The sequence below is a fragment of the Hominimerdicola aceti genome (assembly GCF_025567495.1).
In the GTDB taxonomy this organism is placed as follows: domain Bacteria; phylum Bacillota; class Clostridia; order Oscillospirales; family Ruminococcaceae; genus Hominimerdicola; species Hominimerdicola aceti.
In genome coordinates, this window is record NZ_JAOQJZ010000008.1 from 68,910 (window position 1) to 116,053 (window position 47,144).

General features: G+C 43.0%; 40 protein-coding genes. 35 read left to right on the plus strand and 5 right to left on the minus strand.

Going from position 1 to position 47,144, the window contains the following annotated elements; translation table 11 throughout:
* The first annotated feature begins 565 nt into the window (after positions 1–565).
* The 17 genes from mraZ to OCV57_RS08950 all read left to right on the plus strand — a co-directional run bounded on the left by mraZ (position 566) and on the right by OCV57_RS08950 (position 19,217).
* Positions 566–994, plus strand: coding sequence for a division/cell wall cluster transcriptional repressor MraZ (gene mraZ / locus OCV57_RS08870; RefSeq protein WP_038672904.1), 429 nt, complete (start codon positions 566–568; stop codon positions 992–994).
* Entirely contained in the window at positions 994–1,929 is a 936-nt protein-coding gene (gene rsmH, locus OCV57_RS08875) for a 16S rRNA (cytosine(1402)-N(4))-methyltransferase RsmH (RefSeq protein ID WP_022288348.1), read from the plus strand. Before mraZ ends, rsmH begins: the two co-directional genes overlap by 1 nt.
* Before the next feature lie 73 nt (positions 1,930–2,002).
* The gene (locus OCV57_RS08880; RefSeq protein ID WP_038670523.1) at positions 2,003–2,479 is read left to right on the plus strand and encodes a septum formation initiator family protein; all 477 of its coding nucleotides are present in this window, start codon (positions 2,003–2,005) and stop codon (positions 2,477–2,479) included.
* A gap of 155 nt (positions 2,480–2,634) precedes the next feature.
* Entirely contained in the window at positions 2,635–4,968 is a 2,334-nt protein-coding gene (locus tag OCV57_RS08885; protein ID WP_117863104.1) for a penicillin-binding transpeptidase domain-containing protein, read from the plus strand.
* 25 nt (positions 4,969–4,993) lie between these two features.
* Positions 4,994–6,442, plus strand: a complete 1,449-nt coding sequence (locus OCV57_RS08890) for a UDP-N-acetylmuramoyl-L-alanyl-D-glutamate--2,6-diaminopimelate ligase (protein ID WP_117859042.1) — start codon at positions 4,994–4,996, stop codon at positions 6,440–6,442.
* Positions 6,443–6,607: 165 nt separating this feature from the next.
* A complete protein-coding gene (locus OCV57_RS08895; protein ID WP_215649860.1) occupies positions 6,608–7,969 on the plus strand; it encodes a UDP-N-acetylmuramoyl-tripeptide--D-alanyl-D-alanine ligase in 1,362 nt (453 codons plus the stop codon).
* 17 nt (positions 7,970–7,986) lie between these two features.
* On the plus strand, positions 7,987–9,009 hold the full coding sequence (locus OCV57_RS08900) for an MraY family glycosyltransferase (RefSeq protein WP_267301226.1): 1,023 nt from the start codon (positions 7,987–7,989) through the stop codon (positions 9,007–9,009).
* Positions 9,010–9,033: 24 nt separating this feature from the next.
* Positions 9,034–10,260, plus strand: coding sequence for an FtsW/RodA/SpoVE family cell cycle protein (locus tag OCV57_RS08905; RefSeq protein WP_117892250.1), 1,227 nt, complete (start codon positions 9,034–9,036; stop codon positions 10,258–10,260).
* A gap of 15 nt (positions 10,261–10,275) precedes the next feature.
* Complete coding sequence (gene murG / locus OCV57_RS08910; protein WP_267301227.1) at positions 10,276–11,403, plus strand: undecaprenyldiphospho-muramoylpentapeptide beta-N-acetylglucosaminyltransferase; 1,128 nt, start codon at positions 10,276–10,278, stop codon at positions 11,401–11,403.
* Between the two features lie 28 nt (positions 11,404–11,431).
* Entirely contained in the window at positions 11,432–12,340 is a 909-nt protein-coding gene (locus tag OCV57_RS08915) for a hypothetical protein (RefSeq protein WP_267301228.1), read from the plus strand.
* Between the two features lie 61 nt (positions 12,341–12,401).
* Complete coding sequence (gene murA / locus OCV57_RS08920) at positions 12,402–13,661, plus strand: UDP-N-acetylglucosamine 1-carboxyvinyltransferase (RefSeq protein WP_022288357.1); 1,260 nt, start codon at positions 12,402–12,404, stop codon at positions 13,659–13,661.
* 18 nt (positions 13,662–13,679) lie between these two features.
* Positions 13,680–14,783, plus strand: coding sequence for a cell division protein FtsQ/DivIB (locus tag OCV57_RS08925; RefSeq protein WP_267301229.1), 1,104 nt, complete (start codon positions 13,680–13,682; stop codon positions 14,781–14,783).
* Between the two features lie 255 nt (positions 14,784–15,038).
* A complete protein-coding gene (gene ftsZ / locus OCV57_RS08930) occupies positions 15,039–16,169 on the plus strand; it encodes a cell division protein FtsZ (RefSeq protein WP_022288359.1) in 1,131 nt (376 codons plus the stop codon).
* 319 nt (positions 16,170–16,488) lie between these two features.
* The gene (locus tag OCV57_RS08935) at positions 16,489–17,478 is read left to right on the plus strand and encodes a hypothetical protein (protein WP_022288360.1); all 990 of its coding nucleotides are present in this window, start codon (positions 16,489–16,491) and stop codon (positions 17,476–17,478) included.
* Positions 17,479–17,487: 9 nt separating this feature from the next.
* Positions 17,488–18,045 (plus strand): FumA C-terminus/TtdB family hydratase beta subunit, encoded by a 558-nt coding sequence (locus tag OCV57_RS08940; RefSeq protein ID WP_022288361.1) that lies wholly within the window; start codon positions 17,488–17,490, stop codon positions 18,043–18,045.
* 236 nt (positions 18,046–18,281) lie between these two features.
* Positions 18,282–18,842 carry a sigma-70 family RNA polymerase sigma factor gene (locus OCV57_RS08945; protein WP_195551869.1) on the plus strand — a complete coding sequence of 187 codons (561 nt, stop codon included), beginning with the start codon at positions 18,282–18,284 and terminating at the stop codon, positions 18,840–18,842.
* A 96-nt stretch (positions 18,843–18,938) separates the two neighbouring features.
* On the plus strand, positions 18,939–19,217 hold the full coding sequence (locus OCV57_RS08950; RefSeq protein WP_022288363.1) for a zinc-ribbon domain containing protein: 279 nt from the start codon (positions 18,939–18,941) through the stop codon (positions 19,215–19,217).
* A 50-nt stretch (positions 19,218–19,267) separates the two neighbouring features.
* Here OCV57_RS08950 and OCV57_RS08955 read toward each other — a convergent pair whose 3' ends face one another.
* Positions 19,268–20,077: an AraC family transcriptional regulator gene (locus OCV57_RS08955; RefSeq protein ID WP_195551880.1), complete on the minus strand. Its 810-nt coding sequence runs from the start codon at positions 20,075–20,077 to the stop codon at positions 19,268–19,270.
* Positions 20,078–20,192: 115 nt separating this feature from the next.
* On the opposite strand from OCV57_RS08955, the gene OCV57_RS08960 reads away from it, so the two are divergent.
* Together OCV57_RS08960 and OCV57_RS08965 are read left to right on the plus strand one after the other, a co-directional pair.
* Positions 20,193–23,195, plus strand: coding sequence for a glycoside hydrolase family 2 TIM barrel-domain containing protein (locus OCV57_RS08960; protein WP_267301231.1), 3,003 nt, complete (start codon positions 20,193–20,195; stop codon positions 23,193–23,195).
* A 10-nt stretch (positions 23,196–23,205) separates the two neighbouring features.
* The gene (locus tag OCV57_RS08965; protein WP_267301233.1) at positions 23,206–26,691 is read left to right on the plus strand and encodes a glycoside hydrolase family 2 TIM barrel-domain containing protein; all 3,486 of its coding nucleotides are present in this window, start codon (positions 23,206–23,208) and stop codon (positions 26,689–26,691) included.
* A gap of 37 nt (positions 26,692–26,728) precedes the next feature.
* On the opposite strand, the gene bsh is transcribed toward OCV57_RS08965, so the two are convergent.
* Entirely contained in the window at positions 26,729–27,703 is a 975-nt protein-coding gene (gene bsh, locus OCV57_RS08970) for a choloylglycine hydrolase (protein ID WP_267301234.1), read from the minus strand.
* 227 nt (positions 27,704–27,930) lie between these two features.
* Here bsh and cls point away from each other — a divergent pair, with 227 nt between their 5' ends.
* On the plus strand, positions 27,931–29,460 hold the full coding sequence (gene cls / locus OCV57_RS08975) for a cardiolipin synthase (protein WP_267301236.1): 1,530 nt from the start codon (positions 27,931–27,933) through the stop codon (positions 29,458–29,460).
* 187 nt (positions 29,461–29,647) lie between these two features.
* Here the strand turns inward: cls and OCV57_RS08980 are convergent, their stop codons facing one another.
* On the minus strand, positions 29,648–30,700 hold the full coding sequence (locus OCV57_RS08980) for a hypothetical protein (RefSeq protein ID WP_117863116.1): 1,053 nt from the start codon (positions 30,698–30,700) through the stop codon (positions 29,648–29,650).
* A gap of 254 nt (positions 30,701–30,954) precedes the next feature.
* On the opposite strand from OCV57_RS08980, the gene OCV57_RS08985 reads away from it, so the two are divergent.
* From OCV57_RS08985 to OCV57_RS09005, 5 genes are all read left to right on the plus strand, one after another.
* A complete protein-coding gene (locus OCV57_RS08985) occupies positions 30,955–31,491 on the plus strand; it encodes an RNA polymerase sigma factor (protein ID WP_022288371.1) in 537 nt (178 codons plus the stop codon).
* Positions 31,484–32,155, plus strand: coding sequence for a DUF4367 domain-containing protein (locus OCV57_RS08990; protein ID WP_195220515.1), 672 nt, complete (start codon positions 31,484–31,486; stop codon positions 32,153–32,155). The genes OCV57_RS08985 and OCV57_RS08990 overlap by 8 nt, the downstream gene beginning before the upstream one ends.
* Positions 32,156–32,383: 228 nt before the next feature.
* The gene (locus OCV57_RS08995) at positions 32,384–33,595 is read left to right on the plus strand and encodes an ABC transporter permease (protein ID WP_267301239.1); all 1,212 of its coding nucleotides are present in this window, start codon (positions 32,384–32,386) and stop codon (positions 33,593–33,595) included.
* Between the two features lies 1 nt (position 33,596).
* Positions 33,597–34,874, plus strand: a complete 1,278-nt coding sequence (locus OCV57_RS09000; protein ID WP_267301241.1) for a hypothetical protein — start codon at positions 33,597–33,599, stop codon at positions 34,872–34,874.
* A 13-nt stretch (positions 34,875–34,887) separates the two neighbouring features.
* Positions 34,888–35,550, plus strand: coding sequence for an ABC transporter ATP-binding protein (locus OCV57_RS09005; RefSeq protein ID WP_195246673.1), 663 nt, complete (start codon positions 34,888–34,890; stop codon positions 35,548–35,550).
* A gap of 218 nt (positions 35,551–35,768) precedes the next feature.
* Here OCV57_RS09005 and OCV57_RS09010 read toward each other — a convergent pair whose 3' ends face one another.
* Together OCV57_RS09010 and OCV57_RS09015 are read right to left on the minus strand one after the other, a co-directional pair.
* The gene (locus OCV57_RS09010) at positions 35,769–36,353 is read right to left on the minus strand and encodes an AAA family ATPase (protein WP_267301244.1); all 585 of its coding nucleotides are present in this window, start codon (positions 36,351–36,353) and stop codon (positions 35,769–35,771) included.
* Positions 36,301–37,629: an AAA family ATPase gene (locus OCV57_RS09015; protein WP_267301245.1), complete on the minus strand. Its 1,329-nt coding sequence runs from the start codon at positions 37,627–37,629 to the stop codon at positions 36,301–36,303. The genes OCV57_RS09010 and OCV57_RS09015 overlap by 53 nt, the downstream gene beginning before the upstream one ends.
* 518 nt (positions 37,630–38,147) lie before the next feature.
* Between OCV57_RS09015 and OCV57_RS09020 the strand changes: the two genes are divergently transcribed.
* From OCV57_RS09020 to OCV57_RS09060, 10 genes are all read left to right on the plus strand, one after another.
* Positions 38,148–39,026 (plus strand): hypothetical protein, encoded by an 879-nt coding sequence (locus OCV57_RS09020; protein WP_267301246.1) that lies wholly within the window; start codon positions 38,148–38,150, stop codon positions 39,024–39,026.
* Positions 39,027–39,609: 583 nt separating this feature from the next.
* Complete coding sequence (locus OCV57_RS09025; protein WP_267301247.1) at positions 39,610–40,587, plus strand: reverse transcriptase family protein; 978 nt, start codon at positions 39,610–39,612, stop codon at positions 40,585–40,587.
* 366 nt (positions 40,588–40,953) lie between these two features.
* Positions 40,954–41,199 carry a MuF-C-terminal domain-containing protein gene (locus OCV57_RS14385; RefSeq protein ID WP_181987725.1) on the plus strand — a complete coding sequence of 82 codons (246 nt, stop codon included), beginning with the start codon at positions 40,954–40,956 and terminating at the stop codon, positions 41,197–41,199.
* A gap of 161 nt (positions 41,200–41,360) precedes the next feature.
* Positions 41,361–41,579, plus strand: coding sequence for a hypothetical protein (locus OCV57_RS09030; RefSeq protein ID WP_118054240.1), 219 nt, complete (start codon positions 41,361–41,363; stop codon positions 41,577–41,579).
* The gene (locus OCV57_RS09035; RefSeq protein ID WP_118054238.1) at positions 41,576–41,773 is read left to right on the plus strand and encodes a hypothetical protein; all 198 of its coding nucleotides are present in this window, start codon (positions 41,576–41,578) and stop codon (positions 41,771–41,773) included. The genes OCV57_RS09030 and OCV57_RS09035 overlap by 4 nt, the downstream gene beginning before the upstream one ends.
* Before the next feature lie 159 nt (positions 41,774–41,932).
* Positions 41,933–42,268 (plus strand): hypothetical protein, encoded by a 336-nt coding sequence (locus tag OCV57_RS09040; RefSeq protein WP_147343124.1) that lies wholly within the window; start codon positions 41,933–41,935, stop codon positions 42,266–42,268.
* Positions 42,265–42,705: a VapD family protein gene (vapD, locus tag OCV57_RS09045; RefSeq protein ID WP_181987724.1), complete on the plus strand. Its 441-nt coding sequence runs from the start codon at positions 42,265–42,267 to the stop codon at positions 42,703–42,705. The genes OCV57_RS09040 and vapD overlap by 4 nt, the downstream gene beginning before the upstream one ends.
* A gap of 22 nt (positions 42,706–42,727) precedes the next feature.
* On the plus strand, positions 42,728–43,339 hold the full coding sequence (locus OCV57_RS09050; RefSeq protein WP_267301248.1) for a hypothetical protein: 612 nt from the start codon (positions 42,728–42,730) through the stop codon (positions 43,337–43,339).
* Positions 43,340–43,721: 382 nt separating this feature from the next.
* Positions 43,722–44,684, plus strand: coding sequence for a hypothetical protein (locus tag OCV57_RS09055; RefSeq protein WP_267301249.1), 963 nt, complete (start codon positions 43,722–43,724; stop codon positions 44,682–44,684).
* 137 nt (positions 44,685–44,821) lie between these two features.
* Positions 44,822–47,144: MSCRAMM family protein (locus OCV57_RS09060; protein ID WP_267301250.1), on the plus strand; the 2,323-nt coding region annotated here is incomplete at its 3' end.

The following is a 47,144-nucleotide window of genomic DNA, read 5'->3' on the forward strand; positions in this document are numbered from 1 at the left end:
TGAAAATTTACAAAATCGGATAGTGTAATAATTAAATTAGAAAACAAATTTCCTTGTTACCGAATTTTAACCTTTTTGCGACACTATATTCTACCGTTCATCACCCTTCTTGCTTTTTCTGTCACAGCGTCAGAAATAATTGTGCTTTTTTTCGCAAAACCTATTGACGTATACTATATGTTGTGTTACAATATCTTTATAAGGTCAATACGATGTGAATGTGTGTGAGTTTCGCGGAAATATCTGCTATCTTTATACAGGCGCAAATGTTTAAAGTACCACAAGATATTGTATGACGTAAAATTAATTAAAAGTTTACAAATTACAAGATGGTGACAAATTAAAAGGCGAAAGTTACAAAATCCCCCTAAAATCTCTCTTAAATTGACCAAGTGTCCAAGAAAAATCCCTTGCAAAAATTCACTTTGGGAAATATTACTGTTGCAATTTTCTATAATATAGTGTATAATTATTGTACGGTGGTTAAAAGTGCAAAAAAGTGGTGATGAGTGCTTCAAAAGTGGCATTTCATTGCTTAACTCGGTCAAGGGAGGTGAACGGCTTGCTGGCGTGCTTGCTTAAAGGAACTTACAATCAGACTATGGACGCTAAGGGAAGAATGACTTTTCCTACTAAGCTCAGAGAGCTTATCGGCGAGCGGTTCATTGTAACTAAAGGTATAGACGGCTGTCTGTTCGTTTATTCCCTTGAGGATTTCGAGAAAAGAGCCGAAAAGATCAGAAGTCTGCCTATGGCTAAGGCGAGAGCTTTACAGCGAAGTTTTATGGCGTGGGCATGCGAGGTCGAGCCTGACAAGCAGGGCAGGATACTTGTTCCGCAGTCACTGAGAGAGGTGGCAGGGCTTGAAAAAGAGATCGTTGTGGCCGGAGTATCTGACAGATGTGAGATATGGGATAAAAAGCGTTGGGACGATTTCAACAGCAGCATTGATGATAACGAGCTTATGGAAGCTCTGGAGGGGCTTGATTTTTAATGGAATTTAACCACATTCCCGTACTGCTTGATGAGTGCTTGGAGGGTCTGAACATTCGACCTGACGGCATTTACTGCGACGGCACTGCCGGAGGAGCAGGACATTCGAGAGAGATCGCTAAAAGGCTTGACGGCGAAAAGGGCGGCAGGCTTGTGGCTATAGACAGAGATCCCGAGGCGGTGAAAACTGCGACTGAGCGGTTGGCGGGCTATCCTGCGACTGTTGTGAGAGGGAATTACTCTGAGATAGACGAGATATTTGAAAGGCTCGGCATAAGCGGTGCTGACGGCATTCTTATGGATCTGGGTGTTTCTTCTTATCAGCTTGACAATGCGGAGAGAGGTTTTTCCTATCACAATGACGCGCCTCTTGACATGAGAATGTCAGGGGAGGGGCTTTCCGCCAAGGACGTTGTGAACGGATATGATTATCAGAGCCTTGCGAGGATAATTTTCGAGTACGGTGAAGAAAAGTTTTCAAGAAGCATTGCTTCTAAGATAGTAAAATACAGAGAACAAAAACCGATAGAGACAACTATGGAGCTTGCCGAGATAATAAAAAGCGCAGTTCCACAGAAGGCAAGGCGTGAGAAAAACCCTTGCAAAAAGACTTTTCAGGCTATCAGGATAGAGGTAAATAAGGAGCTTGAACATTTGAATATCGCTCTTGACAAGGCGTTCGATTGTCTTAACGTGGGCGGCAGGCTTTGCATAATCACTTTCCATTCGCTGGAGGACAGATTGGTAAAGCAGAGATTTCAGAGCTTCTGCAAGGGCTGTATATGTCCGCCTGATTTTCCCCAGTGCATATGCGGAAGAACGCCTAGGGGAAAGCTTGTGAACAGAAAGCCTATAGAGGCTGATGAAAAGGAGCTTGCGGAGAATAACAGAAGCCGCAGCGCTAAGCTCAGGGTGATCGAGAAGATCAAGGACTGAGTGAAATTTGTGTGAAATTGGGAATGTGTAAATAACGGGCTTGCCCGTGGATCGTGAGAGGTGTTTTACCGCAATGGCAAAGGTACATAACTTGGCATTTGATTACAGTGCCTATGACAACGCTCAGGAGGCGGAGGCTCAGAGAGCCATAAAATATAAGAAAAACCCTGCACTAAAGCAGAAAACCGTATCGGTAGTAGCTGTGATAGGCATTTGTCTGCTGGTGGCTGTTGTTCTTGGAACGATGATATACGGCAGAGTCGAAATATCAAGCCTATGTTCGGAGCAGACCAGACAGGAGGAACAGCTTGCTCAGCTTCAGGGAGAGAATGTAAGTTTACAGTCAGAGCTTGCTCAGAAGACCAATATGTCAAAGGTCGAGGAGTATGCTGAGAATGAGCTGGGACTTAAAAAGCTGGATAAATCTCAGATAGAGTATGTTACTGTGGAGTCAGACTCGGTGGCAAAGGTGGTAAAGGCCGAGGACGACAATGTGTTCGTTAAGATAAAACACTGGTTCAGCTCTGTTCTGGAATATATCGGGGCTTAGTGAATAAAATAATTATGGGGAAAGTTAGGGACAAGATATTTGTGCTTAGCTTTCTTGTTCTATTAATTTGTATGTGTGAAAATATGATATTTGCCGTATCATGCTAAATTATTGAAGATTTTGTATGTGCGGTGATGTCCTGAGAGGAGATATTTATGACCGACAGACCAAGTGCCAGAATGAAACAACGTCTGAATATTTGGCTGAGCCTGCCTGTGGCGGCGATACTTATATATACGGTTGCGACCATCTTTTCGGTGTCTATAAAGGACGGCAAGAAGTGGCAGTCCCTTGCAAACGCTCAGCAGCTTAAAAGCACGGCTGTTTCAGCGTCAAGAGGCACTATTTATGATTCAAACGGAACGGTGCTTTCTCAGAGCGCAACGGTCTATACTGTTTATGCAGACCCTCTTATGCTCAAAGAAAAGCTTGATGACAACGACAAGAAGATAGAGGAACTTAAAGGATATATAGCCAAAGAGGACGACGCGTCAAAGAAGGCTACATATCAGCAAAGACTTGACGCAACGAAATCAGGGGACGAATGTCTTGACGAGCTTGTGGAGTTTTTGGCACTCAATCTTGAGATAGACACTAACACTGTGAGAGAAAAACTCACTAAGACGGATACTCAGTACATCGTGCTGAAAAAAGAGGTGGAAAAGACCGTTTCCACGGCTATCGAGGATAAGCTCACGGAGCTTGGCATTGACGGCGTAAGGTGCGACCCTACCACAAGACGACTTTATCCACAGAACACTCTTGCTTCTGTTGTTCTTGGTCACACGGACTATGAGGGCAACGGCATATATGGTCTTGAAGCTTACTATGACGATTATCTCAGTGGCATTGACGGCAGGATAATCACGGCAAAGGCAAGCGACGGAACTGAGATACCATACAGATACAAGCAGAGCTATGACGCTCAGGACGGCGACGATCTTAATCTGAATATCGACGCCAACATTCAGTATATCCTTGAAAAAGAGCTTGCAAAGGCAGTTGAGGAAAATCAGCCTACTGACAGAGCCTGCGGTATCATAATGAATCCTAAGACAGGTCAGATATACGCAATGGCGACTTCTGATCCTTATGACCCTAACGAGCCTGCGGCTATCTCCGATGAAAAGACGGCGGCGGAGCTTGCGGGGCTTGATGAAGATTCAAACGATTACAAGCAGAAACAGCTTGACGCATGGTCGCTTCAGTGGAAGAACAAGGCGGTTTCAGAAACATACAATCCGGGTTCTGTATTCAAGGTCATAACAGGTGCTTCGGCTTTGGAAGAAAAGGCTATCACTCTTAATGATACTTTTGGCTGCGGCACTCAGATACAGGTGGAGGACACGACTTTCCACTGCTGGTCAACTACCGACCACGGTTCGCAGGATCTTGCCCAGGCAATGCTAAACTCATGTAACCCTGTATTCATTCAGATAGGCATGAAGCTTGGCTCTGAAAAGTTCTGTCAGTATTACAATGCGTTCGGTTTCAACGAGCTGACAGGTATCGACCTGCCTGCGGAATCAAATTCTATCAGTATGCCGCTTAGCAACATGGGCCCTGTTCAGCTTGCTTCATCTTCATTCGGTCAGACAAATAAGGTAACGCCGATACAGATGATAACAGCTTACTCGGCGGCTATAAACGGCGGTTATCTTGTTACACCGCAGGTAGTGAACAGTATAACTGATGAGAACGGCAACATTGTAAAGAAAATGGACACTGTTGTAAGACGTCAGGTCATTTCTGAGGACACCTCCGCTTCTATGAGAGAGATACTCGAGGGCGTTGTTGAAGGTCAGCCTGGCTCTAACTGCTATATAAAGGGATACAGGATAGGCGGTAAGTCGGGTACTTCACAGAAAATGGACGAGGACTCGACCGGTCAGACTTATGTTTCTTCATACTGTGCATTCGCTCCTGCTGACGATCCGGAGATAGTAATGCTCGTAATGGTAGACCACCCAACGGGCGAGAAATTCTACGGAAGCCAGGTGGCAGCACCTATATGCGTGAACGTGCTTTCAGACGTTCTGCCTTATGTGGGGATCTTCCCTGAGTATGACGAAAGCGAGCTTGCAGACTTGCAGGTATCAGTACCTAGCGTTCAGTATTATACTGTTGAGGAAGCCAAAAAGACACTTGAAGATCTTGGACTTGAGGTCAAGGTCAAGGGCGAGGGCGACACTGTTGTTAAGCAGACGCCTGTTGCCGCAAAGATAGAGCATGGCGGATCGGTTGTGCTTTACACAGAAGCAAACGCCAAGGAAGAAACTGTTACGGTGCCTGAACTTAAAGGACTTACAAAGGAGCAGGCAAGGGCTACGCTTGATATGTATGGTCTTAACTTGACGGCAGAAGGCTCAGGCTATGAGGAGGAGGGTGCAGTTGCACAGTCCGATCAGAGCGTGGGAGCAGGACAGAGCGTTCCAATGGGAACGGCTGTGTCGGTGACATTTGCAGTGACCTCGGTAGGCTCACAGTAAGAAACCATGATAAGGAATGATAATTATGAAACTATATGATATCATAAAGGACGTTGCGAAAACTTCTCTGCCTGATATGGAGATAAGCGACGTCACAAGCGACACAAGAAAGGCTGTCAAGGCAGGCTCGATGTTCGTGTGCATAAAAGGAAAGACCTTTGACGGACATGACGCTGCTAAGGACATGATAGAAAAGGGCTGTACAGTTGTAGTCTGCGAAAGAGATCTGGGGCTTGACTGTCAGATAATCGTGGAGAACACAAGAGAGGCTTTCCCTCTGCTGTGTGCGGCATTTTTCGGTCACCCTGAAAAGGAGCTTACTCTTATCGGTGTAACAGGCACTAACGGAAAAACGACTATCACAACTGTTATAAAGAAGGTGCTTTCTTCATTCGGCTGTAAGGTTGGTCTTATCGGCACTTGTCAGAACGAGATAGGCGACGACGTTTATCCTACTGCAAGAACGACTCCTGAGCCTTATGACCTTTATGAGCTTTTCAGAAAAATGGCTGATGAGAAGTGCGACTATGTTGTTATGGAAGCTTCCTCGCAGGGCTTGGAACAGAAAAGACTTTCAGGCTGTCATTATAAGGTAGGCGTTTTCACTAACCTGACGCAGGATCATCTTGACGTTCACGGTACGATGGAAAATTATTATCAGGCTAAGAAGATACTTTTCACTATATCTGACAACGCTATCATCAATATAGACGATGAATACGGCAGGAGATATCTCAAAGAGATAAGCTGTCCTGCGAAAACTTATTCATGCTGTACAAAGGCTGATTTCAGAGCAGAGGATATACTGCTTTCAGCAAGCGGTGTGAAGTATGTTTTCACTGACGGAAAGATAAAGCACAATGTTTCATTCAATATGCCCGGACTTTTCAACGTTTCAAACTCACTGGCTGTTATAGCCTGCTGTGAGACCCTTGGATTTGACGTTGACAAGACTATCAGAGCTTTGGGTACTATGCAGGGCGTAAGAGGAAGAGCGGAGATAGTTCCGACGGGCAGAGATTTCACTGTTATATGCGACTATGCTCACACTCCTGACGCACTTGTGAATGTGCTTTCGGCTATAAAGAACAGTGCAAGCGGAAAGGTAAAATGCCTTTTCGGCTGCGGCGGAAACAGAGACGCTTCAAAGAGAAGCCTTATGGCTGCGGCTGCGGCGGACAATGCTGATTTTCTTATCGTCACTTCCGACAACCCGAGAAATGAAGATCCGCAGGATATCATAAACGATGTTCTGGTAGGTCTGGAGGGCAAGACGACCCCTTACATAACTATCGTTGACAGACGTGAGGCTATCCACTGGGCTATACATCATGCGGAAAAGGACGATATAATCGTGCTTGCCGGCAAGGGTCATGAGGATTATCAGATACTTGCAGGTGGCGTGAAGATACATTTTGACGAGAGAGAAGTCGTTGCGGACGCTCTTAAAGAGCTTGAAGCTGAGGGCAGATAAGAGATAGAAAATAACATATTTGTTATGTGGTGGAGCAGCGCAATTTCTGCTTTGCAGAAATACGATGTCCAGTTTGCATCGTTTCGGCGATGAATGAAAATAGATATATATTTATAAGAAAAGGGAAAGGAGATACTGCCGAGAAATTGGCGGATAAGAATTAAAATGGAAAAATTAAGCTTACAGGAGATAATATCGGCGGTTCACGGAAGCTACGGCTATCCTGCTGACGTTGAAATTTCCGATATCTCCACCGATACGAGAACAATAAAGCCAGGCTCGCTTTTTATTGCACTAAAGGGTGAGAATTTTGATGGACACAACTTTGCCGCAAAGGCTATGGAGCTTGGTGCGGAGGCTGTTGTCACGGAAAGACCTGTGGAGGGTGCAAGATGTATGATCGTTGACTCCACTGCAAGGGCATTGCTCGACATTGCGGGATACTACAGGTCTAAATTCGATGTTAAGGTAGTTGGCGTAACAGGAAGCGTGGGAAAGACCACCACTAAGGATATGATAGCCCTTGTTGTGGCGCAGAAATACAAGACGCTGAAAACTCAGGGCAACCACAACAATGAGATAGGTATGCCGCAGACACTTTTCGGTCTTGACAGCAGCTATGAGGCGGCTGTTATCGAAATGGGTATGTCACATCAGGGCGAGATATCGAGAATGTCAATGTCATGTCAGCCTGACGTGGCTGTTATAACTAACATTGGCATTTCACATATTGAAAATCTCGGCACGCAGGAAAACATTCTCAAGGCGAAGCTTGAGATACTTGACGGTGCGGCTTATGACGCTCCGCTGATACTTTGCCGTGATGATAAATTGCTTGCAGGGGTGCAGTTACATTCTGACAGAAAGGTTTATTACTATTCTGTATCAAAGAAGGACTGCGATGTTTATGCAAGCGGTGTTAAGACTGTTGACAACAGCATAACATTTACTATAAACTATGAGGGCGGAAAGATAGCCGCCCAGATAAACTGCTTGGGCGAGCATAATGTAAAGAACGCTCTTGCGGCGTTCTGCGTGGGTCTTGCGCTGGATATACCGCCTGAGGATATCGTAAAGGGTATTGCTCAGTTCAAACCGGAGGGTTTAAGACAGAATGTTACCGTCATTGACGGAGTTACATATATAGTTGACTGCTACAATGCTGCGCCTGACTCAATGAAAGCGAGCCTTTCGGTGCTTTCACAGGCACAGGCGGAGGGCAAGCGCATTTGCGTGCTTGGAGATATGCTGGAGCTTGGCAAGAACTCAAAGACCTATCACAGAAATGTGGGAGAGTATGTTGCGGCTTCAAAGGCTGACCTGCTTTACTGCTTTGGCGAGGACTCAAAGTGCTATATAGAGGGTGCTGAGAAAAAGGGCTTTGCAAAGGAAAATTGCAGGCACTTTGAAAGCAGAGATGACCTTGCGGCCGCTTTGAAGGAGATAGTTTCAAAGGGCGACGCTGTGCTTTTCAAGGGAAGCAGAGGAATGAAGCTTGAAGAAGTGTTCAATGCACTGACAAAATGAGTTGGAGCGTGCAGGCGGTGATACTGGGGTGTGAAATGGTGCTGGGATATGTTCTCGGCAGAGTGTTCATACCATATTTCCGCAGGATAAAAACAGGCAAATTCGATTTTTATATAGGCGACAGGTTCGCAAAGGACGGCTCTGAGCCGAAATTCGGCGGAGTTGTCATAATGCTCTGCGTTATATTCGGCATTGTTACGGGAGTTATATTTTATGACTCGCAGGCGGTGCTGAGTTTTGAGAACGGAGAGTTTTCAAGGCGTGTGTTTATCGCTCTGGGCGGAGTTTTGATGCTCACGGCTATCGGGCTTTCGGAGGACTATGTTAAGGAGAAAAAGCTTGGCATAGGCATGAAGCCTCTTTACAAGATATGTATGGAGTATCTTATATGTCTTGGTGTATGCGTGGGACTTAGATACTGCGGAGGAGTGCAGACGGCTGTGCTTATGCCTTTTCACTTGGGCTATGTGCAGTTCGGCAGGCTTTTTTATCCGCTTTTTCCGCTGTTTATGACAGTGGGGATAAACATGGTGAAGATACACGATTGCGCAGGCGGTAAGACCGACACGGGTACTGACGGGCTGTGTGCTGTAACGGCTTTGATATTTTCGGCAGGGCTGTCAAGCGGTCTTGCGGCAGGGGCAGGCTCTGACGCCGCTCAGCTTTTTGCTGTTTGCACAATGGGTGCGGCAGGAGGTTTTCTCTTTTGGGGGTGCAGTCCTGCGAAGCTTTATTTGGGCGAGTCGGGTGCGCTGGCGCTTGGTGGTCTTATGACTATGGCGGTGCTGCTTTCGGGAGAATATTTCGTTTTCCTACTGGCAGGTGCGGCGGTGGTCGTTGACGGAGCTTGTGGGCTTTTGCAGTATATAGTTTTTAAGATAAGAAAAAAGCTGCTTATGAAAGGTTACACGCTTCATGAGCATTTGCAGAAAAAGGGTCATGGGGATCACTCCGTGATCGGGATATTCGCTGTGATGTCTGTGGCAGGGGCTGCGGCGGCGATAGCGTTTTTGATATATTCGGGAAAGTTTTTCATATAGAGATTTTGTTGGGAGGTTGTTTGTTTGGCTATAAGAGGTCCTAGACGTGAACGTGACGGAAGCATAGTGTATAATAGTCACGTTCCTCTTAAACAACCTGTGGCACAGGCAAAAAGAAAACATAGATTCAGATTTATACTTACGGAGATAGACAAGCCGTTTTTCATTCTTGTAATGGTGTTGCTTGTATTCGGACTTCTGATGATGTTTTCTGCAAGCTATGCGTGGGGTCTGAGTGAATATAACGATGGATATTATTATTTGGTGAGCCAGCTCAAGTCTGCCGGACTTGGTCTTCTTCTGATGTTTGCCACGAGCTATCTTGATTATCACTTCTTTCAGAACACAAAGATAGCATATATTGCGTTTATCGCCACCTATCTTCTTACGTTTTATACAGCTTTTTTCGGAATAGACGTTGCCGGTGCAAGGCGTTGGATACAAATAGGTCCGATCAGCTTTCAACCGTCGGAGCTTCTGAAGGTAACGTTCATTATTATTTTCGCATACATAATGTCGGTGAATTATCCTAAGTTCAAGGACTGGAAATTCTGCGTTATACCGTTTACTGTGATAATGGGTGCGGTGGCACTGGTGCTTGTTTTGCAAAGGCATATGTCGGCGGTAATGCTGGTGGGTATCATAGGCGTGTCTATGATGTTCATAAGCGGTATGCCGAAAAAAACCTTCTGGAAATTTATCGGTGTGTGTGCTGTTTTCGGGGTGCTGCTGCTGATATATAAAATGGCGTCAGGCTCAGGCTTTTCTTATATTTCAGATCGTATACAGAGCTGGAAAAATCCTGAATCTGACCCTAGCGGAAAGACCTTCCAGACCTATGAATCTCTATTGTCTATAGGCTCGGGCGGCTGGTTCGGTCTTGGATTTGGAGAGTCAAGGCAAAAATACTATCTGCCTGAGTCGCAAAACGACTTCGTTTTCGCTATTATCTGCGAGGAGCTTGGCTTTGTGGGTGCAATGGTAGTGGTACTGCTGTTTGTGCTTTTTATAATCGAGGGCTTCATGATCGCTTCAAGAAGCAAGGATCGTTTTGGTATGCTTCTTGCGGCTGGTATAACAATACAGATAGGCTCGCAGGCACTTTTCAACATTATGGTAGCCTGCAACGCTTTCCCTAACACGGGTATTTCACTGCCGTTTTTCAGCTACGGCGGTACTGCACTGATGATACAGCTTGCAGAAATGGGTATCATGCTCAACGTTTCACGTCAGTGCATCAAAAAAAAGTAAAGAGGTATTAGTTCTATGCTCAGAGTTTTACTTGCAGGCGGAGGTACGGCAGGTCATGTAAATCCTGCTCTTGCCATTGCGGAGATCATAAAAAAACATTATCCTGACGCTGAGATAAGCTTTGCGGGAAATCCTGAAAAGCTTGAGGCTAGGCTCGTGCCTGCGGCAGGATATAAGTTCTATCCTATAAAGATAGAGGGCTTTCAGAGAAAGCCTAACTGGGTAAATCTCAAAAGAAATATCCATGCGGCAGGGTGTCTTGCAAAGTCAGGAAGCACTGCAAAGAAGATAATAAAGGAAGCAAAGCCTGATCTTGTTATAGGAACCGGAGGATATGTTTCAGGACCTATAGTTAGAAAAGCCGCTAAAATGGGCATAAAGACGGCTATTCACGAGCAGAACGCTTTTCCGGGCGTGACAAACAAGATACTTGCAAAGTCTGCAGACGTTGTTATGCTCACTGTGAAAGAGGCAGAAAAGTATATGCCCGAAAATGCCAAGACGGTGGTGACAGGTCTGCCTGTAAGGGGAGCTTTCAACACCATGTCAAAGTCGGAGGCTAAAAAACAGCTTGGCTTTGATGAAAATGAAATATGTGTGCTTTCAACAGGCGGAAGTCTGGGTGCGAGAGTGCTTAATGAGAATATCGCAAAGCTTTTGAAATGGTATCAGGACAATGGTGTTAAGGTGTGTCATATACATTCCTACGGCACTTATCAGGGCTATAAGGACTATCCTGAAAAGCTCAGGGCTATGGGTATAGATATCAACAACAGCAGACGTATCATAAAGGATTATATCAATATGCCTGTGGCAATGGCTGCGGCTGACCTTGTTATATCAAGGTGCGGAGCAGCTTCGCTGGCGGAGCTTGAAGCAATGGGCAGAGCTTCTGTGCTTATCCCGTCGCCTATGGTGGCTGAAAATCATCAGTATTATAACGGCATGGTATTGCAAAACGCAGGAGCAGGCTTTGTTATCGAAGAAAAAGACTTGACGGAAAAGCTTTTCATTGATACTGTAAAGGGGCTTATAGAAGACCCTGAGAAGCTCAGACAGTGCTCGGAAAACGCTGCAAAGCTTCATGTTGCCGATACTGAGGACAGGATATTCAAGGCTTTAGAGCCACTTATTAAGGGATAAGGAACGTAAAATTTAAGGGGATAAAATAATGGATAAGAATTACAGACAGTATAACAAGAGGGCTTCAATGGACAGCATTGAAGTGCCTGATGTTGACAAGATAAAAAAGCTGTCAGATAAAAAGTTCAAGGGCAGCGGAGTGAACCGCACCGCCGACGAGATTTTTGACGGAGAAAAGTTTAACAAGGCAGGGGAGTTCGACCGTGCCACAAAGACTTACGATGACCCTACCAAGCACAAGGAAGAGGACGACAAAGAGGACGATTTCCTTGAGGACGCTGCGGCTATGCCTGCGCAGGCGGCGAAAGGTCTTAGCAAGGGAGTAAAGGTGGGAGATTCATATGTAAAGCGTAGCAAGATAATAAAGACAGTTGTGGCTGTTATTATCGTGCTTGTGCTTATGGTGTTCTTCTTCCCGCCGCTGTTTTTCAACGACGCAGACAAGAGCGTGGTTAGATATGATGACAACGTGTTCAAAACAATGGGTATGACGGATTTTAAAACATATGCGCTGTCAAATTATTCTGTATACAACGAAGAAGCTTTTGGTTCTGAGTTGAGTTCAAGCTACCGTTTTGCAGATATAGTGTTCAATATCAAAAACCCGTCTCCTTTTGAGATAAAGATACCGCAGTATGAGATCAGCCATGTTTCTTCTGAATATGACAACGCGGTATGCTATGCGACCAGCGTTACAACAAACAGCGACGGCGAGGTCATAGGCGACACTGTTCCTCCGTTTTCCAGCAAGGAGGTCACTGTAAGGATACTTGTGAATATTACTGATATGGACGATAGTACGTTTGACGATTGCGTTACTGGCATGATACTTTCAACTAAGGATATGAAAAAGAAGATAGGCAAGGACTCCTATCTGCCTTGTTTGCCTGCTTTTATGCCTGTTTCAAACGCTACAGAGATATATATCAACAAATAGCTTTAACCTATATGGGCGGTCCTGCATAAGATAAGTCAAAACCTTAAAAGGAGCGACGCTTATGCAACGGCTTATCATTCAGGGAGGAAGCAGGCTGAACGGAGAGATAACCGTTCAGGGAGCAAAAAACGCAGCTCTGCCGCTGCTGGCAGGGTGTGTTCTTATAAACGGAGAGATCAGGCTACATAACTGTCCTGCACTTTCGGACGTATTTGCGGCTTGTCGCATTCTGTCGGTGCTTGGGGCAAGGTGCAGCCGTGAGGACGGCTGTGTTACTGTGGACGCAAGGGGCGCTGTAAAGACCTTTGTGCCAGATGAGCTTATGAGAGAGATGCGTTCGTCTATCGTTTTTCTGGGAGCTGTTCTTGGAAGAACAGGTGAATGCAGGCTGTCATTCCCGGGAGGGTGTGAGCTTGGTCCGAGACCTATAGATATGCACCTGTGCGCACTTAGAAAAATGGGCGTCAGGATAAACGAGGAGTATGGCGTGCTTAGCTGCACCTGCCCGAGAGGGCTTAGAGGGGCTAGGATAGACCTTTCGTTCCCCTCTGTGGGAGCGACTGAGAACATCATGCTTGCGGCTGTTCTGGCAAAGGGCGACACGGTGATATACAATGCGGCAAGAGAGCCTGAGATATGCGATCTTGCGGAGTTTCTGAACTGCTGCGGTGCAAAGATAAGCGGCGCAGGGGGCGGAACGATAACCATAAGCGGTGTGGAAAAGCTACACGGCTGTGAATACTCTGTCATGCCCGACAGGATAGTTGCGGCGACTTTTATGAGCGCAGCGGCGGCAACAGGCGGTGAGATAGGTCTGCTTGGGGCAAGGGCAGGGGATATCCGTGCGGTCATACCTATATTTGAGCAAATGGGCTGTCAGGTATTTCTATATGAGGACAGGATATTTATAAAAGCGCCTAAACAGCTAAAAGCTGTGCGGACGGTGAGGACTATGCCTTACCCGGGATTCCCTACGGACGCTCAGGCGATAGTCACGGCGGCACTTGCTAAGGCAAAAGGCACCAGTGTGGTGGTGGAAAATATTTTTGAAAACCGCTACCGCCATGTTGACGAGCTTGTGAGAATGGGTGCGGATATAAAGACAGAGGGAAAAGTGGCTGTTATCGAGGGCGTGAAGGAGCTTTACGGAGCAAAAGTCCGTGCGCCTGACCTTAGAGGCGGTGCGGCGTTAGCTGTGGCGGCGCTTTCGGCAGAGGGAGAAACATCTCTCACTAATATAAAGCTTATGGACAGGGGCTATGACTGCATTGAAAATGCTTTTACGCTTCTGGGTGGAAACATAAAACGTGTAAATTACTAGCAGTTAGGAAAGAGAAAAATGAACGGAACTTACAAGGAAAACAGAATGAACTCACAGCGGCCTGCGGCACGTCGGCAGACAGTGAATATGCGCAATGTGTATGTTGCCAGCTTTTTTGCGGCTGCGGCGCTGCTGCTGGTGCTGAGTATGTTTTTGTTTTTTAATGTGTCGGAGATAAAAATAGAGGGCGTTACCCTTTACGAGCAGGATCAGATCCTTGGCGTGGGCGGCGTTTCAACGGGACAAAACCTTGTGAGGACGAATACGGATATAGTTGAAAAGCGTTTGAAAGATACTCTTGTGTATCTTGATGATGTCAAGGTCACAAAGAAATTTCCGTCAACACTTGTTATAACCTGCACAGAGGCCGAAAAGGCGGCTGATATCGAGTATAAAAATTCATACTATGTGCTGTCTGCTTCGGGAAAGATACTTGAAACGAAAAATCCTGCTCCGACAGGGGATATACCTGTTGTAAAGGGCTTTGAGCTTAAAAGCCTTAGTCAGGGCGACAAGCTTGCTTCTGAGGATTCATTTAAGGCGGATATCCTTAAAGAGCTTCTGAATGATCTTCATGACCTGAAATTTAAAAATATAGACTCTATTGACCTGACCACCCGTTCGGATATCAAGCTTATGTATGACGGCAGGCTTGAAATAAAGCTTGGAAGCTCGGTGGATATGGAATACAAGCTTACATATCTTAAGGCGGTAATTGACAAGAGCATTACTGACGATTACGAGGGTACGCTTATTTACAATGGTGCTGACAGCGGCATTTCGGCTATTCCGAAATCGCAGGACGAGTCGTCAAAACCTGACGACACAAGCTCTGCAAAGCCAGATGACAGCAGCAGTGCGGTATCGGCTGATACTAATATTGATGACGGCAACACATGGGTCAGTGATAACTCATGGTCAGGGGACGATAGCCAAGACTACAGCGACGATACCAACGCATGGGACGGCAATGATGATGCTGACAATGCAGGCACAGATCAGTGGACAAACGAGAACGGAAACACCGATTGGGGATATGATAACGGCGGTGATCAGGGCTATACCGACAATGGATATGCTGACAACGGCTATGTGGACGATCAGACGAACACAGATTGGTAGGGGTCAGGATAACTAATTGTATAGTATACACAAATGAAACTGAAAAATCAGTCGTTTTATTGATAATTAATAAAAAATTTATAATGGTTTCATTTAAGTTCTTTACTTTTTGACAAAAGTATGATAATATATTATTGTATCTATTTATGTGCATATTCGGCACATAGGCTTTTTTGCATTTTATTTTTGATTTGATAAATTGATATGTAAAAATACGGAGAAGTATGAAAATTCGCTTTTAGGAGGAGTTCTATTATGGGTTACGAGTATGTTGAAGAGCCAGTCGTAGGCGCAAAGATCAAGGTAATCGGTGTCGGTGGCGGCGGTGGAAACGCACTTAACTGTATCGCACAGGCCGGTATCGAGGGAAATGTTGAATATATCGCTGTTAATACTGATATTCAGGCACTGCATAAGTCAGCTGCACACACACAGATCCAGATAGGTGAGAAGCTTACTCACGGTCTGGGCGCAGGTGCAAAGCCTGAGATCGGCGAGGCTTCCGCTCAGGAAAGCAAGGACGAGATCGAGAACGCTATCAAGGACGCTGATATGGTATTCATTACAGCAGGTATGGGCGGTGGAACAGGTACTGGTGCTGCACCTGTAGTTGCTGAGATCGCACAGTCACTTGACAAGCTTACTATCGCAGTTGTTACAAAGCCTTTCAAATTTGAGGGCGCTAAGAAAATGGAGAGAGCAGAAAAGGGTATCGAGGCTCTTATCAAGCACGTTGACGCTCTTATCGTTATCCCTAACCAGAACCTTATCACAAACGAGATGCGCCTCACTATGAAGCAGTCTTATGCTATCGCTGATGAAGTTCTTAAGACAGACGTTATCGCTATCGCTGAGATCATTACAAGACATGATGAGATCAACGTTGACTTCGCTGACGTTACTACTATTCTTAAGGGTGCAGGCAGAGCGCATATTGCTATCGGCCACGGCGAGGGCAAGGATAAGGTACAGGATATCATCAATCAGGTAATTTCTTCTGATCTGCTTGAAACTTCTATAAAGGGTGCGAGAAGACTTATCGTAAACGTTACAATGAGCGAGGATCTCCTTATCAGTGATATGGACGAGCTTACTGCTGCTATTGCAGACGCTGCTGACGATAACGTTGAGATCATTTTTGGTAACGGTACAAATCCTGATACCAAGGACGCTATGGACGTTACTGTTATCGCTGCTGACTTTGTTGACAGAGATGACGTTCCTGAGGCTGCTGCACCAAAGGCTGCGACAACATATACTGCAAATTTTACTCAGAAGGCTGACGACGCAAAGGCTGACGCTGAAGCGATGCACAAGGCTGGCGTTAAGGCTGCTGATAATCCAAATTATTACGACGATATCTTCAATATCTTCAAGAACAAGTAATAATGCTTTCAAAGGCGGATCGGCGTTTACGCTGTCCGCCTTGTTTGAACCAAAGTCGGAAAACGTTTACATAATTAAAGATATTTTCGTATTCTCAGAAAATTATCATGATACTGAAAATTTTTCGCAAAAGCACTTGAAATCTTACGGAAAATTTGATATAATTATTCTGTGATAAATATGGTTTTAAGACATTTTGTATAAATTTCAGTTGCTATTTTGTATGGAATAATGAAATTTTTGAAAACGGCTTAAATCAGTTGAAAAATAACGTGGTTTATTGTATAATAGAGATAATCACTAATGTGGAGGGATTGAAATGGCTAGTAATGGTTATTTAAGAACGGTTAGAGTCGGCGGATTTGATAAGCAGGACGTTCTTGCTTATGTAGACGACCTTACTTCTAAAATTTATACTCTTGAGGCTCAGGTCAATGACCAGAACGAAACTATCGAACGTCTTGAGAAACAGGGCGGCGCTCAGAAGCAGGACTTCGAGGGCAAGAAGGAACTTGAGAAAAAGGTAGAAGAGGCTAAAAACAAGATAGCCGAGCTTATGGCTAATACTGATACAATGAAGGTTCGTATCGCTGACTATGAGCAGCAGGTAACTGAAAAGGATGCTGAGCTTGAAAAGCAGAAGCAGGAGATCGAGGATCTTAAAGAGAAGCTCGAAACTGCTGAGGCTAATGCCGGCACAGCCACTCCTGCATTCGATCTTGGAAGCGTGTTCATGGAAGCTCAGAACACAGCTAATAAGGTCGTTCAGGAAGCTAAGAAGGCAGCTAAGCAGATGGAAGATGAAGCTAAGCAGCTTCAGGATCAGGTTCTTGCTGACGCAAACGCACAGGCACAGAAGCTTGTTACAAATGCTCAGACAGAGGCTGATACTACACTTCAGACAGCTAAGTCAAGCGCTGCCGCAATGACAGCTGCCGCTAAGCAGGAAGCTGAAGCTGTTACAAGTGCAGCAAACAAGCAGGCTGCCGAGGTAACTTCTAAGGCTAACGCTGAAGCTGAGGCTGTTACATCTAAGGCTAACGCAGAAGCCGCTGACGTAACATCAAAGGCAAATGCTGAGGCTGCAAAGGTAGTAAGTGACGCTAAGAACGAAGCTAAGAATATCAGAGCACAGTCTGCTGATCTGAGAGAGTCTGTTAAGACACAATTCACAAGTCTGAGCGAAACTGTTCAGCAGCTCGTTACATCACTTAACGATCTGTATGGCAATAGTATCGGTGCTGTAAACACTGCAAGAGATCTTATTGACGATGGTCTTTCTCTTGTAAGCGATGATGACGCTGAATAATAGTTTGTCATGTCGGAAATAAGAAAGGTGCGTTCCGAGGAGCTTAAAGCGGTGAGCGGAGAGCTTAAATGCGGTGACAAGATATTGCTTTCGGGCGTTGTGTACACTGCAAGGGACGCTGCACATAAAAGATTCAATGCTTTGCTTGACGAGGGAAAGGAGCTTCCTATCCCTTTGAAAGACGCTGTTATCTACTATGCCGGACCTACTCCTGCTCCTGAGGGAAAGCCTATCGGTTCATGCGGACCGACCACTTCAGGAAGAATGGACAGGTTTGCACCGAGATTGCTTGATCTTGGATTGGGCGGAATGATCGGCAAGGGCGAGAGATCACAAGAGGTAAGGGACGCCGTGATAAGAAATGGTGCGGTCTATCTCTGTGCTATAGGCGGTGCGGGCGCACTTGCCTGCAACTGCATAAAGTCTTGTGAGGTAGTGGCTTTTGAGGAGCTGGGCTGTGAATCTGTGAAAAAACTTTACGTTGAGGATTTTCCTCTTGTTGTGGCTGACGATTGCCACGGAGGGGATATTTTCAGCGATGGCAGAGCAAAATACTGCCGTGTATAACATCAAAGTTGCGTAAATTGCGGTCAGCCGTGTATTTCGACACGGCTGACTTTTTGTTTGTTGAAAATCACAAGAATACATTCTTAAAACTGTGGTATGTTACAAATATTTTCACAGGGACGGCGGATTTCGTCAATTCTCTTGACTTTTATGGTCTAAAATGGTATTATAACATTACGCAGTGGCGTCAGAATGGGGCTTTGCGGTAATTTCTACGATTAGGTGGGCGGTATTTTTTGAGAGGCGATCGGCAGGATCAGCAGAAAAAGCTTTCAGATGAGCAGCTTGTGCTAAATGCACAGAGTGACAAAACGGCTATCGGTGAGCTTATTGCGAGATATATCTGTACGGTGGAGTTTCTGGCAAAAAAATATGGCACCGAGGTTCACGAGGATCTTGTCCAAGAGGGGCTTATGGGGCTTCTGGGTGCGGTTAGGACCTATCGTGAAGACAAAAATGCGAAGTTTTCAACTTACGCTACAAAATGTATAAAAAATAAGATCATTTCGTCTGTTCACAGAAATGCACTTCTTTCAGGCGGCGAGGAAGCTGACCTTGAGGCTATTCTTGGCGGTGGTGGCACTGTACCTGAGGAGGTCGTAGTGGAGCGTGAGGAGCTGAATGAGCTTTATGATAAGATCACTTCTGCTCTTTCGGAGCAGGAATGGCAGGTATTTCAATCGTTTTTGAGAGGAATGTCATACAATCAGATAGCATTAGGCTTGGGCACGTCGGAAAAGGCGGTAGACAATGCAATGCAGAGAGTCAGACGGAAATTGAGATCACTGTTGAGATAGGAATATGGCCGTATAGCTTAATAGCAGAGCGTTGTTTATTCAAAGGTGTCGGTGCAAATCCGACTAGGCACAATTTTATGTAATGAGGTAAGAACCATGTACGAAGACAAGACATTAGTATGTAAGGAGTGCGGAAACGAGTTCGTTTTCACAGCAGGAGAGCAGGAGTTCTATGCTGAGAAAGGTTTCGTAAATGAGCCACAGAGATGTAAAGCTTGCAGAGATGCAAGAAAGGCTGCTACAAAGTCTGAAAGACAGACTTATACAGCAACTTGTGCTTCTTGCGGCGGCGAGGCTGTTATTCCTTTCAAGCCAAGAGAGGACAGACCTGTTTACTGCAGCGAGTGTTTCGCTAAGATGAAGGAGCAGGGCTAATTTTTCTGCATAATTGAGCTGCCTTTGGGCGGCTCTTTTTTTGTTTGTTGTTATTTGATCTGGCGGAAAGCGGAGGGGGTCATGCCCTCGTATCTTTTGAAAAGCTTGCAGAAATAGCTTTCTGAGCAAAAGCCTGTTTCCTCGGCTACCTGCTCGATGCTTTTTTCTGTACCGGTAAGCAGGGCTTTGGCTTCTTGGATACGACGTTTTGCGATGTATTCCATTGGACGCATACTGAGCTTTTTGCGAAAAAGCAGACAAAGGTGCTGTTTAGTTACTCCTGACACACTGCAAAGCTCGTCCATTGTGATAGGGGAAAAATAGTTGTAGTTTATGTAGTCCAGTGCTTTCATAAGGGCGGAGGATACTGACGTGGCAGGGTCTTTGTAGGCGATAAGGCGGTAAAACTCCATAAGAAAATCATACAAATAGCCAGAGGCTTTGTAATTGCCGAAAATACTGTCGGTTCGCAGAGCATTGTGCATTTTGCGGAAAATATGCTCGAGCATTTTTGTGTCGCTGAGGTGAAAGGTTTTAAGCTCGGTAAGGCCGAACTGGGTAAGGATATCCTTGGCGGCATATCCGCAGGGGACTATCCAGTGGATATCCCATATATCCTCTTCCGGATAGTATTCGTGGGGCGTTTCAGCGGGAATGAATATGGCGGTATCATGTGGTATGGGAATGGCTTTATTCTCAAAGATAAGCGTGCCGCTGCCTTTGGTGCAGTAGAGGATCTGGTCATAGTGATAGCCCTCGGGTCTTATAATGTGATCCTGACAGTGATGATGACCCATATTTTGCAGATATAGTGGCAGGGACTTTTCGTTTCCCAGGATAGGATAATCGGCAAAGAACAAAAATATCAACTCCATATTCATATTGTTATAAATTAATAATATCATTCATTGACTTGCCTGTCAATAGCTGATAAAATAATTACAGTAATTTATAAACTTGTAAAGGAGAACAGCTATGGATATTTTAAAGCTTGCGGCGGTAAATTCGCCAAGATCAAAAATGATATATCATGAGGATACTCAGGCGCTGCACATTGGCACGCTTGACAAGCACTGCTATTTTGTGCCGTTTGCAAAGGGGCAGGATCCTTTTGAGGACCGTAAAAATTCTCAGCGAATGGAGCTTTTAAACGGCAACTGGGGTTTTCGCTATTATGACAGCATAATAGACCTAGAGGACGATTTTATTCACGAAAAGTTTGAGAACACTATCCCGGTGCCGTCAAACTGGCAGCTTTACGGCTATGACAAGCCGCAGTATACGAACGTGTGCTATCCAATACCATTTGACCCGCCTTTTGTGCCTGACGATATACCTGTGGGAGTTTATCAGCGTGAATATGATTATTCTCCTGACGGCATGGACAGGGTGCTTGTATTCGAGGGCGTGGATAGCTGTGTTTATTTGTATGTGAACGACAGCTTTGTGGGATATTCACAGGTTTCTCACGCTACGGCTGAGTTTGATATTACGCCGTATCTTGCTGAGGGCAGGAATATCATTACTGCCGCTGTGCTGAAATGGTGCGACGGAACTTATCTTGAAGATCAGGACAAGATAAGGCTTTCGGGAATTTTCAGAGATGTTTATGTGCTGTCAAGACCGAAAATGCGTCTTGAAAATTATATCGTGAAAACTATACTCGGTGAAAATGGCTCTGCAAGGCTGGAGTTTACGGTATTCGGCTGTGATGTTTTTGCAAAGCTTTGCGATGATGATGGTGTTACAATGGCTCAGTTTTCGGCTTATGACGGTGAGAGCGTTGAGATAAAGTTAGAGAACGTCAAGCTTTGGAGTGCTGAAACACCTTATCTTTACAGGCTTACTATCAATGCAGGCGACGAGGTTATCGGCGAGGAGGTTGGCTTTAGAGATGTAAAGGTGGATAAGGGCGTTGTTAAGATAAATGGCAGGGCGGTGAAGTTCAAGGGTGTAAATCGTCATGACAGCTATCCTGACACGGGATATTATGCCTCTTATGAGCAGATGAGAGCTGACCTTGTGCTTATGAAAAAGCACAACATAAACGCTGTGAGAACGTCACATTATCCTAACTCCCCTATGTTTTATCAGCTTTGCGACAGGCTGGGGCTTTATGTTATTGATGAAGCGGACTTGGAGTCACATGGCTGTGTGGAGGTCTATTATGACTACAAGTGGGACTATTCAGATTACAACGGCATTGCGATGCTTGCCTCTGACGAGAGGTTTGGCAATGCCATAAAAGATCGTGCGGAATGTCTTGTAAAGCGTGACATCAACCGCCCTTGCGTGGTGTTCTGGTCGCTGGGTAATGAGAGCGGATATGGCAAAAATATGCTTGATGAAGCTGAGCTTATAAAGAGGCTTGATGATACAAGGCTTGTGCATTATGAAAGCACACACTGCCTTGACGGAACTTCCGACAGCGTGCTTGACGTAGTTTCGGGTATGTACTGGGATCTAAACGGGCTGAAAGGCTATCTTGAAAAGCCTGAGGAAAACAGACCTCTTGTGCAGTGTGAATACTGCCACGCCATGGGAAATGGTCCGGGAGATCTGGAGGATTATCACAATGTGTTCTATTCCAATGAGCGTTTCTGCGGTGGCTTTGTGTGGGAGTGGTGCGACCATTCTGTACCGCTTGGTAAGACGGCTGAGGGCAAGATAAAATACGGCTACGGCGGAGATTTTGGGGAAAGACACAATGACAGCAATTTCTGCATGGACGGTCTTGTTTATCCTGACAGAACGCCCCACACCGGACTTTTAGAGGTAAAGCAGGTATACAGACCTGTGCGAGTAACAAAAGGGGAAAGCAAGGGAAGCTTTGTTTTTTCAAGCACGCTGGAGTTTGTGAACGCTGGGGATATTCTCGATTGCCGCTATGAGATAACGGACAAAAACGGTATTATACATATCGGCAGGGTGGATTTTGACATCGAGCCTATGGGAAACACTGTGGTGAATGTTCCCAATGATACAGCGGAGTATGAAAATGAAACATTCATAAGGTTTATTTTCACTGCAAAGGAGGACACTGACTATTGTGAAAATGGCTATGAGGTGTGCTTTGATCAGCTTAGGATAGCAGAGGGCAAGACTTATAAGGTCGCTGAGGTGAAAGAAAATGTTAAGGCTGTGGAAACGCCTCTTGATATCACTGTGACAGTGGGAGATGTTGTTTACCGCTTTGACAAGCGTAAGTCGGCTTTTGTTTCTGTGAAATTCGGCGGCAGAGAGCTTCTTGACAGACCTTTGCAGTATAACTTCTTCCGTGCGCCTACGGATAATGATGTCATGAAGTACAATTGGTACAAGGTGCATCTTAATGACTTTGATGTGAAAAGCTACGGCTGTGAGCTTTCAGCGAGCGAGAACAGAGCGGAGATAAGCGTCACACAGTCTTTTGGCTGGTCCATACAACAGCCGTTTTGCAGGCTGAAAGCTGTTTATGTTATTGACGGCAGTGGGCTTGACATAAAATGCGAAGCGGAGTTTTCAAATAAGATAGATATGCTTCCAAGGTTCGGTATAAGGCTTTTCATGCCAAAAGATTTTTCAAGGGCGGAATATTTCGGATATGGTCCTACAGAAAGCTACATTGACAAGCGTCAGGCTTGCTATATGGGCAGATTTGCGGCTGATATCGGGGATATGCACGAGGATTATATCAGGCCGCAGGAAAATTCATCGCACTATGGGTGCAGATATCTCACTGTGAGCGGTGTGGACACTGAGGTGAAGTTTACCGCTGACAAGGATTTTTCATTCAATGCGTCGCAGTTCACACAAGAGGAGCTTGCGGCAAAGGCACATAACTATGAGCTTGAAAGGTGCGAGAGCAATGTTATATGCGTTGACTATGCAATGGCAGGGGTCGGTTCTAACTCCTGCGGACCAAGGCTTGCGGAGAAATATCAGCTTGAAAAGCCTTTGGTAAAAGCACATTTTCATATTCAGATAAGTAAAACATAAAGGAGTTTTTATGGATATCTGTGAAACATACTCAGACAGAAAGCTTTTTTGCAACGATTGGGAATTTTACAAGGCGGCTTTCGGCTCTGACTACTCAGAGGACTTTCCTTTCAAGCCTGTGGACGTTCCCCACGATTGGCTTATTTATGATACCAACGAACTATATGAAACTTCTACAGGCTGGTACAAAAAGAATTTCTCTTACCAAAAGAAAGAGGGCATACGCACTTTTATCCGCTTTGACGGAGTTTACATGGACAGCAAGGTGTATGTGAACGGTGCTTTGGCAGGGGAGTGGAAATACGGCTACTCTGCATTTATGTTCGATATCACCGACCTTGTCAAGGATGGAGAGAACATTATTACTGTCCGTGTGGATCACCATTCGCCAAACTCCAGATGGTATTCAGGAGCGGGCATTTTCAGAAAGGTTTGGCTTTGCGAAAGCCCTGAGATACGCTTCGGCAATGACGGCATTTATATCACCACGTCAAAGCAGGAGGACGGCTGGCAGGTGACTGTGCAGGCTGAGATGCTTCGTCCTGAGGGTACGCCTCTTGGTGGAATCCGCATCAGGAACACCATTTTTGACAAGGACGGCAAAGAGGTGGCAAGCTATGAGTCTGACGCTTGTGGGGCGGATATTTCCTGCATACCTGAGGCGGTGCGTGTGAAAGGCGTGAGCTATTCTCTCACCGCTCAGACCATGACAGTGAAAGACCCTGAGCTTTGGGATATCACCTCGCCTGTGCTTTACACTATGGTGTCGGAAATTCTTGTGGACGGCGGCTGTGTACAGCGTGTAAGTCAGAAATTCGGCTTCAGGACTATCAAATTCAAGTGCGACAGCGGTTTTTATCTCAATGGCAGACACGTTAAGCTCCACGGCTCATGCGAACACCATGACAACGGCTGTCTTGGGGCAGTTTCCAATCCTGCGGCTATAAGGAGAAGATTTAAAAAGCTACGCAAAATGGGCATCAACGCTATCAGGACTTCTCACAATATGCCTGCGGAGGAGTTTATGGACATCGCTGACGAAACAGGTATGCTCATTCTCTCTGAGGGCTTTGATATGTGGGAGAGGTCAAAGACCGACTATGACTATGCTAGATTTTTTGATGAGTGGGTAGAAAAGGACGTTGCTTCATGGGTGCGCCGTGACAGAAACCGCCCTTCTATCATAGGCTGGAGTGTGGGAAATGAGATTTTTGACACTCACGCTTACGAGAGAGGTCAGGAGGTAACGGCTTGGCTCAAAAGGCTCGTTAGGCTCCATGACCCTGAGGGCAACGGCTATGTCACATTCGGCTCTAACTATATGCAGTGGGAGAACGGTCAGAAATGCGCTGATATTCTCAAGCTTGCAGGCTATAACTACGGTGAAAGACTTTATGAGGAACACCACGCCGCTCACCCTGACTGGATGATATACGGAAGCGAAACGGCGTCGGTGGTGCAGAGCCGTGGAATTTATCATTTCCCGCTGTCTGAAACCTTGCTAACTGACGATGACGAGCAGTGTTCATCTTTGGGCAATAGCTGCACAGGCTGGGGTGCAAAGAATACCGAGGCTTGCATTATCCCTGACCGTGACGCTGAATACTGTGCAGGTCAGTTCATTTGGACAGGCTTTGACTACATAGGCGAGCCTACTCCATACAGCACGAAAAACTCATACTTTGGTCAGTTCGACACAGCAGGCTTTGCAAAAGACAGCGCATATGTTTTCCGTGCAGAGTGGACAGACTATAAGGACGACCCGTTCGTGCATATTTTCCCATACTGGGATTTCAGCGACGGTCTGCCTTGTGATGTGAGAGTTTGCTCAAACGCTCCGAGAGTTGAGCTTTTCAAGGACGGCGTTTCAATGGGTGCATATGATATCGACCACAAGCATGGCAAGGAGCTGACAGCGAACTATGTCATACCATATGAAAAGGGCGAGCTTAAAGCTGTTGCATATGACGAGAATGGAAAAATCATCGCAGAGGATATACAGCGTTCATTCGGGGACGCTGTTAGGATAGAAGCTGTCCCTGACAAGACAGAGATACTTGCAGACGGCTCTGACCTTGTTTATATTGAAATATCCGCATTTGACAAGGACGGTACTTTCTGCGCAAATGCCAACAATCGTGTGAACGTCAGCGTTGAGGGTGCGGCAAGGCTTATGGGTCTTGACAACGGCGACAGCACAGACTATGACCAGTACAAAGGCACTTCACGCAGACTTTTCTCAGGAAAAATGCTTGCTGTTATTGGTGTGGCTGATAAGACGGGGGAGATAAAGGTAACGCTTACATCAAAGGGTCTGCCTGACTGTGTTGTTACCCTTGATGCTGTTAAGGCGGAATATGACAGCGGTACATCGTCGCTTGAAAACGTGGGCTTTGCTCCTACCGAGTGTGGAAGAACAGACGAGATACCGGTGAGAAAGATAGAGCTTTATACTGATACTTTTACTCTTGACAAGGATAACCCTGAGATAACAGTGAAATATAAGGCGCTCCCTGTCAATTCGGATTATGCTGAGGATATAGAGTTCAGGGTAACAAATGAAAAGGGCATAACATCTAATCTTGCAGAGTGCGAGGTAACAGCAGACAGCATTAAGGTGAAAGCAAAGGGTGACGGAAGCTTCTGGCTTCGTGCAATGTGCAAAAACGGCACTGAGCGTTATCACATCATTTCTATGCTCAAATTCACTGCTGAGGGTCTTGGAAACGCACTTACCGACCCATATCAGTTCGTTATCGGCGGACTTTTCACAAGGGCAAGCGACAACGTTTCAAGCGGCATGAAGAAGGGTGTAGGCTTTGCAACAGGCAAGGTCACATCATGGGCGGCATATGATAATCTTGACTTCGGAAGTGCAGGCTCTGACACTGTTACGGTGCAGATATGGGCGAACACCCTTGACCCTGTTAAAATAAGCTTCTATGACGGAATACCTGATGAGAGCGGAAAGCTTCTTGGCACGTTTTGTTATCACAAAGAGCCTGAGTGGATGATCTTCAAGCCTGAAACTTTCAAACTTTCAAGAAAGCTCAAGGGTATTGAGACCCTTTGTATTCTTACTGAGGACGGTTTCCAAGTGGGCGGTTTTAACTTTGAAAAGGAGAGCCGTGAATTTGCGGTGAATAATGCGGCTGATGCTGACAACATTTATGGTGACAAGTTCACAAAGGGCGAAAAGTGTGTGACCCAGATAGGCAACAATGTTATGCTTGATTTCGGCGAGTTCGATTTCTCTGAAAAACAGCCGAGCAGGCTCGTTATAAGCGGAAAGTCACCGCTTGAACTCAACAGCATACATCTTATTTTGAACGGCAGCGAGGGCGAAAACCGCATACTCTGCGAGTTCAGGACAGATGACAGCGAAAATTATGCTCAGAAGAGCTTTGATATCTCAGGCGTCAGCGGCAAACAGAAAGTTTCATTCGCTTTCCTGCCGGGCAGCAATTTCGATTTTGAATATTTCAGATTTGAGTAATAAAAACGCTCCGTACAGATTTTGTACGGAGCGTTTGCTAGTTCTGAAAGTTTATTATCTCGTTGGTTATCATAGGGTAGGCAATAAGCTTGGCGGAATCAAGGTCTTCTTTGTGCATATCAACAGCGGATATCTGATGTCCGTTGTAGGTGGTATAATAGTAAATGCCCTTTTCAGTATTGCAGCAGCTTGTATAAATGGTTATCTCATACTTGCTCTCTGCCACCTCGCAGCAGCCTCTTTGTTGGTCAACTGAGTTTAAGATGTGGAAGAACTGGCTCACACTGCTTTGCTCGTCAGGGGCGGAGCGTGAGTTCATTTTCACAAATGCGGCTCTTACAAATCTTGACTGCGAGGACAGGTCACCGGGTAGTCCCATTGCACCCATGCCACGGCTGTAGGAAGTAAGGTCCAGCTTATCAGAGAATGTGTTTTCAGGCTGTTTAGGGGAAAGTCCACGGAAATCGTTGAGCCTGAACATCTGCATATCAAAGGTTGGATTGTTCGTGAGCACTCCCACTGGGTCGTCATATACGTTTATGCCCTCTTTTACAGATTCGACCACGATACAGTCGTTCTTGTCAGCTATTATCCAATGGAGCTGACCTGCCGGCATTTGCGGGCTGAACTGAGTTTTGGTTATGTTTATCTTTTCTATAAGCGTCCTTGCTTCTGTCACGTTTGCACACTGACAGAGTATCCATGGGATAAACTCAAACTGCGCAACGTTGTCCCTGCCGTCGATATCATCACGGTAAAAGGCATTGCCAACAAAGTTAAGACCTGCCATGGCAAGACCCTTTTCGTTGGCGGCGTCATAGAAAAGAGGATAATCCTGAGCAACATGAGCTGTGCCTATTACCGCATAATGGGTAGCTATCCTGCCCATATTAACAAAGTTAAGGGGAAAGTTTCTTGGCATTATGACTATTTCCTCGCCGTAGGAGCTTTCATAGTCAAGAGTTCTTCCAAAGTAAAAATCGTTCGTTTTATAAGTTGCCGCAGTACACATTTTGTTACCTCCGTTATCAATTATATTATTTTTGTAGGGGCGAACACTGTTCGCCCGCCTACAGACAAAGCTATCAGCAGGACATATCTCATATTTAATATAACACTTTTTAATAATAAAATCAATGGCGTTGACTTATGTTAAAAAAATTGTTATAATAATGGTAACAACGCATAATGATAGTGTTTTGTTGTCCTAAGATGATAAATGAAAGGAGCGAAACGGAGTTGACGTGGAACAATGTAAAGAAAATAGCAGGCAGAGTGGTGGCGGTGATAGTTCCTGTGGCGATGCAGTTTTTGTGGTATCTTCTCATACTTAAATGGCTCAGCAAGGCGGCAGGGCTTCTCAGCATCGTGCTTACTGTGCTGTCATTTCTGTTTGTGCTTTATATCAACACAAAGCGTGAGGAGAGCAGCTACAAGACCCTTTGGCTTATTGTGATACTTACTTTTCCCGTGCTTGGTGCAGTTATGTATATAATTTTCGGCAATAACAATACTGCGAAAAAGCTTGAAAAGAATATCACAAAGGCAAGGCTTCACATGGACTATGAGCTTTCTGACGGGGAAAAGTGCATAGGGGAGCTTGAACGTGAGGACAAAAGGCTTGCTCAATCGGTGAAAAGGATAAGCGACGCAACGGGATTTCCTATGGTGAAGCTTGACAGCGCAGTGTATTTTTCCGTGGGCGAGGAAATGTTCGCTGATATGTGCAAGGAGCTTGAAAAGGCTGAGAAATATATTTTTGCGGAGTATTTTATTTTGCAAAACGGCAAGTTCCTTAACACTGTGGTGGATATCATGGCGAAAAAGGCGGCTCAGGGCGTTGACGTCAGGATAATGTATGACGACCTTGGAAGTATTGCAACATATTCTCTTGCAGACGCTTTGAAGCTTGGTGAGAAAGGTATAAAATGTGTGCCTTTCAATCCGTTCCTTTTTATAAAATCACAGCTCAACAACCGTGACCACAGAAAAATAATGGTGGTGGACGGCAGAGTTGCATACAGCGGCGGAATAAATCTTTCGGACGAGTATATAAACATAGGCTCGAAATATGGTCACTGGAAAGATATCGGCTTTAAGATAACAGGTGAGGGCGTAAAAAGCTACACCTATATGTTTATGGAGTTCTGGAACGCTTTTTCAAATGACATGATACCTCATGACCTTGTGGGGGAGAGCTTTGAAAAAGAGGGCAAGGGTGGCGACGGCTATGTTTTGCCTTATTATGATTCCCCTATGGTGGACGAAAATGTGAGCAACACGTTTTTTTCTGAGATGCTCTATGCCGCAAGCGATTATGTGTGGTTCTACACACCGTATCTTATGCTTGGTGACAGCCTTTTTGACGCTTTTATAAGGGCGGCTAAACGTGGGGTCGACGTGCGTATCATAATGCCCGGTATCGCTGACAAAAAGGTGGTTTTCAGGCTTTCGAGAAGCTATTATCGTCAGCTTATCGAGGCAGGAGTGAAGATATATGAATACACCCCTGGGTTTGTTCACGCAAAGGGCTGTATATGTGATGACAAGCTTGCGGTTCTTGGTTCGGTAAATCTTGATTACAGAAGTCTTTTCCTGCATTTTGAGTGCAGTTCTATATTCTATGATTCGTCTATAATAAAGACTTTCAAGGCGGATATCCTTGAAACCCAGAGCAAGTGCAGACAGCGCACGCTTGAGGACACAAAGCGTGGTTTCTTTGGACGGCTCATTGACGGCGTGCTAAGGATATTTGCACCATTGCTTTAACAATGTTAATAACCACGCTGAACGATCTGGTGGCAGTTGTGGCTTGCTATGGAACTAGCTGGATATTCCTGCTGAATGTTTTGAAGCTGGGGTAAAAAAATAGAATAAGATAAAAAAGCCGATCGCATCCATTTGGGTGCGGTTGGCTTTTTCAGGTTTGGCTATTAGATTCAAGGTAATGCCTATCTTATTGAATAATTCTGCATTTGGAGTTTTCTTCAATTTCTGAAAAGACCTTTTTTTGATCGATTATTGAATCATAGTATGACTTCCTTATTTCTTTGAGCAAAACTAATTTGTTATTCTCAATTTTTTTGAATTGATAAATGCCATAGATCTTACGGTTGAAAAAGTAAATGAAAGATACCAGTTTTTCATCTGACAAAAGTTCACCATTTTGTGATTTTACGAAAGATATAATTTTATTATAGCCACGGAATTTACGCTTTTTATTTAAGATAGAGGTGACATTCTTTACGTTGTTTTTTGATCTTGTAACTATTATTGTTACAACAAATAATAGATTTACCAAGAAAATAAACCAATTGCCTTTTTTAACATCATATTCAAGTGATAAAACAGAGATAAACTCTAGGATATATAGTATTTTTATAAACACTGTTGATAAAGAAGTCATATCATCATCAAGCAATAGTGATCCATAAAATATTATAATGGCAAAAGATGCTGAAAAGTTAAATAGCAAAAAATATTTTTTTACATCATTGTTTATGTTAATAATTATAGCAACAGCAAAAAGTATCATGTAAATAGTAAAAAAAGTATAAACCGCAGGTGCAATAATATTTTCATATATCCTAAATTCCCGCAATTTTCGGGTTATAAATTTATACGCTAAATTTGGTTCATTGATCGGATTTGGAATTTTATCATTGATTTCAAATAGTTTATCTTTTATGTATTTTTTTATTTCCTCTTTATTTTTATCATTAATTAACTGATCTAACTGATAGTATTCGTCAGTCGTTTTAGTGTATTTTAATAAATCATAAAATTCATTAAAATCAGTATCATCTTTGTTGATCTGCTTTAAAGCCGATTCAAATGTAGCTCTTGCTTCACGAAATTGTTGGTCTTTTTGGTCACGATACTTGTTTGCACTTTTGTGATACATATTAAATATCCAGCTTAGTATAGCTATGACCGCTGTTATGATTATAGTGTTTACTCCGTCTTTCTGTATACGTTCAACGATTACTTCTGAATTTATGTTTACCATAAAAACCTCCTATTTATTTTAGTCTTACACTATAAATAATAGCGAAAGTAGTCGTTTCGTGCATCATATTGTTGATTTATATTTGAATTTTTGTAGCTTTAACTAAATTGAATGGCTCAATCATGTTAGTTTTATACAAGTATAAATCGCAAAATGTATTATAATTTCGGGTTATAAGTTTATTTGTTGGTATCTTGAAAAGTATGTCAATATGTGTTATGCTTAGTAACATAAGTAACTCAGGGGGGAATCAAATGTTAGCTGTATGTATGACCTTGATAGACAACGATAAGGATCAGACGTCTTTTGAAGATTTTTATTACAGAAATCGTCAGATAGCCTATGCTTTTGCATACAAGATCTTGAATAATTCTGCGCTGGCAGAAGAGGCTTGTGCAAATGCTTTTTTCAGCATCGCAAAATGTTTTAAAAAAATTCACAATTATTCTTTGCACGATATGGACGCATATCTTATTAGAACTATTAGAAACGCCTGTTATGCGATCTACAATAAGGAAAATCAAAATCCAACATCGTCTATATTTGATCTTAAGGTGGAAGATGAGCCGAGTGAGGATTTTTATGATGATATTGACTTAGATCTGCTTATAGATGCGGTAAGAAAGCTGGATGATAAACTAAAGTCTGTGATAGCATATAAGGTTTATTATGATCTGACCGCTGATGAGATCGCACAGATCATGGGCATTTCTAAGAGAACGGTATTTAATTATCTGAACAAAGCCAAAAGACAAATTTTAGATTTGATCGGTGGTGATCGTTTTGAATGATAAGTTAAGACGGGCAATAAAAACAGGCATAATTGATGAAGACTATAAGGATTATTTGGCTGTCGAGGAGATATCGCACGATTTTTCGGAGAGATACGAACAAAGGATGGGCGAGCTGATAAAAACTAACAGAAAAAGCGGTCACAGACATATAAAGATCACTCTAAGATTTGCTGCGGCGATAATAGCTGCGGTGCTTGCAGTCGGCTCTGTTACAGTCGCCGCCGTGCCACCGCTGCGTGAATGGTTTGTTGGAGTTTTTGTACAGGATAATAATAGAAACGCTGAAATAACGCATATAAAAGATAATTCTTTGGACGATTTTAGCATTTATAATTTTGTTAAGTATGTACCGACATTCGTACCTAGCGAATTTGAAATCAAATCTGTTGTCACTACCGATACAAGGCATGAAATACATTATATATCAGGCGATAAATACATAAACTATTCGCAAAGTTCTTTGACAGTGTCTAATCAGGTAGATACCGAAAATATGAAGACTGAATGGGTAGATATTAACGGCAAAAAAGCATTCATTTCATATGACAGTGAATATACAATAATTGCATGGACAGATGGAACTTATGCTTTTGAAATAGACGGTAATTTGTGCAAAGATGACATAATTCGTATGGCAAATTCAGTTAAGTCTACAAATTAAAAATTCGTGATTTATTGCGAAACGAGAAAGGAAATAAGTATGATTATTAAGAAAATTGTTACGGGAATTGTTGCATTAGCAACTACGTCAGCAACCAAAGAGGTATATGGTCAGTCATATGTTTATTATACCCATCGTGTAGAAGTTAGAACAGATAATGATAATCAGATTGCTATAGACAATGTATGTTATCGTATAAATCAAAATAAGTAATATTAAGAGGACTAAATGAAATACGTTTTTATTAACCTGAAAAATTTTGCCGTAAAGAATGTACTTATCTTTATTCTATTTATTGTTTGCGCCGTTACTGATGTGCTTATAATATTGTTTTCACATGGTGCATTTCAGAATTTTAAAGCAAGCAAGGATTTTGAAAAGCAAAAGAAGTATGTATTTAACTATACTTTTTCATTTGGCGATATAATAGATACTCAGGAAGACAGTGATGGCAGGATCTTGTCTTATTTTGGAACAGATTCTATAACTCCTGTTCAGCTTCGGGAGGTGCTTGACAAGCTTGATGATAATTCTAAAGCGTCAATGCCGGGTATGTATTTTGGTTTAATGTTTGATCAAGACGAGCTTAAAATTGATGAGTGTTTTGACGACGGTCAACCGTATCTTATGTCTGCGGTGCGCATTCAATATGATGAGGAGTTGAATGATTATAGTTTATACGAATCGTATGTCGACAACATGAGTATACGCAAAGGCAGATATTTTACTAAGGAAGAATATGCTTCAGACGAAAATCTGGTCGTGCTGCCTAGCGGCGCAAAAGATGATATGATCGGCAAGAATGTTGAACTGCTTGGCAAAAGCTATAAGGTCATAGGCATATTCGGTAATACTGTACAAGAGGAATTTCAGGTGCCATTTAAAACGTTGGGTGATAACTGCACTATTTCAAGCATAGGTTTTCTTGATGACAATGCTCTAGATACAGAAAGCTTTTTTAAGCTGAAAAAAGCTTTCAGCGAAGTTCTAACGTGTAATGTTAATTTTCCTCCGATAGACACGATCGATATGACTGAAATAAAATTCTACAATTCCGTTATATTTATGTCCGTAGCCGTTGCGATAGCTTCTGCAATAAACCTTGCAATGCTTTTCAGATACATAATAAGATCCCGTGCTAAACAGACTGCTATATTCATGCTGTGCGGCTGCACGTCAAATAAAATAAGACGGATGTATATAGCCGAGATAGGTATGATATCAGTGACGATATATGTGATATTTGCATTGGTATTCAATTATGCGCTGCTTCCTAAGCTTACTTTGTTTTTTGAGTATATCAAGGTCGCATATAATTTCAGGGTATATATGACCATATTTGGAATATATATTATTTCTATTTATTTGTTCCTTAACATTGTGATATTGTTTACAAATAAAAGATCCCCTGTGAAAATGATGAAAGAGAGGGGAAAATAATATGATAAAATATGGTTTAAAAGAATTTGCAAGAAATATCTACAGCAATATTTTTATCGCTGTTCAGCTCGCCATTGCATTTATTATAATGTCGGCGGCTGTTTCTTCTGTCCTTTCAAGAATAGAGATGTATACTCCTGTAAAGAAATACTTTCCTGATGGCAAGGGACTATATATATGTAATATATATGATGCTACTTCTCTTGACGATGAGCTTAAAAATATTGATGATGTGGAGTCGGTGACAAGCGGATATGATACAAGCTTGTATTATTCTCCGTCATCAAAAGATCTATCTAATGGACTTGGTGACGATAGAATGAGCGTTAATGCTTTATCTGAAGATATGATAAAGTCATTTACGCCGCAGATGAGTTCGGGAAAATGGCTGTCTAATGCGTCGGCTAACGGAGATTTGATACCTGCTGTTGTGACTGAAAACAGCAACTATAAAACGGGTGACATAGTTACCATTATGCACAAAGAGAAAGTAGGGGAGATGTCCCCTGATGATGAGGATTTTGACTATGCTGATCCTTATAAGTATGAGTATGTTAAGAACAAGGTGGAAATTGTCGGTGTCATAGCTGACGGCTCACAGTTGCTGGGGTTTTCATCTGCATATTTAGGCACTGAGGATAGTATAAAAGAAAAGCCTGATTTCAGAGATCTTTATGCTAATGTCAATAAGCATGGCAACATGATGCTGATAGTTCCGACAGACTGTCTTAAAGATATAAACTGTAAAATATATCCTTGTGGCAATCAAATAGTAACGTTAAAGGATAATGTAAGCAATGAGCGTTTTAAGGAGCTTGAATTATATCTGAGAGATTATGGCAGGGTTTTTGACTTTGAGGATTTCAGAGAAAATTCGCTTGTCTATATTAATGGTCAGCTTATCAAGCTTGTTCCAATGCTTATATGCGTGATAGTTCTTGTTATTGTAAGCTCAGTTTCGGCTTCGGCAGTGAACATAAAAAAGAGACTTGGAGATTATGGTATCTATTATCTCTGCGGAGCAAAGTGGAACGCATATATCAAGATAGATCTTGTGTGTGATCTTATGACCGCAGTTATGGCAGCCGCCATTGCAGTGTGTATTTCAAATGTTCTTACTATGAGCAAATTTATGGGAAATACAGTGATAAGTTTTGGTTGGCTGCACTTGATCGGCTGTGTATGTATCGTTATCTTGAACATTCTGATCTCACTTTTGATACCGGGCGTTATAATGAGACGAAATACACCAAATGAGATCTTGATGATAAATGAATAAGAGAGGCATTATAATGATAAAGCTTGATAAAATAATAAAGATATATAATCCAAAGAAAGCCAATGAATATGAGGCTTTGCATGGGGTATCATGCGAGATATCAGACGGTGAAATGGTAGCGATAATTGGAAAATCAGGCGCAGGAAAATCCACACTTTTGCATATCCTTGCCTGCATAGACAGCTATCAGAGCGGTGAGTACACAATTGACGGCACTTTGGTAAAAAATTTATCGGAGTGGCAGTATGCAAAGATAAGGAATGAAAAGATAGGCATTGTAATGCAGGACTTTGCACTTGTTGAGGATTTTTCTGCCCTTGAAAACGTATTGATTCCATTGGATTTTGCAAAGAAAAAGATAAAGAATAAAAAAGAAAAAGCTCTTGAAGCATTAAAAGCTGTTGGTATGGGGGATCTTTCTAAGAAGCCTTGCAACAAGCTTTCGGGAGGACAGAAGCAGCGTGTTGCTATAGCCAGAGCAATTGTCAACGAGCCTGCCATGATACTTGCGGACGAGCCTACAGGAGCGCTGGACACAAAGACCTCGGCCGAGATAATGGAGCTTTTCAAACGCCTTAACAAAGAGGGAAAAACAGTCGTTATCGTTACTCACGATCCAAAAGTCGCAGAACAATGCAGTCGTGTTATCGAAGTGTCTGACGGTAAGATCATATAGAAAAAATCCAATTCCCGCACATCAAATGCAAAGATCGCATCGTAATATCGGCTGTTTAGCGTGATATGCAGTGGGTGTGACATATCCTAATAATATAATTCGAACTTTTTTATCTTTCTTTTCTTTATATCTGTTTAATAAGAGTAAAATTGTCAGAAGTAAAAAAATGACCGCACCCGTGAAAGGTGCGGTCATTGATTTTTTTGTATGGCGAAGCGTTAGTTTTGGTTTGGTCTGTATGTTTTTGCCATGCGTGAGAAGTGTGAAAGGAGCTTGCTGTCAATGAACTTGCTTACTGCTGTGATGGCAGGTCTTGCACCTGATTTGACGTTGTAGGTGTCGGCTGTTATCTTATCTACCGCCTTTGCAAGCTCGTCTGCACTGAACAGGGAGTCCATATTCAGCTCAGGGTGAAGCCTTTTGATGACTTTTATTTCGCTCGCAAGCCGTTTTTCAACTATCTTTCTGTACACCGATCTTGATATCTCGCTGAAAGTGTATTTCTGTGAGAAGCGGTTGATAAGTTCGACGTCAAAATAGTCGGAAAGGTCGCTTATGAGTTGTGTTTCCGATGTGCTGTCTGAGTTGAATCCAATGCTTCTGCTCTTTGCGGTACAGCCTGCGTTGGTGGTGGCTATTATTATGGACTTTGAGAAGTCTATAACGTTTCCTTGACTTGTGGTGAGAATGCCCTCGTCAAAGACAGACATGAATAGTCTTTGCACGGATCTGTCGCACTTTTCAAACTCGTCAAGGAGTATCACCTGATAGGGATTTGAGCTTATCAAAGGGCAGTTCAACATTGCTGTCGCTTCCAAGATAGCCTGCAGGCGAGCCTATAATGCGGTTTATGCCTGCGTCATAATAGAATTCCGACATATTCAGTGTGATAGGTTTCTCGCCTGCACAGTTTTTGGCTATTATCTTTGCGACCTCTGTTTTGCCCACCCCGCTTGGTCCGATAAAAAGCATTGTAAGCGGTCTTTTGGTCGGTCTTATGTGGAGCGAATGAAGTTTCAGCACGTTGACAAGGTCGTCTATGATAGCTTCCTGACCGCAGACGGCTGAGAGGTCACGGTGAAAGGCTCTCTCGTTAAAGGCGTGGGGCGTGCTGTGACCTGATGTCATGCGGAAAGCTGTTTCTTTTATATGGCGGTCGGTGAGAGTAATTTTCATCTTCTTGTCAGAAGCGTTCTTCACCACGGCGGAAGCTATGGAGCGGTCAAGTAGCGTTATGGCATTGTCAGGGCGGTGTGAGCCTGAGTAGCAAAATTCGTCTGCGATATCAACAATGTGCTCTGCCTTGCTTCTGCTCAAAGCGAATGAGATGTTATAGTGGTTTGCAAAATGCTCGTTCATACTGAGAAGGATCTCCACTGTCTGCTCGTGGTCTGCTTCGTCAACTATTATCTTTGTCATACGCCTGCAAAAGGCAGGGTCGCTGTCGATGAGATTTGCTTCCTGGGTCGTTGTCGCTCCTATGAGCTTTATTTTTCCACGGCTCAGAGCAGGCTTCAAGATCTGAGCGACGATCCGATATGCCTTTTCCTGAAAAAGCATATGTATTTCGTCGATAAACAAAATTCGCTTCTCGTCCTGGTCGCTCATATAGTTTATGAGCATTTTGACCTTATTTTCAAGGTCGCCCATAAGGCCTGAATCTGCCACGATATCAGAGAGCTGTAAAGCATATATCTTATAGCCTTTGAGCTGTGGTACGATGTTCTCGCTGTTTTTGAGCCTGTAGGCAAGCTCCTCTACTATCTTGGTTTTTCCACAGCCTGCAGGACCGCAGAGAAGTGCGTTGGGCTTGTCAGAGCTTATGAGAACAGACATCATCATAGAGAGTATGTTCTCTCTGAATTTTGTTTCTGTCTTTCTTGCTTCGGCAAGGTCGAAAAGCATTGTTTCGGGGTCAAATACCTTTGCTGTAAATGGATTTTGTCTCGTGTTTTGAATCTCCACAGGATCAGGCTCGTAAAGCTCGTCCAGTGGGTCAAAATCATCGTCCTCGGAGATGTTGATACAATCATACGCCTCATATTTCTTGATGTATTCTATATCTTCTGTTTGTGGCATTTTTATTCCACTCCTTTCTTGGTGTTTTGTTGACGTCTTCTGCGCCTTTTGAAATTTTCACGCATACGGGCAATGCTGAACGGCGCTAATATCAGCTCCTCAAATATTATGTATGCGCAGTTGCTTGGAATAGTATCCCTCACAGTGGCGAGCATTTTGCCCACTGTACAGCCACCATGATCTTCATTTTGGTAGTTCCCCGACCACGCTTTTTGATATGATAATACTCTGTGCAGTCACATTCCAGACAAACAAAACCTTATGGAAAACGCAATTCAAATAGAAACTCAAGGCATTTGTCTTTTGAGTTCAATTTCATCTAAAAAACTATGATGCTGAGCTTGCTTTTGAGTGTGTTTCTTTTAGGCATAACGATTTTACCTCACTTTTTGTTGTTATGCCTATATTATATCATACTATCTGTCCGTTTGTCTGGACTTTTGCTTGCTGAGAAAAAGTGATAGTCATAAAGAAAAATAAGGATCGTTGGTTATATAGACAAGAAAATAAACAGGCTTTTGGGAGAGAAAGAGATACAAGGGCTTTATGACGGGCTGTCAGGCAAAAGAAACGATCAAGAGGGCTATAACTACAGAGTAGCATTTGTGAAAGGTCAGCGAAGAAATGATATCTGTTGTACCTTATGGTATCAAGACGGCACGGCTTATGAAAAAGCACCGCTGACATACTTTGATATGTGTGTTTTTGACGCTGTTTGCACTATATGGAACAATAACAGAAAGGATTTTTATCTCAACACCATATGGGAACTTCTCAGCGGAAACGAGGACATTAGATTTTCACGAAATGCACTTAAAGACAAGCTAAGAGAAAGCGTGGAAAAGCTCCAAAGGCTGAGGATCTTTATTGCCAGCACTGAAAATGCTCCGCAGAAAGTAAGTGACGGCATTTGGGAACGTTTTATCAACGTGCAAAGGGGCGAGGATTCCAGCGGCAGAGAGGTCTATGAGATAAAGTCCTGCCCGAGGCTGTGGACATATGCAGTGGAGGCGCAGGAAGGGCAGATAGCACGAGTGCCTTTATACAAACTAGACGGGCGGAGATATTTCAAGCTGGACAGTGGGCAGGACGGTTTCGATTGTTCTAATATCTCAGCGCTGTGCGACTTTTTGAATGATCCCGATGAACGTATTAAGATCATCAGGAGAATGAAAAAAGAGTCAATACTTGACCCAGAATACAAATGCAGCATGTGGAAAGTTGTTTTGCATTTTTATCTTGCCCACAGGCTGTCCATAATAAAAAGAAAGAACAAGATGAGATTTATAAGCTATGATACGATAGTGAAGCTTATGGAGGACTATCTACTTGAAAGTCTGAAAAACGGCAAGGAGAAGGAATTGCTTCTCCAGTGGAGCTTTTGCTATATGACGTAGGCGACCCTGCCCAGGAAAGAGTATCATTGGTGGGTCTGCGAGGAATATTTTGACGAAAAAACGGATAGTCCGGTGGGGATAGTGATAAAAAGGAAAAAGCTCGAGAGGTGGTGATATTGAGAGGTGATAAAAGCAAGGCTCGGCTTTTTTCCCTATCTTCGTGTGGCTTTTTTGTGTATTCATACAAAATATTGGCGTTTGACGCAAAATGTCAGGATAACCCATTGACGTGTCGTGCATAAATTGGTAAAATGATATCAGAGTGTTTATATACAGCCATTTTTTTCGTTGTACTCTGCGAGATGCACCAATTGTTGTGCATTTCGCGTGATATAATTATCTCATAAAATAAACAAGGTGCTTTTATCATGAGTACATAACATGGTTTAATAAAATATGACAAGCGTCAGCAGCGATATTGCAAAACGCATAACTACAGCGAGTCGCTGTGGAAGTTTCAGGGAATAGTAGCTTTATCAAAAGCTTTTTCACCGAATCGGATTTAATTCCATTAAATAAAATTCGGCTCCAAAGCATTTGAATCTTGTGCTGACGCTTGTTATTATTTTTTTGAGGTGACAAAATGAATGATATTGATAATGATATCATAAGGATCTCAGAGGAGCTTGATGTTCCTTTAAAAAAGCTTTATATGCTTAGCAACAACCGAATACGCTATCATAAACGAAATCAGAAAAAGTGTTATTCGAATTACCGCAAGGTGATAATACATCGTGGCAGAGGGCATAAAAACAGGGTGTTAAAAGTGCCGAACGAATATCTCAAGCTCGTTCAAAGAAGGATACTTGAAAGGTATCTTTACACGCTGTCCGTATCTGAGTATGCCACTGCATATTGCAAAAACTCTTCACTTTTGAAAAATGCAGAGCCGCATATTGGTCAACAGAGAGTGCTTAAACTCGATGTTTCAGGCTTTTTTGACAGCATTGATTTTGGCAAGGTCTATGGGGTCATGTGCGAGCTTGGTTTTTCTAAGCCTGCTACAACGCTGCTGACAAATATATGCACTCATAACAGCATACTGCCACAGGGTGCGCCAACATCTCCGCAGATATCGAATTTGGTGATGAAAAGATTTGATGAGAGGATAGGCAAGTGGTGTGGAGAGCGTGGCATAAATTACACAAGATACTGTGATGATATGACATTTTCAGGTAGAAAAGCTGAGCTTAACGCCAAAGAGATAACGCAACTTGTGAGCAGGGCGTTGCGGAAAATGGGGTTTAAGCTGAACATGAAAAAAACGACGCTTATCGGCTCATCGCAACGTCAGCAGGTAACGGGGATAGTAGTCAACGAAAAGGCGCAGATCTCGTCGAAGCAGCATCGGGAGATACGTCAGGAAATATATTACTGTGAGAAATACGGAGTTTCCCAAAGCCTGTTTTTCAAAGGTGCTGACATTACGCCTGATAAGTACATAAATTCGCTGCTTGGCAGGATATCCTTTGCATTGCAGATAGACCCTGCGGACGTGAAAATGCATGAGTATTTCAAGGTGGTGAAAAAACTCAAGAGTGAGGTGTGCGGGGAAAAGTAGGGCAGAACATGGAAGGTATGAAACTTCAGATAACAAAAGCTCGGAAACAGCACAATGTGCTATCTCCGAGCTTTAAACTCTGGTGATCCGTACGGGAATTGAATTAAATTTTTCACATTTTCTAACTTGCCGTGATATGGATTTTATCCCGTATCTACGGCATTTTTTAGTTTTAACGTGTTTTATAATCCTGTCCTTTATCGTAACTTTTCGGAACGTGTAAAGGACAGACAAAGGACAACGTTATGGTCATACTCCTGTTATTTTCTTTTGAGAAGAACATCAACCAAATAATATGGAGGACACGAAAATGAAAAAATATTCTCGATGAACTTTACGACTATGACCTGTTCCACCTGACCGAGATTGAAGATATGGACGGTTCATACAAGGCAGCCCTTAATCGTAACATCAGAAGTTGACAAGAGTGGTAATCCGATAATTGCGAGCATAAAGCCAAACGGCAAAGGTAGATATGAAGTTGAAAATGTCAGCTCTAATTTCATTACAAGTGTGTATGGGAGAAATAATTTTTCTGAGTATTTTAGGAGAATAGTTCAATCTGATAATCTCCTTTTTTGTGACAAACAAAAAAAGCCAAGCAATGTTTGAGAGATGGGGAGAACAATACTCCGAATTAACAAACAATCTTGACTTCAATATCATTGTACACCAAAGTCGCAATATTGTCAAGGGTATGCAGAAGAAAAATAATGCAGAACAACTCTCTTTCTTTGAAAATTCGACATTGGAAGATACGGAAGTTGAGAACAATGGCTGAACATCATCTCGGAGCAATAGATTTTGAACTTTCTAAGTTCAAGAACAAGTCAAGAATAGAGGGCTACAGAGCCGCATTCTTCAAGGACGATGAACATCATAGTGGCTCTATGACGCAGATTTTTCTGACCTTTCTCATATACCGATTGCCTACACTACCGATGAGATACTTGAATTTCCGATTAATGTTTTTGTTGACCTCGAAAAAATGAAGTTGGTGAAGCGGTATAATAATAACAGCGAATTTGACAGCGGAGTATATTTTGGAGAAAGTAAAGACAAAATGTATATGATTTTGGGTAATCTTGAATTTGATGAACTGGTGAGCGTCCCTGATTATGTTAGAGAAGAAATTGGAAAAGACGATGCGCTTGACATGACAAATGATAGATCGTTGTCATTATAATTTTTTCTCGAGAGTTTTCCCTGAAAACAAGTTCATAAATGTTTTAATCAATTCAAAAATGCACAATATTTGGTGCGAAAGTTTGGCTATTCTGCCGTTGACGTGTTTTCTTGGTGTATGGTATAATATAGGTGTAGAAAACATATGGGAGGTATTATTTTGGCATACAGATATAAGATTGAAATTGAAGTCGATGAAAAGAAAATCAAGACTGAAAATAATTTCACCTTTGATGAAGTTTGTGAAAAAATTCGCTCTATTTTTGCAAAACAGGGAATAGATGAAGATAAGAGTAGTAATAACGTGCTATCTTTTTTCAGTAATAAAAGAGATAGCAATGAACTTGCTAAATTTGGCGTAGCTGAAAAAGATTTGATTGACAAGCAAAACGGCATTTTAGTTTATTTGAAGAAAATAATTTGGTATGATACATTGCATGGAGCAGAGTCAAAAGAAGATGTTCTGGAGGTTGCCAAACGGCATAATGTTATATGAGTGTATCTACTTGCAAAAAGGCAATTAATTTTGATTTAGATACAAATGCACTTAAAATTAATTATGGTGGAAGTAATTATCGTGAAGCATATATTGATATAGAAACTTTCATGGAACATAATGGTTTTGAACATAGGCAATGGTCGGGGTATATATCAAAATATGAAATGAGTACGCAAGATATTCAGATGATAGTTATAAACATGGGCAAAACTTTTCCGTGGCTTGGTTCATGTGTAAAAAAGTTTGATGTGACAGACATAGGACAGCAACACGATCTAACCGAATTGATTAAAAGTTGTTCTGCACATATGAAAAACCATGAAAATATTAAACTTTTTGAGTGGCAAAATAGCTATGAAACCTCATGTTCAGACATCTCAATGTTAGACGATGAACCATTAGATTTGATAGAGAACAAACATAGAACTTTGTAGAAAACATATGGGAGGTATAACAATGGTAAAAGATTATAAGTATTATAAAAACTTGCCCGAACTTGACGAAGCGAAGATAGAGAGCCTTATCAGACCGAGCAATGAAGTTGATGATTTTATCAAAAAAGGGGAAGAAAAGCTCAATGACCCTGAGTTTGATAAAAAAACAATGCTTCTTTACACCATTGACGAAATAAGAGATTTTGTCGGTGAGGAGTTTTGGTCGGCTACGGAACAGCCACAGCACATAGCAATGACCGAAGAAGAACGTTGTCTTGAACGAATGAAAGCATACTATAATCAGCTTGACGGCATGGGTGAGAACCATGATTTCAGTGGCTCAAGAAAAGCTTTTTTACGCACATCGAAAAAATTCGAGATACAATTCAAGAATATGCTTTTTGAGATGAAAGTCAGCGAAGAAGATTTTTGGAAAAGGTTTGACCGCAACTCTGAAAGATACTGGCTGTCACTTTACTATCCACTTCTCCATACGCAGAGAGAACTGCCCTCAGAAAAACCAATAGAAATGCTCAGAACACACTATATGTTCTGGATCAATCATATGGTTGAGGAATTTATTAATGATACATATATTTACTCGCTAAATATGCAGGCAGGATATTTCAGCTAAATTTGTCCACGGACAAAATGAAAAATTGACACAAAGAAATGATTGTGATATAATCTAGTTTGGAAAAGGTAAACTTAAACGGTAGGCGGTGTCCTCCCACACGGAATGGTCTGAATATTGTCAGCCGAAAGGCTCAGGCAAAATAGGATATTCGGGAGGTGATAGAATGGACTTAGCTTTCTTTGTCTTAACTATCGTGCTGATTGTCGCTCTCAACGAGCTGATAAAAAGCATAAAAAAATAACCGCCCTCGACCAAAAGTTGCGGTTATTTTTTACATAATCAAAAACTGAGGACAACCGTCTATACGGTTTACCTTTTCTATATATAAGTATACACCACTTTAAGATATATGTCAAGTCTAAAAAAGGAGGACTCCACAATGAAAAGAACAGATATAACAAGAACGATAGCTTCCCTGCTGATAACAGCCGCAATGCTCGGCGTGACAGGCTGCGGAAATGTTAATACAGATACATCATCAGCCGCTCCAAAAGCGACAACCACTGCTGCCGAAACTACAGAAATGGGTACAATGACAAGCCGTTCGGCAACAACTACTGTTTCTTCTGATGACAGCTCATCAAGAGTAACCACAACGTCTATCGTGACGGGAACAGACCGAAACGGAAATGTTACCACTCTGATAATCGGAGAGGGCGGTAACATACTTAGCACCTCCCCGAACAGTAAGACCACGACCACAACCTCCGAAAAGAAAAATGGCAAGTCCACCACCACAAGAAAGAACAGCTCTAAGGCAAGCAACGGCGGAACAGTAAATAACGGCGGTCAGAGCTACAGCGGAAACACCACCAACAACGGAAACGGCAACTACAACTATCAGCCTGCGGAAACACAAGCTCCTCAGACGGAACGTCAGACAGAAAGACAGACAGAACGTCAGACAACCACAATGGCAAAGAAAACGCAAGCCCCAAAGCCGACTACAACTACAACGGCTAAGCCAAAGTTTAAGCTGACACAGAATGATATAGACAGACTTTGCAGAGAACTGAATGCTTATTCAAGAACACAATCATGGGACTTCATTTCTTCCATTTATGAAGAATGTGGATATTCTTCCATTGAAGAATGTTACGAAACACTGGAGCGAAACACAAACCTTGAAGATAACTCGTGGGGTACACCTGATACGGTTTCACCTGACACTTACTCCTCATATGACGAGCTTTATCGTAAAGTAAAGGGACATCTTGATGACCTATATAATGTAATTGGTAGAGATTCATCACATATCACACTCTATCAAGAATGGCACGGCGATGGTTCAGCAATAAACTCAGGCGGAAAACCTGCATGGGAGATATACTTGACTTATTAATAGCGCAAGAATACAAGAAGTGAAAATTGAATATACGCTTTAAAGCAATTCGAGAATTTCGAGTTGCTTTTTTTATTGCAAAAATTCAAGCCACACGGCTTTTTAGATAGATAAAAAATTTTAGGAGGTAAGGACAAATGAAAAGAAAAACGCTTTTCAAAAGGCTGAGCAGTGCTGCAATGGCTCTCCTGCTCAGCTTGTCGGCATTAACGCAGGGCATAACAGCCTCAGCGTTTTCAAGCACAAACAAAGCCACACAGCAGTGGCTCAATGAATGGAGCTATGATTTCAGAGGCTCAGGACTTCCAAACGGCTATGACATTGAAACTGGTAAGTCCAATGACACACACTTCACAGGCTACTGGGCAAGCTCAGTGCCGTATTTCTCAACATCTGACGGCAGCTATGCTTATTGTATCAACTTCGATAAGCTGCACACAAGTGGTACAACCTCTAAGCAGGAAACGCTTGATGAATATTTAAAAAGTGGTCACGTTCCTGACAGTATGCAAAGACAGATCAAGGAGTTTTGCATTTACAGCTACAAGGGAAAAACTCAGTACGGCTACTCTAAGGATACCGAGATATGTGCTTCAAGCATAATGGCTCAGGCTGTTTCGGCAAGATACTATGACGGCAGTTCAGCAAGCCTTTCAAGCAACGAAACAAAGTTACTCAACGCATATAGCTACAACGGCAGCAACGCTTCTGCTCATCACCAAGAGTTGGTCGAGTGCTACAAAAAGATGAAGTCTGAAATGGTTTCGCACTATGATGTTCCGAATGGTACGTCAAAGAATAAGAATATCATAGGAAAAAGCGCAACATATCCTGCAAAATATGATGTCAAGACAGGCAAGTGGACAGCCACAGTTAAGCTTGACAGCCTTTCACAGTTCAGCGTTTCAAAGCCGAACTCAGTGACTGTTACACGCTCAGGCTCAAATATGACTATCACAGCAGACAATGAGAAAGACCTGAAAAATGTTGTTTTCACGCTCACAAAGACAAAGGGCAAGTATGTTGAACACATAGACGAGTGTTCACCTCTTATCCTTTCGGGCGGCTCAGACGTTCAGGAAATGGTGGTTTCCTGCTATGAGGACAAAGACCCTGTTAAGGCATATATCAAGCTTAAAATTGATATGCCTACAGGCAACGCTGACCTTGAAAAGAACTTCATTGATTTCTTCGGAAACGAGGAAACAAACGTTGCCGACAAGCTGAAAGCTGTTAAATTCAACCTTGTTATGAAGAACGGCGACAGCGATCTATTCATCAAGGCAACAGGCAGCGACGGCAAGTATACATTCAGCTCAACTGTTTCACAGGCTAACGCTACAGATATGACACTTGACGCTGACGGAAATATCCACGTTTCAGGTCTGCCGCAGGGCAGCTATTACTGGAAGGAAACAACTACAGCTAATGGCTATGCACTGAAAACCAAAACAGACGTAACTGTTGAGGCTGATAAAACAAGCAAAACAGTAGTAGATAATCAGAGAACATCTGTAGACAAGGGCGAGCTTGTTATCTACAAAACTGACGAAAGTGGCAAAAAGTATCTCAGCGGAGCAAAGTTTGAGATAACAGCAGCCGAAGATATAGTAGTAAGCGGCGGCATAACGATACGCAAAAAGGGCGACATTATCGACACAGTTACAACCGATGAAAACGGAAAAGCTGTTATTACAAAGGACATCTATCAGGGCTATAGCTACACTGTTACAGAGATAGAAGCACCTAAAGGCTATTCGCTGAACAGCGAGCCTCAGACCGTGAAGATAGCAACAGATACTGCTGATTTTGGATCAGAAGTGTCTGTTAAGAACTCACCTTGGACAGCACCTTTCATCATCACCAAGAAAAACCTCGGTGGTGAGCTGCTGCCGAACTGCGAGTTCGAGATACTTGACGAAAACAAGCGTCAGATAACAACAGGCATTACTGATGAAAACGGCATTGCAACGTTCTCACTTGGCTACGGTAAGTATTTCTACCACGAGATAGCAGCACCTGAAAAGTACATCATTGACGATACTCTCTATCCTTTTGAGATAACCGAAGAGGGCGTATCGGTATACGCTGAAATGACGAACTATCTCAAAGAGGGTTCTATCAAGGTCACAAAGACCACAACAGGCAACCTCAACGTTAAGGATATAGGGTTCATCGTTAAGGGTATCTCCGACACGAACAGCGACATAGAGCGTGAGCTTTTCACCGATGAAAACGGCGAAGCACTCTTTGAAAATCTCCCTATCGGCAAGTACACAGTAACAGAGGACGGCTCAACAGTTCCTTATGGCTATTTGGTAGCAGACTCAAAACAGGTCACTGTAGCATACGCACAGACAGTTGACACGGATATGGTCAACGAAAAAGTTCTTGACACAAAACAGGCTGATGTATACCGCCATTCACTGGATTCTGTGGTGCAGTTCGTTGTTTCTCAAA

Coding starts and splice junctions, on each gene's coding strand:
- rsmH (WP_022288348.1), top strand. CDS start 994: ATGGAATTTAACCACATTCCCGTACTGCTTGATGAGTGCTTGGAGGGT.
- OCV57_RS08880 (WP_038670523.1), top strand. CDS start 2,003: ATGGCAAAGGTACATAACTTGGCATTTGATTACAGTGCCTATGACAAC.
- OCV57_RS08885 (WP_117863104.1), top strand. CDS start 2,635: ATGACCGACAGACCAAGTGCCAGAATGAAACAACGTCTGAATATTTGG.
- OCV57_RS08890 (WP_117859042.1), top strand. CDS start 4,994: ATGAAACTATATGATATCATAAAGGACGTTGCGAAAACTTCTCTGCCT.
- OCV57_RS08895 (WP_215649860.1), top strand. CDS start 6,608: ATGGAAAAATTAAGCTTACAGGAGATAATATCGGCGGTTCACGGAAGC.
- murG (WP_267301227.1), top strand. CDS start 10,276: ATGCTCAGAGTTTTACTTGCAGGCGGAGGTACGGCAGGTCATGTAAAT.
- OCV57_RS08915 (WP_267301228.1), top strand. CDS start 11,432: ATGGATAAGAATTACAGACAGTATAACAAGAGGGCTTCAATGGACAGC.
- murA (WP_022288357.1), top strand. CDS start 12,402: ATGCAACGGCTTATCATTCAGGGAGGAAGCAGGCTGAACGGAGAGATA.
- OCV57_RS08925 (WP_267301229.1), top strand. CDS start 13,680: ATGAACGGAACTTACAAGGAAAACAGAATGAACTCACAGCGGCCTGCG.
- ftsZ (WP_022288359.1), top strand. CDS start 15,039: ATGGGTTACGAGTATGTTGAAGAGCCAGTCGTAGGCGCAAAGATCAAG.
- OCV57_RS08935 (WP_022288360.1), top strand. CDS start 16,489: ATGGCTAGTAATGGTTATTTAAGAACGGTTAGAGTCGGCGGATTTGAT.
- OCV57_RS08940 (WP_022288361.1), top strand. CDS start 17,488: ATGTCGGAAATAAGAAAGGTGCGTTCCGAGGAGCTTAAAGCGGTGAGC.
- OCV57_RS08950 (WP_022288363.1), top strand. CDS start 18,939: ATGTACGAAGACAAGACATTAGTATGTAAGGAGTGCGGAAACGAGTTC.
- OCV57_RS08960 (WP_267301231.1), top strand. CDS start 20,193: ATGGATATTTTAAAGCTTGCGGCGGTAAATTCGCCAAGATCAAAAATG.
- OCV57_RS08965 (WP_267301233.1), top strand. CDS start 23,206: ATGGATATCTGTGAAACATACTCAGACAGAAAGCTTTTTTGCAACGAT.
- bsh (WP_267301234.1), bottom strand. CDS start 27,703: ATGTGTACTGCGGCAACTTATAAAACGAACGATTTTTACTTTGGAAGA.
- OCV57_RS08980 (WP_117863116.1), bottom strand. CDS start 30,700: ATGGTAAACATAAATTCAGAAGTAATCGTTGAACGTATACAGAAAGAC.
- OCV57_RS08985 (WP_022288371.1), top strand. CDS start 30,955: ATGTTAGCTGTATGTATGACCTTGATAGACAACGATAAGGATCAGACG.
- OCV57_RS08995 (WP_267301239.1), top strand. CDS start 32,384: ATGAAATACGTTTTTATTAACCTGAAAAATTTTGCCGTAAAGAATGTA.
- OCV57_RS09000 (WP_267301241.1), top strand. CDS start 33,597: ATGATAAAATATGGTTTAAAAGAATTTGCAAGAAATATCTACAGCAAT.
- OCV57_RS09005 (WP_195246673.1), top strand. CDS start 34,888: ATGATAAAGCTTGATAAAATAATAAAGATATATAATCCAAAGAAAGCC.
- OCV57_RS09010 (WP_267301244.1), bottom strand. CDS start 36,353: ATGTTGAACTGCCCTTTGATAAGCTCAAATCCCTATCAGGTGATACTC.
- OCV57_RS09015 (WP_267301245.1), bottom strand. CDS start 37,629: ATGCCACAAACAGAAGATATAGAATACATCAAGAAATATGAGGCGTAT.
- OCV57_RS09025 (WP_267301247.1), top strand. CDS start 39,610: ATGAATGATATTGATAATGATATCATAAGGATCTCAGAGGAGCTTGAT.
- OCV57_RS09030 (WP_118054240.1), top strand. CDS start 41,361: ATGGCTGAACATCATCTCGGAGCAATAGATTTTGAACTTTCTAAGTTC.
- OCV57_RS09035 (WP_118054238.1), top strand. CDS start 41,576: ATGAAGTTGGTGAAGCGGTATAATAATAACAGCGAATTTGACAGCGGA.
- vapD (WP_181987724.1), top strand. CDS start 42,265: ATGAGTGTATCTACTTGCAAAAAGGCAATTAATTTTGATTTAGATACA.
- OCV57_RS09050 (WP_267301248.1), top strand. CDS start 42,728: ATGGTAAAAGATTATAAGTATTATAAAAACTTGCCCGAACTTGACGAA.
- OCV57_RS09055 (WP_267301249.1), top strand. CDS start 43,722: ATGAAAAGAACAGATATAACAAGAACGATAGCTTCCCTGCTGATAACA.